Below are 57671 nucleotides of genomic sequence, written 5' to 3' on the forward strand. Positions count from 1 at the left end.
CCTATCCCAAATCTGGGAATACGTGGATGCGTGCGTTTTTGGCGAATTATCTCATTGGACAGCAGGGGCCGGTTTCCATCGAGGACTTGCGCGCGTTTTCCCTGAGCGATGTCCGCCCGCGTTTCTATGCGGAAGTCCTTTCCAAGTCCGTGCAGGATATGACCGCTGAAGAAAGCGTAGCGTTACGCCCGCAGGCACAGCAACGTCTCGCCGCCGCGCGTGAGCACGATCATTTCGTCAAAACACACTCACGTTTCGGCATGCTTAACGGCACGCCTCTTATCGAGCGCTCGGTTTCTGCTGGTGCCGTTTATATCATTCGGAATCCGGCCGACATCGTGCCGTCATTTGCCAGCCATATGGGCGTGGACGCCGATGCGGCCATCGAGATCATGGCTGATCGTGACCACGCGACGGTAGAGGCCGACGTCAAGATCCTGACCCATATTGGCCGATGGGGAGAGCATGCGGAAAGCTGGATAGACGGAAGCCATTCTCTCCCGGTCTGCGTGGTGAGATACGAAGATCTATACGCCAACCCGGAGAAGGCTTTTGGGCAGGTTCTCAAAGTGCTTGGATTGCCGTTTGATCCGGAACGGTTGACGCGGTCAGTTAGGCATTCCTCCTTCGAAGAACTCAGGCGGCAGGAAGAGGAGAAAGGTTTCTCCGAACGTCCGCCGCATATGCAGCGCTTTTTCCGCTCCGGCGGCAGCGGCGAGGGGCAGCGTTCGCTCAGCGAGCAACAGCTCGGACGTCTCGCCAGAGATCATGGACCAGTGATGAAGCGGTTCGGGTACCTGTCTTAACGGAGAATCCACTGGGTCGATACGGATAAAAAAACGGCCGCATCGGTTGGATGCGGCCGCTCTTTTAGGATGTCTGGAAAGTTATTCGGCGGCTTCTGCCGGCCAGCCGGAGACTGCCTTCACTTCCAGGAATTCGATGAGGCCGTACTCGCCGCCCTCACGACCGTTGCCGGACTGTTTGTAGCCACCGAACGGGCTACCCGGCGCGCGACCGGCACCGTTCATCTGGACCATGCCGGCACGGAGTTGACGGGCGAGGCGCTTGGCTCGCTCCGGGTCACCGGTCTGCACATAGGAGGTCAGGCCGTACGGCGTATCGTTGGCGATCCGGACCGCGTCTGCTTCGTCTTCGAAGGACATGATCGAGAGCACCGGGCCGAAGATTTCTTCCCGGGCAATAGTCATGTCTTCTTTCACGTCTGCAAAGACGGTCGGCTTCACGTAGTAGCCGCGGTTGAGGCCATCCGGACGGCCGAGGCCGCCTGCGAGGAGGGTAGCGCCTTCCTTGATGCCGGATTCGATTAAACCCTGGATCTTGTCGAACTGGGCCTGGGAGACTACCGGGCCAATCTGACGGCCTTCCTGGGTCGGATCACCCACTTCCTGCGCCTCGGCAACGGACTTGGCGACTTCGACCGCTTCGCCATAGACGGATTTTTCGACAATCATCCGGCTCGGCGCGTTGCAGCTCTGGCCGCTATTGTTGAACATGTGCAGCACACCGCGCTTCACGGCCTTGGCAACGTCGGTGTCAGCAAAAACCAAATTCGGTCCCTTGCCGCCGAGTTCAAGCGAAACGCGCTTGACCGTATCGGCAGAAGACTTGGTCACGGCGATGCCGGCCCGGGTGGAGCCGGTGAAGCTCATCATGTCGATGTCGGGATGCTTGCTCATCGCTTCACCGACGGTCGGGCCGTCGCCGTTGACGAGATTGAACACACCGGCCGGGAAGCCTGCCTGCTCCATGAACTCGGCGAAGAGCAGGGAAGACATCGGCGCGATTTCAGACGGCTTCAGCACCACGGTGCAGCCAACGCCGACTGCCGGGATGACCTTCAGGGTCACCTGGTTCATCGGCCAGTTCCACGGCGTGATCAGACCGCAGACGCCGATCGGCTCATGCATGATGTATTCGGTCTGGAACTTCTCATTCAGAGGATGCTCGAAGGTGAATGCCTTCAGCGCCCGGATGAAGGCCTTGATATGGCCCAGGCCGGCAGCTGCCTGCTGGGTGCTGGCGATGTTTTTCGGCGCGCCCATCTCGTTGGAGATCGCGGTCGCCATCTCCTCGATGCGCTCCTGGTATATCTCGGCCAGCTTTTCTACATAGCCGACGCGCACGTCGTGGGGCGTGGTGCTCCAGGTCGCGAAAGCGCTCTTGGCGGCTGCGACGGCCTTATTCACATCGGCTTCGCTGCCGAGGGAAATCGTCGCGAAAGGGGTTTCGTTGGCCGGGTTGATGACCTCGAAGTCATTTGCGCTGGCCGGCGCTACCCATTTTCCGTCGATAAAGAAATCGGTCTTGCGTTCCATTTGATCCTCCCGCGGCATTTTGGTCGATCCGCGCGCTCGCTCAGTGAATGTTGGCCCGTCTCAGGAATGGGCGACTCTATAGCCGCATTTGGGTAGAGATACGGACCGGTACAAGGAGCCTCTCCAGAACGAGGCATGGTTCCCATTAGCCCATGAAATTGTTCGGTGCAACATGCGCAAACGGCACCAGACCAATTGAACCATTATGGAAGCACTTGTGAGGCTTTCATTCGAAGAATCATATTGTTGCACCGCAAAATCTCGGTCTAGAGTTCCTGACCAGTTGTTTGGAGCTTCTGTTCTCCGAACATTTCGCTGCTGCGAGATAGGGTCGCGTCCTGCGGCCTGCTCGTGGTGCTCAGCCGATATAGCGCCCGCGGGGATGGGCGTTATCGAGAACGAAACGGCGGGCAGGCGTCTCAAAAACAAGGAGGCTGACTATGAACTTCATGAAAATTGCAGCAATCGGCGCAGTCGCCGCGATGGCATTATCCGGAAGTGTTGAAGCAAAGACCTACAAGGTCGCGCTTGACGGAACCTTTGCTCCGCATGCCATGCCGAAACTCTCCGGTGGTGTTGAAGGCTTCAATGTCGATTTCGCCGAAGCGCTCGGAAAACGTCTTGGTGCCGAGATGGATATCACTGCTGCCCAGTGGTCGGGACTGCTTCCAGGCATGCAGGCCGGGACGTATGACTTTCTCGTTGCGCCAACCACGCTGACCGAAGAACGGTCCAAGAGCATGCTGTTCAGCGAAGGCTATCTCGACACGGATTTCCAGTTCGTGGTCAAGAAAGGATCGCCCAAGATCGAGTCGCTGAAGGAGTTCGCCGGTAAGGTGATCGCGGTGAACAAAGGGTCTGCTTATGATCAGTGGGCCCGGGGGCTGGAGAGTGATATCGGCTGGAAAGTCGAATCCTACGGCACCCAGACCGATGCCGTTCAGGCTGTTATCTCCGGGCGCGCGTTCGCCAACGTAGCGGGTAATACGGGCGTTGCCTGGGCGGTGAAGAAAAACCCGCTGATCGAGCTCTCCTACCTGCATTCCACCGGTAAGGTGTTCTCCGTGCCGTTCCGCAAGGATAGCGTGGAGTTGCGCAACAAGGTGGATGCGGCAATCGAGTGCATGAAACTCGACGGAACGCTGGTGAAACTGAGCGAGAAATGGTTCGGCGTGACGCCTGCGGCTGGTTCCTCGGCTGTAACTGTCCGGCCCGGATATGGCGAGCCCGGTTTCGAGGGCTACGATCCGACTGCGCATACGCCGTCCTGTAGCTGATAAGTCACTTTGTCACGGCGGCGCCTGCGAGATGCTGCGCGCCGCCGTGATGCGTTCCAATACCTGTAGAAAGATATCCCGACTATGGCAGCGATCCTCGAGGCGCGCGGTCTCTGGAAGTCATTCGGCGACTTCGATGCCTTGAAAGGTGTCGACTTTACCCTGAACACAGGTGAGCTGGTCTTCGTTATCGGGCCGTCCGGGTCCGGCAAGAGCACCATGCTGAGATGTTTCAACCGGCTGGAGGAGCCGACCGAGGGCTCCGTCATGTTCGATGGTGTCAATCTGATGGACCGGTCAGTGGACATCAATCTGATGCGCCGCCGCCTCGGCATGGTTTTCCAGCAGTTCAACCTCTATCCGCATCTGACAGCGCGGGACAATGTCACGCTGGCCCTGCGCAAGGTGCTCGGCAAGGCACGCGCGGAAGCGAATGAGATCGCCGAAGCCATGCTGGACAGGGTCGGTCTGGGCGACAAGGCCGACTCCCATCCAGGAGAGCTGTCCGGCGGGCAACAACAGCGCGTGGCCATTGCCCGTGCTTTGGCGCTTGAGCCGACCGTCATGCTGTTCGACGAGCCCACGAGCGCGCTCGATCCCGAATTGGTCGGCAGCGTCCTGCAGGTCATGCAACAGCTTCGGGAAGCCGGCATGACGATGGTTGTGGTAAGCCACGAGATGCGTTTTGCCCGCGCGGCCGCTGACCGGGTGATCTTCATGGCGGACGGGCAAATTCTGGAAGAGGGGACGCCGGACAAGATCTTCGAATCTCCTGAACACGCCCGGACCCGTGAATTCATGCAAGAGATCGATCAATGAGCACCGCGCCGGAAGCCGGCACGTGGGCCCACTTCATTGAAACCTTTTTCAGGCCGGATCTGATCGACCAATATGCGGGTGCGATCGGTGATGGTGTCATCGTCACCTGCGAGATCGCCCTGCTTGTGGTCGTGTGCGGGCTGGCGCTGGGTATGGCGCTGGCGATCGTGCGGGCTTACCGGATAACGGCACTTTCCCTGATCATCGTCGGCGTGGTCGACCTGCTGCGGTCGCTTCCGCCCCTTGTCATCATTCTGCTGATGTATTTCGGCTTGCCGACGGTCGGTCTGACTCTCTCCGGGTTTTTTGTCCTCTGGCTGGTCCTAACGCTGGTGCTCGCAGCCTTTGCAGAGGAGATTTTCTGGGCCGGTATTCTCTCTGTTCGCAAGGGGCAATGGGAAGCGGCACGGTCGACCGGACTCGGGTTCAATCAGTGCCTGATCTATGTGGTCGTACCCCAGGCCATCCGCATGACGGTCGCGCCGCTCACAAACCGGACAATCGCAATCACCAAGAATACGGCCCTTGGTACCGTTATCGGGGTTGGAGAGATCCTGAACGAGGCATCGACGGCGCAATCCTTCTCCGGCAGCGCGACGCCGCTGATGATGGGGGCGATTGCCTACATTCTGCTTTTCATTCCGGTTGTTATCGTCGGTCGATGGATCGAGACGCGGTTCCAGTGGAGGCGTGCCTGACATGGATTTGCTGATTTTCAACTTCTTCAATTTCGAGATCATGGCGGAAGCCTTTCCGCTGCTGCTGCGCGGTGTCGGTCAGACCCTTCTGCTCTGCCTGGCGGTGATCCCGCTCGGGTTACTTGGAGGCCTGGTCGTCGCTCTTGCTGCCCGCACCCGGAGACGGGTGCTGCGGTATGCGGTTATTGCGTTCATCGATCTGTTTCGCGCGGTTCCGCCGCTTGTGCTGCTGATCTTCGTCTATGCCGGATTGCCATTTGCGGGCATTGATATCTCGCCTTTCGCCGCAGTGTGCATCGCCTTCCTGCTGAACAACTCGGCCTACTTCGCGGAAATCTTCCGTGCCGGCATCGAGAGTATCGGTGCCGGGCAAACGGAGGCAGCGCGGTCAACCGGGCTGGGACCGTTGCAGACCATGGCTTACGTGGTGCTGCCGCAGGCGACACGGAACGTGCTTCCGGATCTGCTCAGCAACAGCATTGAGGTCGTGAAACTGACATCGATCGCCAGTGTCGTCTCGTTTCAGGAATTGCTGTATTCGGCCGATATGGCGCGGTCCCTGACCTACAATTCCTCACCACTCGTCATGGCAGCTGCGATGTATCTGGTGATCCTTTGGCCGGTGGTTCGTATTCTCAGCCGGATGGAGCATCGGGTCGGTCAATAAGACCGGGTCTCGTTCCTGGAGCGTTTTATCAGCGGGTCGTGAGACCGGCGCGCTCGAGGCAATGTTTCATATGGAAATAGTCTGCTGGATTGCGAAAGGGCTGTACCGACAGGAACCAGCGCGAAATGTCGCCGGGCAGAGGAGGTACATCGCCGGTCCAGTTCTCGCGTGCCGTGGCGAGGAACCTCCGGGCTTCGCGCTCCGCCGCGCGGTCGTTACTGAGTTGGGCAAAGGCCACGGCTGACCAGGCCTGAGGATAAAATGCGCCCTCGTTTGCTTTTGCCGCCGCCCAGAGTGTTCCCGGATAATCTCGGCAAATGAAACGGCAGGCCGCTTCAATGGACCAGTGTAGCGACTGGTAGACGAAGCCGGATTCCTGCAGATGATCCAGCCGGCGCAGAGCCTCTTCGGTTTCTCCGCAATAGGCCAGGCCCAGGGCTGAGGAAACGGCGACGCCAATATCGTTCTCATTGAGGGTTTCGGCGATGCCGAAGCAGAGGGCGGCCCGTTCGAATTCCCCGGCCAGGATATTGGCCCAGCCGGAGGCCTGGTAACTCTTTGCGTCTCTTGGGCCAAGTTCTACCGAGCGTTTTGCATGGTCGAGAGCCAAAACCGAGAGGCCAGGCTCGTCCCGGAATCCAGGATAAACGAACCGCTTCAGACTGGCGCAGAATGAAAGACTGGAATGTCCTGGTGCGAAGTCTGGCTGGTCCTGGAGCACCGACGTAAAGATTTCCTCGGCCTCGGCCCAGCCGGTCGGGGCCCAGAGATGAACCAGCCGGCGGCCTTGCATCCATCTGTCGAAGACGGGGGGGGACTGGCTCGGCTCCTCGCGTTTGGCGGGCAGCCGGTGGGTCGCGACATGGGTATTGATGGCTATGGCGAGCTTCTGAACGAGCTGCCGGAGCGTCCGCGGCCAGGTATCCAGGCTTGCCGGGTTTTCTTCGCTCCAGAGTATGGTGTCATTGCTGGCGTCACGGACCGAAATCACGACATAGAGAATTGTATCTTTAACGTAGGTATCGCCCGAAATTCTGAAGACCGGACTCGTCGGAAGCACAACTCTCTGGCGCTCTGCGCGTTCGCCATCGAGCACCAGCCATTCCCTGAATTTGAGGAGACTGGACATGAATTGGTGCCGGAAAGCGCGGGCCATGAATTTCAGTGGGTCTGGAACGCCTGCATAACTGAATGATTCGACAATCAGACGCGGACTTCCCGACGGGTCGGGCCTGGATGATCTGGCGTCAGGTTTACCGTCCGTCTCGTCCGCACCGCTCTTGATCAGCGCGACGAGCGCTTTGGTTTCGTCTGACGGCTCCATGTCATAGTCGTTCTCAAGCAGCGACCAGAGGCGGTTGTAGCGCTTCAGGGCAGAGCCGATGTCTCCCGCATGGACATGCTGCAGCATCAGCTCCCGGCACGCGCCTTCATGGGTCGGGTCGAGATTGGAGAGGGCGAGGGCTGCGTTCTTCGTCATCTGAGTGGCGTCATGGCCTGAGCCACGGGAGGGTTGAGCCAATCGAAGCTCCAGGCTGGCAACCAGACGATCATTCAGATTTTGTCTTTGCGTAAGCACCCAGGAGTTAAATGCCTCGTCCAGGTCCTCGAAGCCGAGGAGCAACGAGGCTGATATGTCGGAACGTTGCAGCAGGATGGGATGAACCGGCGCATCGGCGTCATTTTCCAGAACCGCCCATAGGTCGGTTTCGAACGTCCGTTTGTTGAGGCGGACCTCGCTCCGCGTCGCGTCAATACCAACGATTCCGACGGCGTCGAAATACTGGTTGAGTCTCCGGAGGGCCTGTCTCAGTGACGCGCGCGCAAGGTCTTCTGTCGCACCGCTCCAGAGGAGGCCGGCAATGCTCTCTCTGGTCGCTTTTTGAGATGGCAGGAGCATGAGATAGGCGAGAATTGCCTGCGCCTTTCGGCTCGGCAAATACACTTTCCCGCCAGGCGCTTCGATCAGAAAACCGCCAAGAAGGCTGACTTTGATCAGATCTGAAGGCGGGCCTGCTTTCGGGTAGGCAGAAGCACTGCCGACAGGCTTGGACTGTTCCGTCGAATGATAGGGAGCGTCGACCATGTTACCCGAGAGTGCATCATCTTGTTTGATCATACAGGACAGACCTTCTGACACGCTACCCAGAGAACGAAGCGTAAGTCAGAGTCCTGCCGGATCATCCGAAAAACAATGCCCAATCAAAGGCCCCGACGCCAGTTAATCAGAATGAAGGCTGTTGTTCTTTCCGCTCTTTCCTCTCTTGAGGGGGACGGGGCCGTAAGACTGCAATTAATCGGTCATCAGGGTGTCATTCATGACCGCTAACCTCCGTCTTTTGAAAAAAAGCGCGGTGTGAAATGGTCGGAAAATCTGGGCTGAACTGGGTCCGGCAGGAGTTCGAAAAGCGGACTCCGGTCGTTTCGTACTGTAATCCCGACGATTCCCTTACCCGACAGGTGCTGATCCGTTTTGTGGAGCTGTTGAGCGGGCAGCCGCGCTTGCAGCGGATGTATGACGATTATTGCCGGAAGCACCACGATACCGATGATTTTTGGCACTCGGCCGTCGATTATTTGAGGCTGTCCGTTCATTTTGAGCCAAACCGTCTCAAAGCAATTCCGGCGAAAGGCCCACTGATCGTTGTTGCCAACCACCCGTTCGGTGTGCTCGACGGCATTGCCGTCGGCCATATCACGTCGCTTGTTCGCAAGGATTTCAAGCTCCTGGCGCATGCCGCGCTCGGGCGCGCGGAGCCGCTGCGGCCCTATTTGATCCCGATCGAGTTTGACGGGGCTTCAAGTGCGGTGCGCAGCAATGTCGAATCGAAGCGCAAAGCCCTGGCCCATCTGCATGACGGCGGCGCGCTGGTGATTTTCCCGGCGGGACGCGTCTCGACGTCGGAGAAGCTGTTTGGACGGGCGACCGATGCCCCCTGGAAACTTTTTGCGGGCAAGCTTATCGCGCAAACGGACGCGACGGTCGTTCCGATCTTCTTCGAGGGGCAGAACCGCTTCCTGTTCCATCTGGTAAGCCGGTTCAGTGAGGCTCTCCGCGAGGCCCTGCTGATGAATGAGGTAGCGCGCCGGATAGGCGACGATCTGCAGGCACACATAGGTACACCGGTCCGGTCTTCGGAGATTTCTTCCGGGAACGACCGGCAAGCGTTGCTCGATCATTTGCGCGACATGGTCTATGCGCTCGATCCCGCGCCTCTGAAACCACTCGCAGCAGTTTGATCTGCAGATATCAGATCAGGGTTTCTTCCAGCACCAGCGCTGCGGCGCCGTGCGCCCAGACCTCGTCACCGCCGGAATTGACCCGCAGATCGACTTTGGTTTGCGCTCCAAGCAATGTGTTCGACTCCATCGCGTCGGTGAGCGCTGTAAAAAACGCCTTGGCCGAGCGGGAGCGGGCGCCCGAAAGCACGACAACCGGTGGGTCCAGCACGTCCACGAGGTTGGCAATACCGGTGCCGAGCATGGTTCCCGCGCGTTTGAAAATGGACGTCACGGCTGGCGAGCCTTCGTCGGACAGCTTGATGAGGTGCTCCATCCGGTCCTGCAAGGCGAATGGATCGTCGATATCGGTTGTCGACCCCAAGACGTTCGCTTCACGTGCGATGGCGTAATCCGAGGCATAGGCTTCGATGCATCCGCGCTGGCCACAGCGGCATAGAGCGCCGCCAACGACAATCTTCGTATGTCCGAATTCAGCTCCGAAGCCGCGGGCACCTCGGTAGAGCTTTTCGTCGACGACCAGCCCCATGCCGATGCCATGCTCGACCGTGACAACGAGAAAGGTCGGGAACTGCCGTCCGACTCCGAACCATTTCTCGGCGAGAGCCGTCATGTTGGCGTCGTTGTCGATAAAGGTTCGAAATCCGGCTTTCTGCTCGACAATTTCCCGGAAAGGAACGTCGGGCCGGGAGAAGACCGGCGCCCATCTGACCATTCCAGACGGGTACTCTACATATCCAGGAACGCCAATGCCGACGCCGAGAACCAGCTCCGGATCGATTCCGGCATCGTCGATAACCTCCCGGATCTGAGTCATGCAGATTTCTGCGATGCGTTCCGGCGCGTCGCGGTTTGCCCGCATGGGAACGATCTTCGCCCCCAGAATTTCTCCGGAGAGGTTCGTCAGGGAGATTGAGGCCTGGTGCATCGAGATCTTGATGCCCACGGCGAAACCGGCTTCCGGGTTCAGCTCCAGTCGTGTGCGGGGGCGTCCGCGCGATGAGCCGTTTCTGTCCGCCGTGGCTATTTCCTCGCGGATCACGCCATCCTCGATCAGCTCCGAGGTGATGACCGTGACTGTCGCTGGGCTGATGCCGACATGCTTGGCGATCTCGATCCGCGCCGCGGCCTGATGCCGGCGGAGGCAGTCGACAATTGCTTTTCTGTTTTGCGCCCGGACCGGATCGGAGATGTGCCGTCCGAGCCGGCGGTCATGCTGGTTCATGGCACAGGAGGCTGACTTTGACAGCATTAGTCATTGCGGGCGGTTTCCAGATGATCCGGCATTTTCCCGAGAATGATCATGCCGAGTACATCTTCCTTTGAAACCTCTTCAGTGCGGACAGTTCCGACCAGGCGACCATTCTTCATGACAGTCAGCCGATCGGAAAGATCGAACACGTCATGGATGTCGTGGCTGATCAGGAAGATTCCGATGCCTTCGGATTTCAGCTGCTTGATCAACTCGGAAACCATGGCGGTTTCTTGAACCCCGAGCGCCGCAGTCGGCTCGTCCATGATCAGGACCTTGGCATCGAAATAGACCGCGCGTGCGATCGCCACGGACTGGCGCTGGCCACCGGATAATGCCTTCACCGGTGCGGCGAACTTGCGGAAGTTCGGATTGAGGCGACCCATTATCTTGCGTGTCTCGTCCTCCATCCGTACGTCGTCCAGCATCCCGGAAGACGTCAGGATTTCCCGCCCGAGAAAGAGATTGGCGGCGGCATCCAGATTATCGGCGAGGGCGAGCGTCTGGTAGATCGTCTCGATGTTATAGGCTCTGGCATCGCGTGCATTGCGGATGACGGCCTTCTGGTCGTTGATCCGAATGTCGCCGGAATCCGAATGGCATGCACCGGACAGCACCTTGATCAGGGTCGATTTCCCGGCCCCGTTATGGCCAAGCAGACCCACGACCTCGCCGGGAAAGAGATCGCACGACACGCCGTCGACCGCCTTGATGCCGCCGAAGGAGACATGAATATCGCTGAGCGCGACGAGGGGATGAGCGGTATCTGTGGGCATGGCGTTCACTCCCCGATCCGGCGGCGGTAGACCTGATCGACCCAGACCGCGAGAATAAGTACAAAGCCGATGACAATGGATTGCAGCGACGTGTTGGTGCCGATCAGGGCCATCCCGCTTTGCAGGCTTTGCATGACGAGCGCACCGAGGATTGCCCCATAGATCGTGCCGATGCCCCCGGCGAGGGATGTGCCGCCGATCACGGCGGCGGCAATGACGCGCAGCTCGTCAAGCGTGCCGAGATCATTGGCCGCCGATTGCAGCCGCGCGGAAGCGATGACAGCCGAGATGGCACACAGCCCGCCCATCAATGTGAAAATGTAGAGGGTCATGCGGCGGGTATCGATGCCTGAGAGTTCCGCCGCTTGCGGGTTACCGCCGATGGCAAACACATAGCGCCCGAACTTTGTGCGCCGGGCGACGATGGTCATCGCGATTGCGATCAGGGCAACGATGACAACCGGAATAGCGATCCCGTGCATCAGCTCCAAACCGCCCTCTGGGATTTCCCAGCCCTTTGCTTCAGCCAGCCGCTTGGCGGCGCGGGCAGGGACCGGATAGGCATTCATAGCGGCGACGAACCCGAAGATGGCCAATGTCAGCACGCCGATATTCAGCCAGTCAGCCCAGAGCGGTTTCAGCGGGAAATCGAAGAGCTGGCGCCTGCGCCGCCCTCTCAGGATTCCGTAGATTACCAGCGCGGCCATGATCGCTCCGAATATCCAGCTGGCAGTCTCGCCCATGGTACCGGCGACACCGCCGCCGAACAGGATGAAGGTCGAATCCAGCGGAGCCACAGTGCGGCCGGTCGTGACCCACCATGCGGCGCCGCGCCAGATCAGCAGTCCGCCGAGCGTGACGATGAAAGCGGGCACGGCAAGGTATCCGATCACATAACCCTGAAGGCCGCCGATCAGAAGCCCGAGGCAGAGCCCGACAAGGATCGTGATGATCCAGTTTGCCGGATGATTGAAGCCCAGGAACTCCGGCAGGACTTCGGTCTGGACGACCCCCATGACCATAGCGATGACGCCGAGAACGGAGCCGACGGAGAGGTCGATATGGCGCGTCACGATAACGAACACCATGCCGGTCGCCATGACCGCGACCGATGCTGTCTGGACGGAAAGATTGAAGAGGTTGCGCGGGGTAATGAACCGCCCGCCAGTCAGCAGATCCAGCACAATCCAGATGAGCAGGAGGGCACCGACCATGCCGAGCAGGCGAAGGTCGAGTTCCATTGTGCGCACCATACCGGTGATGCCGCCGCTGGTTCCGGAGGATGCCGGCGTCTTGGATTGTTCCGTGTCAGAGAGTGATTGAACGCGGTCGCCCATCCAGCCCATCCAGTTCGTAAAGAAGAAAAGACCGGCACCTGGTGGTGCCGGCCAGTGGACAGGGTTGAATCAGTTGCAGGCGGCAACCGGGCCGCTCTTGACGCCTTTGCAGACCACGTCTTTCGACACCCAGCCGGCATCGATCACGATATTCAGCTTGTCCCGGGTGATCGGCACAGGCGCAAGGAAGAGCGAATTCAGGGTCTTTCCGTTCGGGCTCGTCCATTGCACTGCGCCCGAAACCTTCGAGGCGTCCTCGCCCTTGGCAAGTTCCACGGCGATCTCAGCGGCGCGCTTGCCGAGTTCGCGCGCGTCTTTCCAGACCGAAACCGTTTGCGTTCCGAGCGCAACGCGGTTGAGAGCCGCGTGGTCGCCGTCCTGGCCGGAAACGGGAATGCCATCAAGGCCCTGCGCCGTCAGCGCGGCGACAACACCGCCAGCAGTGCCGTCGTTGGACGCGACCACAGCATCGACCTTGTTGTCATTCGCGGTGAGGATCTGCTCCATGTTGCGCTGGGCGTTCGCCGGCAGCCAGCCGTCGGTATACTGATTTCCGACAACCTTGATGTCGCCTTTGTCGATCGCGGCTTTCAGGACTTCGATCTGGCCGTCATGCAGGAAGTCCGCGTTCGGGTCCTGCGGGCTTCCCTTGATGAAGACAAAGTTGCCCTTCGGCTGAGACGCATACACCGCGCGGGCCTGCATGCGCCCGACCTCGATATTGTCGAATGTGATGTAGAATGCGTCCGGGTCATCGATCAGGCGATCGTAACCGACCACCGGTATGCCTTCGGCTGCCGCTTTCCTGATCGCTGGTGTCACGGCGGAAGCGTCCTGAGCCAGGATGATCAGGGCATTGGCGCCGCGGGCGATCAGGCTTTCAACGTCGGAGAGCTGCTTGGCCGTCGAGCTCTGCGCGTCCGTGCTGATATATTCGGCACCGGCCATGTCGAGCGCACCCTTAATCGCCGCCTCGTCGGTTTTCCAGCGTTCTTCCTGGAAGTTTGACCAACTGACGCCGACAACAAGGTCGGCTGCATTGACGGGCTGAGTTGCAGCGATCATTCCGCCGAGAACCAGTGTCCCGAAAGCAACTATCTTGGGGAAACGTACCCTCATTTTTATTCCTCCCTTATGAGATGGCTTTAACTCGCCATTTAATTTATTTTTATGATCAAAAAATATGTTGCCGCAAGCCTTTTTCACCGTCAATAATTTACTGACCGGGGCCGTTTCTTTTAGTGTCCTTAAGCTGCATGACTGCCTTCTGGTCTTGTCGAGAGGGTGGCTTGATGAGGAGCTGTTGAGATGACCGCATATCAGACACGTTATCCGGATCTGGAAGGGCAGGCGGTCTTTGTCAGCGGCGGCGCGACGGGGATCGGCGCGGCAATCGTCGAAGCGTTTTCCGTGCAGGGCGCACACACCTATTTCGTTGATATCGATGTCGAGGCTGCTGAAGAACTGATGCACCACCTGGCCGGGAAAACGGGGAATGTGCCCTTTTTTCACCGCTGCGATGTGACCGACACGGCAGAATTGAAAAGCGCGATCACCCGGGCTGCAGATGCGACAGGCTCACTCTGCGCGCTGGTCAATAATGCCGCTAACGACAAGCGCTTCATTGCGGAAGAGGTAACGGAGGAGGATTGGGAGGCAATCGTTGCGGTAAACCTGAAGCATCAGTTTTTTGCCGCACAGGCAGCCTACGGGATCATGTCCGGAAATGGCGGAGGATCGATCATCAATTTTGGCTCGATCGCACCGACTCAAGGCGTGAAGAACCTGGCAGTCTATTCCTCCTGCAAGGCCGCGGCTTTCGGTCTGACACGCTCCCTCGCGCGCGACTTCGGTGAAGCGGGCGTCCGCGTCAACTCGGTCGTGCCGGGCGCCATCCTGACCGAGCGCCAGCTTCGGGACTGGATCGACGAAGAGACCAAGCGCGATATAATCGCCCGCCAGTGCATCAAGCGTCCCATGCAGGCGGACGATGTTGCCGAGATGGTGCTGTTCCTGGCCTCGAACGCATCACGCGGATGCACCGGCCAGGAATTCAAGGTCGACGGGGGGAATATATGACGCTGACAACCACGCGGCTCAACTAAGCACAAACCCTTTGTATCCGTCCGCCGCGACATCGTTGCAGCGCTTGCGGTAATGCGCCATGCCTCCGGCGTAAGGCATGAAAACGCGTGGTTTTCCGGGGACGTTAGCGCCCAGATACCAGGAGGAGTTGGCTTGAGGCAGCAGGGTGGCATTGGCTGCCGCGGTGGTCTCCCCAACCCATTCTTCCGCCGCTTCCGGCGTTGTCTCGATACGGCTCTTGCCGTTCTTCAGAAGCGTGTCGATGCAGTCGGTGATCCAGTCCACATGCTGCTCGATGGCGACCGGCATGTTGGTCAGGACCGACGGGCTGCCGGGCCCCGTGACCGTGAACAGATTGGGGAAGCCCGCGACCTGAAGTCCGAGATAGGTCTTTGGTCCCTCGGCCCATTGCTCTTTCAGCGTGACGCCGTTCTTGCCCCGAATGTCCATGGCGAGCAGCGGACCGCTGATGGCATCGAAGCCCGTTGCGAAAACGATGATGTCGAGATCGTGGTGGCCGGCGGTGGTCTCGATACCGGTCGGCGTGATCCGCGTGATCGGATTGGTCTTGATGTCGACCAGGCTGACATTGTCCCGATTGAAGGTCTCGAAATAGTGGCTGTCGACTGGCGGCCGCTTGGTTGCGAAGGGATGATCGATGGTGGAGAGCAGGGCGGCGGTTTCCGGGTCTTTCACGACCGCCCGGATCTTCGTCTTGATGAATGCTGCGGCGGTATCGTTCGCGGGCTTGCTCGTCAGCAGATCCTTGAAGACGGAACGGAAACGCAGGCCGCCTTTTTCCCAGGCAGCTTCGTAAATCTCCCGTTGCTCGTCAGGTGTGACACTGGCGACGGGGCGGTCCTCGATCCGGAACGGGTGACCGTTCGGGCCTGCCAGCATGGTCTCGTGGATCTCGTCGCTATGCTCCTTGGTATAGCGCTTGAAATCCTCGCTCAGCGGGCCGTTGCGGGCCGGAATGCTGTAATTGGCGGTGCGCTGGAACACGGTCAGGTGTTTAGCCGCTTCTGCGATGACGGGCGCGCTCTGGATGCCGGTCGATCCGGTGCCTATCTGACCGACGCGCTTGCCGGTGAAATCGACGCCTTCATGCGGCCAGGAGCCGGTGTGATACCAGTCGCCCTTGAAGTCATCGAGCCCCGGAATGTCGGGGACGTTTGCCGATGACAGGCAGCCGACGCCGGTAATCAGGAATTGTGCTTCATACTGCCTGCCGGCCTCTGTCGTGACATGCCACAGGGTTTCGGCATCGTCGAAACGGGCGGAAATGACCCGGTCTCCGAGGCGGATGTCCTTGCGCAGATCGAAGCGGTCGGCGACGTGGTTGAGGTAGTGCCGGATTTCTTCCTGACCCGGATAACGCTCCGACCATTCCCACTCGGTGACCAGTTCCTTGGAGAAATAGTAGCAGTAGGAATGGCTCTCGCTGTCGCAGCGTGCGCCGGGATAACGGTTCCAGTACCAGGTGCCGCCAACCCCGTCCGCCGCTTCCAGTACTTGCGCATTCAGGCCAAGCCGGTCACGCAGAGAATACAACTGGTAGAGGCCAGTGAACCCGGCGCCGATGATCAGTGCATCATAGCGCTCGGCGTCAGTCTGTTTTGCCGTGCTTTTACCGGCTGCGTCTTCGCGCATGTTTCGCTCCCATCATTTTGCGGAATGATGACGCGCGGCCGGAGTTGGATCAATCGTCCGGCCGACCAAGACTGCCGTGCACGCGCGGCGCGAACGAAAAGGCCGGCCTCGGTTGAGGCCGGCTTTCTCGGTGAAATGGAGGACCGTCAGGCCGAGCGGTAAAGCTTCGTCATGGAGAACTCCCGGTGGCCGAGAGCTTCCGCCGCCGTATTCCGGCCGTTCGCGGTCCGGATGATCATGTCGATCAGGGAATCCCCGGCCTCGTCGATGGTCATTTCCCGGGTCAGCACGCCGGTTACGTCCACGTCGATATGCTCCGACATGGTGCGCAGGGTGCGCGGGTTACCGGAGATCTTGACGACCGGCACGATCGGGTTGCCGACCACGTTGCCCTGTCCCGTCGGGAAGGTGTGGATGACGTAGCCGCCGGCCGCCATCAGGGTGACGCACTCCGCCGCCGCCGATGAGCTGTCCATGAAATAGAGCCCGGGACCTTTCTCCGGTGTCTCTGCGGGGCCTATGGCGTCGATATAGGTCGATGTCCGGCCGATCTTTTCCAGGTTGCCGAGGGCTTTCTCCTCGATGGTCGTGAGGCCGCCGAGAATGTTGCCCTTGGTCGGCTGGCTGTCCGACAGATCGTCCGTCTGGTGGGCGAAGATCACGTCGTCCTGATAGGCCTGCCAGATCTTGCGGAACTTGGCGCCAATCTCCGGCGTTGCCGCGCGGGCCTCGCAGATATGCTCGCCGCCGGTAATCTCCGAGGTCTCCCCGAAGCAGCCATAGAGGCCGTGCGGCAGCAGCTTGTCGTACATGTTGCCGACAGTCGGGCAGGAGGAGAGACCCGTCGTGGTGTCGCTCTCGCCGCATTTGGTCGAGACCCAGATGTCGGTCAGCGGCACGGCTTCCTTCTGCAGTTCCGTGGCCCAATGGACATATTCCTTGGCCTGCCATGAAGCGGCCCGGATGGTCTCAAAATCGCCCTTCTGCTCGATGGAGAAGCCGGTAACCGGCTTTCCGGTCTTGGCGATGCCGTCGACGATCACCTTGGTCCATTCCGGCTCGATGCCGATTACCACAACGGCGGCGACGTTCGGGTTCGCGCCGGTACCGATGATGGTCCGGAAATGCAGGTCCAGGTCCTCGCCGAACTGCAGGCGGCCATAGGCGTGCGGGATCGCCATGGTGCCTTTGACGTTATTCGTCACGGCTTCGCAGGCGGCGTTGGAAATATCGTCGACCGGCAGGATCAGGATGTGGTTGCGGACGCCGACGCGGCCGTTTTCCCGGCGCCAGGCATTCACGCTCGTGTTTGCAAGATCGGCCATCTCTACCACCTCTTGGTTTTCATATTGTGGGTATGGACGTGCTCGCCGACGCCGGCATTGCCGACCATCTTGCCGATATCCTCGCCATATTTGATGACCGTATCGCCGGCGCTGAGATCCTTCAGGGCGACCTTGTGGCCAATGGGGATATCCGCCTTGGCGGTCAGCCGGAAGTCCGAATTGTCGTGCGTGACGACGCACAACATCTCGGTGCCGGCTTTCAGGTCCTCCACCACGACGACACCGACCGTGTCGTCCGGGTTATGGACCAGCAATTGGGGGATGTTGGTCATTTCGTGAGCTCCCTCGGTTTCATTTTTTGAGTTTTGTTAACCTATGTCATTACATGTAGGAGAATTCTTATACAAGACTGATGCTTTGCGATCTGCTACATGGCGGCCATGCCGCGATGAAAGCTGGATGGGATCAGGCGAGCCAGATGACTGAACCGCTCTACAAAACCGTGATCGGAACGCTGATCGACCGCATCATCTCGGGTGAGCTGGTGCCGGGGGCGATGTTACCGAGCGAACATGATCTGGGAGCGGAGCTTGGGGTAAGCCAGGGCACCGCGCGTAAAGCGCTGGAGGAACTGGAGCGCAGAGGGATCATCAAGCGCCGTCAGGGAGTGGGGAGTTTCGTCGCCGTCCGCACGCCCGAAAACGCCTTGTTCCAGTTTTTCAGGCTTCGAAATCCGGATGGAACACAAGCAATTCCGGACCTGGCGGAGGAAACCGTGTCATCGCGAAAGGCGGCGGCATGTGAGGCGGGGCAATTGTCCGGAGCGCCGGAAAAGGTGCATGAAATCGTCCGCGTACGGACTATTAGCGGGGCGCGCCTGATTTACGAGAAGTCAGTCGTGCCAGCAGTGCTTTTCCCCGGCCTGGACCAGCGTGCACCGCTGCCCAACGCGCTCTACGCTCTTTATCAGCAAGCTTTCAGGATCGCGATCGTCCGTGCAGAGGAAAGCATCAGGGCGATTGCCGCTGATCAAGAGACGGCTTCGGCGTTGGGGTGCGCCGTGTCCCGCCCGGTCATGCGTGTTGAGCGTAAAGCTTTCGATATAGCAGACCGTTGCGTCGAGCTGCGGTCGAGCTTTTACGTTACGGATCAGCACGCATATGGGATTTCTCTAACGTGAATGAGATGCTCGCGAGAGAAGACAAAAATCATCCTATGATGAAAATTTATTAATACCAAAAACCTAGGAAAAACAAACTAAAGAGTGTTTTTCGGGGAAAAATTAGACTTAGTTTAAATGTTTCTTAATTCCTCGCAGCGTTTATTAACCGCTAATTGCCTGAGAGTCAGGCTGTCGGATTACGGTTTGAATGTGAGGTTGCAATGAATACGGTCTTTTTGCGGTTTGCCGCCCTTTTGATCGTCGCGTGTCCCTTTCTGATATCGGAGAGCTTCGCGCAGAATAATCCTCCGCCTGTGGAAATTCTGGACGATAAAGCGATTTCTGAGATTCGGGACTGGCTCTCCAATCCGGTCGTGGAAATGTCCGTCACCGCGCATAACCGGCTGTATGAGGGTGTCGAGCAGGCACAGATCGATGAGCTCGATAAAGCTTGGCGCGCTGAGAGAGAAAGCGCCGACCAGCCGTTGATCGCGGCCACGCTCAGCAGCCCTCTTTCGACTTACTTGACCCAGATCCAGGCAGCATCCGGTGGAATTTTCACGGAAATTTTCGTCATGAATGCCTTTGGTCTGAATGTGGGGCAGAGCGCCATCACGTCCGATTTCTGGCAGGGAGACGAAGCCAAGTACCAGAAGACGTTTCTCGTCAGTCCGACAGCTGTATTTGTGGATGAGCCGGAATTCAACGAGAAGAGCAAGACGTGGCGGACCCAAGTGAATTTGACCTTGACCAAAGATGGAAAGCCGATCGGTGCGGTTACCGTCGAGTACAACCTGAGCGAGTTGGCGCGTCGTCGGGGATTGATGTGACGCCGCCTGACCAACGGTTTACCAGGGAAACATAAAATGAATTTTCTCCAGAACCTCAAGATTTCGCGAAAACTCGCGCTCAGCTTCTCCATCATTATCGCAATGACGGTTTTGACAGCTATCCTGGCCTTTGCGGCCATGGAACAAATCAAATCAGCGGAAGCCGAGAGTCAGAAGGCCGATCAGCTCGGTGATATCTATATCGAGTATGAGCGGGCTTTTGCCCTGAAACGTCAGGGCCTGCTTTACTACCTCCTCACGGGGGATCGGACAGGTCTGGAACAATTCAACCAGATGTCTCCGAAGATCGATGCCGCTGTTGCGTCGCTTCGCGGGCAGTCGGCGGACATTCCGGCTGTCGCCAAACTCGTGGATACACTCGTTCTGGATTACACGGAATGGCTGGACGTTTATGCAGCAGAGCAGGTCCGGCTTATGAGCAACTATCTGACGGTGAACCAGGCCCGTGCCATTGAGGTGACCGGTGAGCCCCAGATCGCGATCGATCGCTTCACTGAAGCAGCGATGAAGCTGGAGCAGGAGCTTTCGGGCATCTCCTCCCGTGCCGTTGCACAGCGCGCGGCGGCACTCGCCAGCTTCACCGTAACCATGATTGTCTCAATTGCCCTGATTATTGTTGTTGCTGTTGTCTCGGCCTTTGCGATGAGCCGATCGATAGCGACTCCGATTGGCTCCATGACTGAACTGATGGGCGAGATGGCTGAAGGCAATCTCGATATCACGGTTTCCGGTACAGAGCGGAAAGACGAAATCGGGAGCATGGCGGCAGCCGTCGAGGTCTTCAAACGCAACGGCCTAGAGCAGCGTGAGCAAAAAGCGCGCGAGGCTGAGCAGCAGGCGCAGGAGAGCGAGCGGCATCAGAAGATGGAGGGCTATACCCGTTCTTTCGACGCCGAGATGGTAAGCGCGCTGAAAATTGTGGAAGAAGCTGTCAACAGTGTCCGTGTCTCGTCCGAGACGATGGCGGCCAACGCCCAGAATACAACCGGTCTCTCGCAGGATGCGGCGGCGGCGATCGAGGAAGCAAACGCCAATATCCAGACTGTGGCGTCTGCAACGACCGAGCTGTCTTCGTCGATCAACGAGATCTCCTCGCAAATGGCCCAGGCTTCAACGGTGACCCGTGCCGCGGTCGGGGAAGTCGAGACGACCAACGCGCGGGTTGGAGCTCTGAATGAAGCGGCTGAAAGTATTGGTCAGGTCATCCAGATCATTGATGAGATCGCGGAGCAGACGAATTTGCTCGCTCTGAACGCGACCATTGAGGCTGCACGGGCCGGTGAGGCCGGTAAAGGGTTTGCGGTTGTTGCCAGCGAAGTGAAGAGCTTGGCGACCCAGACCAGCAAGGCGACTGAAGAGATCAGTCAGAAAATCGCGGAGATCCAGAGCGAGACCAGTGCAGCCGCCGATGCGGTGCTTGGTATCGGGAACACGATCAACAAGATCGATGAGCTGACGGCCGTGGTTGCAAGTGCGGTTGAGGAGCAGGGTGCCGCGACCAATGAAATTGCACAGAATATCGAACAGGCAGCTTCCGGTACCCAGACGGTTGCCCAGGTCGTTGAGACGGTGTCCGCCGCCGCCGGAGAGACCGGCCAGCTTGCCGAGAGTCAGCAGACCGTTGTCGCCGAGTTGAGCGAACGGAACCGCAAGCTCAAAGGCGAGATCGATCAGTTCCTTGGGAATGTCCGGGCGCTTTAGAGCAGCATATTCTTTCGTGATCTTGCGGGCCGGTCGCAATGCGACCGGCCCGTTTTTTGTTGGCGTGTCCGGATCCGGCCGCCACGGCCCCGCTCATGCGTCGGTCGGGAGTGTGATTTGGGTGATTGGCGAGGCCGATGCCTTGACCCGTTGAGGGGGCGCCTCCTAGTCCTGACGTTTGAGTCACCGTCGTCGATTTTGATGCATAAGTTTGATCTGCATGGCGGCGGGCTTATGCTGGCCGCGGCATTGGACGGTCACGCGTCAGCGTCCAAGTTAACAGCTAAGGGTGCCGTTCAATTCAAAGTCGCTCGATCTTGCTGGCGGCTTCATCCACCAGTCCGGCAACCGCGAGAACGGTTGTCTTGTCGATGCCGCTCTCAGCGAGCTTGTCGTTTAGCGCGGTCTTGAGATTTTCCATCGCGCGGCGGATTGGCGCGGGCTCAAGGCGGCTCTGGCGTTCGGCGATGGCGGCGATACGGGACATCGCCGCGCTGGCATCACTTGCAAGCTCCTCCAGGTGGGCCCGGCCCGCGTCGGTTATTTCAAACAATTTCTTCGGGCCGTCCGTTTCGCCTTCCGAGATGAGATCCATCTCCAGGAGGAGCGTAAGTGTCGGGTAGACCACCCCGGGGCTTGGCGCATAAGCGCCTCCGGTCTGACCTTCGATTTCCCGGATCAGGTCGTAGCCATGCCGTTCACGCTGGGATATCAGGGTCAATAGAACCAGGCGGAGCTGGCCGCCGTCGAGAACCCTGGGACGGCGACCGCCACGCCCGCGTATTACGCGTGACCCTTGCCGTTCAGAATGGCCTTCATCTCGATGATATCGTCTGTCGTTGTGCCTCATGATGGCATGTTCCATTTATCAAAGATACAAATAGATATATCTTTGATGTATCGAAACACAAGGGGCACCAATACTTTTTTGAAGCCTATCTAGCCGATCCTAAACGGGAGGATGCCCTACATTCCGCGACTTGGCTGTCACAGCGCCTCAGTTAATTGGGGGACACTGTCTCCCTGGGAAAGTTCACCCAAATCCGAAGTTTTCAGATCGACCCAGAATGTCGATCCTTTGGCCAGAACGCTGTCGCAGCCGATACGCCCGCCCATGCCCTCCGCGAGCATTTTGCAGATGGCAAGACCAAGGCCGGCTCCGGGAATGTCGGGGAGGTTATTGTCACCCCGGACGAACGGCTCGAAAATAGACTGGAGCTGATCCGGCGGGATACCGCTTCCACTGTCTTCGACATACAAGCGTTGCCGACCATCGGGCCGGGCTGTTACGCCGACTCTAATCGTGCCGCCGGATGCGTTGTATTTGGCGGCATTGGTGACGAAATTCAGAAGGATCTGCCGTAGGCGCGATTGGTCTGCCTGCACTGTTGCCTCAGACTGTATATCGGTCTTCAGCGAGATTTGGCGTTCGCCAGCAATCCCTTCCAGTTGTTGGATATCGCTTCGAATGATGTCTGCCAGGCTGACATCTTCAATCTCGAATTCGATGGAACCTGCCTCGATCTTCGAGAAATCTAGGATATCTCCTAGCAACCGATTCAGTTGTTTGCCGGCGCTGGAGATATTTTTCAGGTACGAGTTCCGGCGCTCGGTATTGTCGGCGCCGATGCCCATTTCCAGTGCCTCCGCATAGCCGATGATTGCATTGAGCGGTGTGCGCATTTCGTGGCTCATGCTGGCGAGAAAGACGGATTTGGCTTTGTTCGCGGCCTCAGCCTCGATGACGGCCTTGGCTAATGCATTTGTCGATTGAAGAACTCGGTTTTCGAGCATATCCAGCTCATCGCCGCGTGCCGCCGTTCCCGGTTGATACCGCGCTGCCCTGGCAAAGGATTCTGCCAGCCGGGTGACGCGCTTGGTAATGATCAGTTGGAATATCATCGTGAGAAGGAAGGCAAGGAGTGTGCTTTTCAACAGGCCGGACACAAGGGCATTCCAAGTCCGTTGCTGGAACCCCGGAGCCGCCGCTACCGGATCGAGTTCGATGATCAGAGTTCCAACGTCGATGTTCGCTTGTTCATTTCGTAAATCACGGGTGAACAGCTCGACTCCGGACCCGAGCAGGAGTTGCTCTAAAATCGATGGCGGTTTTGTTGGGCTTCTGGACGCACGGGCGAGCGTAAGGCCGGTTTCATCCAGAATTTTGGCTTTTACGAGTGCCGGGTCGCTAAGCAGGCTGGCGACCAGTTCCTGGGCACCGATATCGTCCAGCCGGTAAGCGGCGCGCGCCGCTGGCTGGCCTGCATAATCCAAAATGGATTTCGCATGAACGCTCAGGTTTTTACGCTCGTCCCGCGCATCGAGCAGAATTTGCATGATGGCGAATACAGCCCCGATAGCCAGAGCGATAAAGACGGCTATCTGAGCTTGTCTGACGGACAAGCGGCGACGAAAAGGGATCTTTGAGTTGACCAATGAGACTCTCTTGAACACAACAATGACGGCTACGGTATAAGACCGGATCAATCAGGGCTAGGCTTCCGGGGAACTTAATATATTTATGGTTTTATGGCAGAATTGCGGGGCTGGCTCGAAACTGCGGGCTATACTGACCGGGCCGAGTGATGAGTTCCGAACTGGTTGGTGGCGATGTTGTGTACCTCACGCGGACAGAGTGTGATGCGGTGGACGTTACGGTACCCGTTGACGGTTGCGGCAACGGCGGTTGCTCTCTTCTTTGCGGCGTTTCACTCCAGCGCTGTGGCGCAATCAGACGAAGACCAGTTATGCGATGACATTCCCGCATTTACGCTCGCTGCCGAGGATAGTTTCTTCACATACACAGGGATGTTCGAAGGCAAGTTGAGAGGGTTTTCACTCGATATTGTCTCTGCCGCGTTCAGTGCGGTTGGTTGTCGTGTCAACTTCGTAGCAATGCCTTATGCGCGGTGCATACGCGAGGTACAGGCAGGACGTCAGATCGGGTGTTTCAACACAACGAATTCGGCGGACAATCAGAATAAGTTCATTTTCCATTCCCAGCCGCTGTTCCGCGGCAGGATTCTGGTCTACGCGCATCCTGACTGGACAGGGCCCTTCACCGAGGACGCGTATGAGACACGCAGCTTTTCCGTCGTGCGCGGCTATACCTACACGGATGCGTTTGATCGAAGTTCTTCAATCCGGAAAATTGCGCTTGAGTCCGATATGCAGACATTGGCAATGGTGGCCCGCCGCCGAGCCGATTTCGCCGTCGTCTATGAGAAAGTAGCGCAGTTTCAGATCGGCTGGAACTGGGAGCGAATCAAGCCGTCACCGGTACCTGCCCACAAGTTGGTGGAGTACGATCTTTTCGTATCCTTCTCCAGGATCGCCGGGCACTTGTCAGTCAAACTGGCTCACGCTCTGGATTCAGGGCTCGAAAGAATTCGGAACAATGGCACCTACGCCAGAATCGATGCGGCCTGGAATGCCTGGCTTTCCGAGGGCGTTAAGGCCGATGAATTGCCGCCAAAATGGACGAGGCTGGGCATCGGCGACTGAGATGACTGGTACGACCTGGGCAATCCGCTGAAGCGGTTGCCATCCGGCTATTTCAAGGAATGAATAGAAAGAAGAACTGGCGGAGGGGAAGAGATTCGAACTCTCGATACCGGTTTCCCAGTATAACGGTTTAGCAAACCGCCGCCTTCAGCCACTCGGCCACCCCTCCGCCGGAGCGACACAGCGGGTAAACCCACCGCACGACGTATGCAGCGCCCCTTCTATGCGGCGGCCTGCCCACTGTCAATGAATGCATTCTTCGGAGATGTTTTTTTTCGGAGCAGGCACATTGGTGACGGCCTGCTCCGATAGAAGATCTTGGTATCAGGGGCTTTTCGCAGCCTCCAGAATGATGTCGCTCGCCTTCTCGCCAACCATGATCGAGGGCGCATTGATGTTCCCGGACGTCACGGTCGGGAAGATCGAGGCATCGGCGACACGTAGATTCTCAACGCCATACACTTTCAGGCTTGGATCGACGACACAGGTCTGTGCGTTGGGGCCCATCATGCAAGTGCTGCTCGGATGGAAGACGCTGCCGCCCTTGGTCCGGATATAATCGAGCATGGTCTCGTCGCTATCGACATCGGGGCCGGGAAAAAGCTCCTCCAGCACGATGTCCTTCATTGTCGGCGTATCGGTGAGCTGGCGCATGAACTTAAGCCCTTCCAGATTGTCCTGCAGGTCATGCTCGGTGGCCAGATAGTTGGGATGAATTTCCGGCGCGGCGTCGGGACCCGCAGAACGCAGGCGCAGAAAGCCCCGGCTGGTCGGACGGCAGGGCGAAATGCTCATGATGAAGCCCGCAAAGGGGTCTGGATGCATCAGGGCGCGTTTGCCCGGCGGGCCCTTCAGGTAACTCAGTGGTGAGAAATAAAGCTGCATGTTGGGCCGGTCGAGGTCCGGACGGGTCTTGAAGAACCCGCCGCCCTGATTGAGGCTGAGAGACATCGGCCCGCGGCGCGCGGTCAAATATTGCAATCCGGCCCAGAGCTTTCCCCACCATGGCGTCAGCGTGTTGTTGAGAGTCGGGAGCCTCGATTTCAGCGTCTGGTCGACGATGTAGTGGTCCTGCATGTTCCGTCCGACGCCGGGACGGTCGATAAGAACTTCGACCCCGGCCGCCGTCAGGTCTTCCGCTGGACCGATGCCGGAGCGCATCAGCAGCAGAGGGCTGCCGATCGCGCCGGCAGAGACGATCACCTCTGCTTTTGCATGCGCGCGTTTCAGCTTCCCACGGCATCTGTATTCGACGCCGGTTGCGCGCGTTCCGTCAAACAGCAGGCGCTCGGCCATTGCATGTTTCTCGACCCGCAGGTTTGAGCGTTTCCGGGCGGGCCACAGATAGGCGCGGGCGGCGGACATACGCAGCCCGTCCCGGGTTGTGACGTGATAAGTGCCGACGCCTTCCTGGCTGGTGCCGTTGAAATCATCGTTGCGCGGCAGACCGGCTTCTTCTCCTGCCTTGATATAAGCCTCGCAGAGCGGGTGAAGGTCGTCCTTCGGGGCGCTGACATGGAGTGGCCCGGAGCCGCCGTGCCAGACGCTCTCGCCCCATTCGTGGGTTTCCATCCGGCGATAGACAGGCAGGATGTCATCCCAGCCCCAGCCGGGATTGCCCGCATCGCGCCAGTCGTTGAAGTCTCCTGCCTGGCCGCGGATATAGACCATCGCGTTGATCGAACTTGAGCCGCCAAGTACCTTGCCGCGCGGCCAGTAACTCGGGCGACCTCCGGCCGTCGGTACCGGCTCGGTCATGTACATCCAGTTCACCGACGGGTCGTAGAAGGATTTTCCATAGCCGATTGGTACCTGAATCCAGAACCGCCGGTCGTCTCCACCCGCTTCCAGCAGCAGCACCCGGTGCCGCCCGTTCTCGCTGAGGCGCCCAGCAAGCGCACATCCTGCCGACCCGGCGCCGACGATGATGTAGTCAAACTGATCTTCCAACTCTCAAACCCTTACTGTCTTCGCCTTCCGGCTGTCGCGAAACGCATTGTCGAGAACATTCGCCAGGACCCTGGACCCTGCTTCAATATCGCTTGGTGGAACCCCGCTGAAGCCGAGCACAAGGCCGTTGAGGGTGAGGGGGGCTGTCGCATACCGCCTGAAGGGTGTCACCGTGATGCCGGCCTCGTCTGCTGCGTCTGCGACCAAACTTTCGTCAAGTTCGTCAGGCAGGTGCGCAATTGTGTGAAGACCTGTATCGGTCGGCTTGAGTTTCAGCAGCCCGTTGAGCTCCCGGTCCGCACAGGTTTTCAGAACCTGATAGCGCTCCGTATAGATCCGCCGCATCCGCCGGAGGTGGGTCGCGAAATGGCCTTCATCCATGAAACCCGCGACGATTGCCTGCTGGTTCAGGGGCGCACTCGGCAGATAGGCGGCGAACATATGTTCGAGACGCTCGACGAAGGCGGTCGGCACCAGCATGTAGCCAAGCCGGAGAGCGGGGAACAGAGTCTTGCTGAAGGTGCCGACATAGAAAACGCGGTCGGCATGATCGATGCTCTTCAGGGTCGGTATCGGGTGATCCCCGTAGTAGAATTCGCCGTCGTAATCATCCTCGATGATCCACGCATCGGCCGCTCCGGCGGCTTCCAGCAGGGCAAAGCGGCGTTCCAGGCTCATGGTCACGCCGAGCGGTTGCTGGTGCAGCGGTGTCGCGAAGGCGAGCCGGAAGTCAGGCGCCCGTCGCAGCCCTTCCGACACCATCATGCCCTGATCGTCTATCGGCAGCGGGACCATCTCTCCGCCTGCCGCCAGCAAGGCATTGTAAGCACCGATCGCGCCCGGATTCTCGAACCAGACCTTGTCCCCCCGGTTCAGCAGCATCGAGCCGATGATGTGGAAGGCGTGCTGGGCCCCGTTGGTGATGAAGATCTGCCTGTCCTGGCAATTGATGCCCTGGTTTGCGCGCAGATGCGCTGCGATGGCGCGTCGAAGCGGCGGGAACCCGGAGGCGTCGCCGTAGCCGAGAACCACGTCGCGCCGCTCGCGCCAGTGCTTGTTTGACTGTCGGGTCCATTGCGCGATCGGAAAAATATCCACGGCGGGTAGGGCGGTCGTAAACGCCCTGATGGTATGGGGCAGACGCTCGATAAAAGCGGAACCGACGGGAGCAGGGCTCGGAAATGCACTGACGGCTTGCGGCTCCGTCCCGGCATTTGCGATATCCATTACGGTTTCTTCTGCCGGAGTGCCGATCCGGACGGATTGGCTGACAAAGGTGCCGGCGCCCGTACGGCCTTCCAGTAACCCCTCCGCAGTCAGCCGCTCAAACACATCGACCATGGTGGTTCGTGAAACGCCGAGGTCATTGGCAAGCGTGCGTGTGGCCGGTAGTCGGTCTCCGGCCCGCAATCCGCCCGCAAGGATGATGTCCCGGATAGATGACACGATCTGCGTTGCGAGCAGGCGTGATGAGCCATGATCGATCCGGATTGCACTGAGCAGGGCGCCTGCGGCTCGCTTTACCATCGCTGATCTTTCAACTGCCGCAGCGGATATTTGGCAATCCCGCAAAATTGGTTTGGCGAAATGTCGATAATGGACCTTAAATTCCATCCAAATTGCTCGTCAAGATGTACTCATCATTCAGTCTCTGCTGGGCTGCTAATTTCCGCCTTTGATCCAAACGCACGGGAAGCCACGGATGAAAATCACGAAGATCGAGACCTTCAGCACGCAGTTCGTTGGTTTCGTAAGGGTGACCACCGAAGACGGCAGTGAAGGCTGGGGGCAGGTCTCGACGTACAATTCCGATATCTCCACTCTCGTGCTGCATCGGCAGGTGGCGCCGTACGCGCTCGGTTGGGATGCGTTCGATCTGAACGGGCTGGTCGATATCATTCCGGAGAAGGAGCACAAGTTTCCCGGTGCCTATCTCCGGCGGGCCATCGGCGGCGTCGATACCGCGCTCTGGGACCTCTACGGCAAGCGCGAGGGCAAGACCGTCTGCGAGCTGCTGGGCGGCACGCCCCGGCCGTTGCGGGTATATGCTTCCAGCATGCGGCGCGATATCACGCCCGAGGATGAGGTCGAGCGGCTGAAAAAGCTGCAGGACGAATGCGGCTACGACGCCTTCAAGATCCGTGTCGGCAGCGAATACGGGCACGATGTCGATGAATGGCCCGGCCGGACCGAGGGCATTATCAGTGCGATGAGCGCGGCCTTCGGCGGCAAGGCAACATTGCTGGCCGATGCCAACAGCTGCTTCACGCCAAAGCGCGCGATAGAGGTCGGCCGGATGCTTGAGGACAACGGATTCTCGCACTTCGAGGAGCCCTGTCCCTACTGGGAGCTCGACTGGACCAAGGAAGTTGCCGACGCGCTCGACATCGATGTGACCGGCGGGGAGCAGGATTGCGATCTGGCCACCTGGCGGCGTATGGCGTCTATGGGGGCGGTCGATGTTTTGCAGCCGGATATCTGTTATCTCGGCGGCATCACCCGGACCATGCGGGTGGCCGAGCTGGCGAAGCGGTACGAGATGGCCTGCACGCCGCACTCAGCGAACCTCTCTCTTGTCACCACCTTCACGCTGCATCTGATGGGAGCCATCGAGGCTGCGGGGCCTTATGTCGAGTTCGCCATTGAGGGGCTGGATTACTATCCGTGGCAGAAAGATCTTTATGACCCGTTCCCGATAGCCAGGGACGGCAAGGTTCAAATACCCTCGGAGCCGGGCTGGGGCATTCAGATCAGACGCGAGTGGCTGGAAAACGCGCAGTATCAGTGCAGCGAGCTCGACAGCTGAAACGCGGACACAGAAACATGCAGAGCGACATCTTTACCGAGGATTTCAAGACTGAGCCTTATTGGTGGGAGAAGTCCCCGCGACCCAACATCAAAGCGTCGGTGGTGCCGGATAAAATCGATGTGGCGATTGTCGGGGCTGGCTATACGGGTCTCTCCGCCGCGCTGGTGTTAGCCCGCGCGGGGCGGTCTGTTGTGGTTTTCGATGCCGAGGATGCCGGCTGGGGCTGCAGCACGCGCAATGGCGGGCAGATCAGCCGGTCGATCAAACCGGGATATGAGCAGCTCACCCGGCGCTATGGCGCAAACACAGCGTTCGAGATCATCCGCGAAGGCACACGGGCGCTTGAATGGGTGGCGGACTTTGTCGCATCGGAAGACATCTCCTGCGACTTTGCCGTGCCCGGCAAGTTTACCGGTGCGCACAACCCGGCCCAGTTCGAAGCCATGGCCAGGGCCGCTGCAAACCAGCCCGAAGGCCTGGAAGAGCCGCTTGAGGTGATTACCCGGGCGGAGCAGCACAAGGAATTGGGAACGGACGCTTATTACGGCGGTATTGTTAACACCAGCACGGCCTCCCTCGATCCGGGGATGTTTCATCAGGGGATGCTGGACCGGGCGCGCGAGGCCGGTGTGACGATCGTGACGCATTGTCCGGTGACTGAAATTGAAGAGACCGCCCCCGGCTTTCGGGTGACGTATCCCGGCGGAGCTGTCCGGGCCCGTGATGTTCTTGTTGCGACGAATGGCTATACCGGTCCGGAATCGGGCTGGCAGCGCCGGCGGGTTATTCCTATCGGCAGCTACATCATTGCGACCGAGGCTTTACCGAAGGATCTGATGGATCGGATCATGCCGACCGACCGGATGCTCGGGGATAGCCGGAAGGTCGTCTACTACTACCGTCCGTCTCCTGACCGCAGACGCATCCTGTTCGGTGGGCGTGTGTCCAGCAGCGAAACCGATCCGCTGAAAAGCGCGCCGCTGCTGCGCCAGGAACTGGCCCGTCTCTTCCCCGAATTGTCCGGTGTCCGGGTCAGCCATTCCTGGATGGGGTTTGTCGCCTACACCTTCGACACGCTCGCCCATGTCGGCTGTCACGAAAACATCCACTATGCGATGGGATACTGCGGATCGGGCGTTTCCATGTCGGGATATTTGGGGATGCGGGTTGCGCAGCAGATGCTGGGCCTTAAGGAAGGCCGGACCGGGTTCGATGGGATCAGTTTTCCGTCGCGCCCGCTCTACACCGGGAAGCCCTGGTTTCTCTCAGCATCCGTGGCTTTCTACAGGTGGCGCGATGGCCTCAACAGGTAGTCGAGAACCTCTTCCGGGCAGGAATTTCGGATAAAATTGGTCTGGTCTTTTATTGAGAATGGATCTGTTCTGAAGTCCAATCGAGCTCTTCAATTTCAGATAGTGGGCAGGATTGAAACCAATCCGGGAGCCGGGCAGGGATGCCCGGCTTTGAAAAAGACCCAAAATCGAACAGCGGAGAACGTTCTTATGATGAAGAAGACAGAATTCTCACGTCGCGGCTTGCTGGCGGTTGCCGCCGGTGCAATGGCGATGTCCATGACTGGAGTGCCCGCCCAGGCGGACGGTTCGGTGACTGTTGCCTCATGGGGCGGCTCCTACCAGAACGCACAAAGCCTCGCGCTGTTCCAGCCGGCGTCGAAAGCCATGGGCATCACCGTGAAGGAAGAGACCTACGGCGGCATGTCCGACGTACGCCTGAAAGTGAAGGCCGGTGCCGTTGCGTGGGACATCGTTTCCAGCGGATCGGGGAGCGCCGCACGCGCTGCCGCTGAAGGCCTGCTGGAGAAGCTGGACTACAGCGTTATCGACGTCTCGACCTTCTATCCGACGCTGAAGACGGACTACTGCGTTGGCAGCGACGTGTTCTCGACCGTGATGGCATTCAACACGGCCACCTATGGCGATAGCGGGCCGAAGAGCTGGGCCGATTTTTGGGATGTGAGGAAATTCCCGGGCAAGCGCGCCTACCGCAACAAGGTCGCCGGTGCGCTCGAGCCGGCACTGATGGCCGACGGTGTCGCGCCGGCTGATGTGTACAAGGTTCTGGATTCCGAGGAAGGCATCAAGCGCGCCCTCGACAAGATCCGTGAGCTGAAGCCGGAAATTGCCGTCTGGTGGAAATCCGGTGCCCAGCATGCCCAGCTTATGAAAGACGGCGAAGTCGACATGACGACGGGCTGGAACGGACGTTTCGACGTGGCCAAGAAAGACGGCGCGAGAGTCGCCTACACCTTCAACCAGGGCCTGCTCGACTATGATTGTTTTGCGATCCCGAAAGGGGCGCCAAACAAGGATCTCGCCATGAAGTTCCTGGCGGAGGTGAGCAAGCCGGAGATCCAGGCCAACCTGCCGAAACACATCACCTATGGGCCGACCAACAAGAAGGCCTACGAAATCGGCATGATCGACGACAAGACAGCGCGCATGATGCCGTCTCACCCGGACAATGCCGCTGTTCAGCTTCCTGTCAGCCTCGCTTGGTATGCCAAGTGGGAGCAGAAGGCCGCTGCGATGTATCAGGATATGCTGACCGAATAGCGTTAGCGCTTTCGAAGGGACGTGGACGGCGGTCCTCCGCCGTCCCGTCGCCGGCTTAGTCCGGCTATGTTTTCAATCCAGTGACAATCGGTGAATTTGGCATGTCGAAGCAGCAAGCGCTTCCGATCTCTATTTCCGGTCTGACCAAGGTATATGGCGATATTTTCGCCCTGAACGACGTCGACCTGGAAGTTCAGAGCGGCGAATTTTTGACGCTGCTGGGCCCGTCCGGCTCCGGCAAGACCACATTGCTGATGGCGCTCGCAGGTTTTACCCGGCCGGATTACGGAAGTATCCGGTTCGGTGACGACGAGATCATCTCCATGCCGCCGCACAAACGTGGCGTGGGCATGGTGTTTCAGAATTATGCGCTGTTCCCGCACATGACCGTCGCGGCGAATGTCGGATACCCGCTGAAGCTCCGGAAAACATCGAAGGCCGAGACGGAAAAGCTGGTCGCGGAAGCACTTGAAACCGTTCAACTCGACGGCTATGGCGAGCGCCGGATCAGCCAGCTTTCCGGCGGTCAAAAACAGCGCGTCGCGCTTGCCCGTGCCATCGTGTTCAGCCCGCGCATTCTGTTGATGGATGAGCCGCTGTCCGCGCTCGACAAGAATTTGCGCGAACACATGCAGATCGAACTGCGTCATCTGCACGAGAAGCTTGGCATGACCACGGTCTATGTGACCCACGATCAGCGCGAGGCGCTGACCATGTCGGACCGCATCGCGGTGATCAATCACGGCCGGCTGATGCAGCTGGATACGCCGCGCACGATTTACGAACGGCCGGCCAACCGTTTCATCGCCGAGTTCATCGGCGAATCCACCTTTCTGCAGGTTGAGCGCGACGGGGACCGGGTCAGCTTTTCCGGATCGGAATTAAAAACGGGAGCCTTGCCTGCTGCCGGCGAACTGTCTCTTGTCATCCGGCCGGAACGTCTGAGTGTCCTCGACGGCCCGGCACCGGAGGACACCAATGTCTTCTCCGGTACCGTCCGGGAGATGGTCTATCAGGGCGATACGGTCCTGGCCTATGTCACGCTTGCGGACGGGACGGATCTGACAGTCCGGGCAGGAACCCGTTCCGGTGAGGCGATAGAGAAAGCCTCTGTCGGGGATAAGGTCGAGCTTGGCCTGAAGAGTGCCGACGCCGTTCTCATCCCGCGTGAGGAGGGGTGAACCCGATGACCGAGGTGAGTATCGGATCGGATTCCCGCGCCAACGAGAGCACGCTTCTGAAGCAGTCCCGACGGGAGGAATGGGCGCTGCTCGGGCTGGCATCGCCCGCGATACTGACTGTTCTTATTGTCATGGTGCTTCCCGTCGGCTGGCTCTTCTACCTGTCGTTTCTGGCCGATGACGGCAGCTTCTCGCTCGAGCATTACAACCGGATGCTGGAGAGCAAGTCTTACGGCCGGATTTTCGTGACGACGTTTGAGGTCAGCTTCATAACCACGGGCTTTTGTATTCTGATCGGCTATCCGCTGGCCTATTTCCTTTCGCAGCTTTCCTCGCGCATGGCCGCGCTTTGCATGCTGACCGTGTTGCTGCCGTTCTGGACCTCGCTTCTGGTCCGGACTTACGCCTGGCTGGTTCTGTTGCAGCGCAAGGGACTGATCAATAGCTGGGGGATTGATCTCGGACTCTGGGACGAGCCTCTCAAACTGGTGCACAACCTGAATGGCACGCTAATCGGCATGGTGCACATCATGCTGCCGTTTCTGGTGCTTCCGCTCTACGGCTCGATGAAGGCCATCAGTGCCGATTACCTGAAAGCCTCGTCCAATCTCGGAGCCGGGCCGACCCAGACCTTCTGGAACATCTTCTTCCCGCTGTCGCTGCCGGGCCTGTTTGCCGGTGCGCTGATTGTCTTCGTGCTCTGCCTCGGCTTTTTCGTGACGCCAGCAGTGCTTGGGGGAGGCAAGGTAATCATGGTCTCCATGCAGATCACCAGCAATATCGAGCTGTTCTTCAATTGGGGCGCCGCCAGTGCGCTTGGCGTTGTCCTGCTGGTCATCACCCTGGCGATCCTGCTTGCTGCCTCCCGGCTGCTGAAACTCGACAATGTTCTTGGCGGAGGTCACTGATGAGCTGGCTGAACAAACCCGCCTCCGAAACCCAGATCACCCACGGTCAGCGCCTTTGGCTCTACATTCTGGCGACGGTGATCATGATCCTGCTGGTCGCGCCGACCGTGATCGTGATCCCGATGTCCTTCTCGGCCTCGCAGTATCTCGAGTTCCCGCCACGGGAATGGTCGCTCCGCTGGTATGAGCATTATCTCAACTCACCGGAATGGATCCAGGCGACCTGGACATCGCTGAAGGCCGGGTTCTTCACCATGTGCGTGGCGACACCGATCGGAACGGCTGCGGCCTATGGTCTGTTCGTCACCAAGCATCCGCTCAGTCGGATGTTCTATGTCCTGTTGATCACACCGATCATGATTCCGGTTATTCTGATCGCCATTGCGGCCTTCTACGTCTTCGTGCAGATCAGGATGGTCAACAGCATGTTCGGGCTGGTGATCGCGCATTCCATCCTGGCTCTGCCACTGGTTCTGATCGTGATCAGTGCGGCTCTTAAGAGCTTCGACATGAACCTGGAAATGGCAGCCCGCAGCCTCGGTGCATCGCGCTTCACGGCCTTTATGGACGTGACACTGTCCCAGATCCGTTTTTCGGTCATGACCGCGGCCTTGCTGTCATTCCTGACGTCGTTCGATGAAGTGATCGTTGCCATGTTTGTCTCGGGCGGTGACAACTCGACCCTGACCCGAAACATGTTCAACGCCCTGCGGGATCAGATCGATCCGACCATCGCATCGATCTCGACCATCATGATTGTGATTTCCTCATCACTTCTGATCCTGACGCAGCTTTTCAGAAAATCGCGCGACTGAAGTGCCGGAGCGGCGTCTTTCGGCGGCAGCATTCAGGGCATAGTCTGACCGCTCGACATTGATCGCTGCCGGAGAGTTTCCAGATGCCGCTATTACGCGGAGCGGGTGTTGCCACGATCGGCGCTCTCGGTGTTCTCGCCTTGTGTCTCGGCATGACAGCGCTGGGTCGCGGGGCAGGGGAGAGTTATGCCGTCTTTTTGCTCCCGCTTTCAGGCGAGCTTGGCTGGGACCGGTCTTCGGCAACCTCTGTCTATTCACTCTTCATGGCGGCGACCGGATTTTTCGCGCCTCTGGCAGGCCACCTGTTTGATCGTTTCGGTGGCCGACTGGTCTATGCGGTGGGGCTCGGTGCGCTCGCGATTGGCTATTTTGCCGCCGGGTCGCTTTCCCAACTTTGGCAGTTCCAGATTGCGATTGGCGGGTTCTGCGGCTTTGGCGCTGCGCTGATCGGCCTCGCTCCGGCCCAGGCTGTCGTGAGTCGCTGGTTTGACAAAGGTCTGGCGACGGCGCTTTCCATGACCTATGGCGGGCTCGGCATCGGCACCCTGATCATGGCGCCGCTGGCGGAATACCTGATCGCCAGTCAGGGGTGGCGAAATGCCTATGGCTGGTATGCCTTGGTTTTCGCGGTCTTGTGCGGTTTTGTGCTGTTCCTGCCGTGGCGCCGGATCGCGGAAGGTGCTCCCGGCAACCCGCGTCGTCATATCGCGGCGGCGGGCCGGTCGGGGCCTACTTTGAAGGCCGCATTGAAGACCCTGGAGTTCTGGGCTTTTTTCGTGATTTTTTTCGTCACTGCCGTTTCGATTTACGGCATCAGCTTGCAATCGGTTGCCTACCTCGTTAGCGGGGGCATGAATGAGCAGCAGGCCGCCTTCGCATTCGGTACGGCGGGGATGTTGTCTTTCTTCGGGATGACGGCGACCGGGATGGCGGCGGATCGGTTCGGACACAGGATCGTCGCAACCAGCAGCTATGGGCTCACCGTGATAGGCATCGGAGCGCTTGCGCTGGTGCCGGCAGACAGCACGGGTATTTCGTTGGTTATTTTTATTGTCTGCTTTGGTCTCAGCATGGGGGCCCGGGGGCCGATCATCACGACGCTGATGGCGCGCCGTTTCTCCGGATCAGGCATCGGCGCCATTCTTGGAGCTGCGAATTTCGGGCAGGGCCTGGGCGCGGCGTCGGGTGCCTTTTTCTCCGGCCTGTTATTCGACCTCACCGATGGCTACACCGCAGCCTTCATTGGCTGCACGCTGGCAGCGCTGATCGGGGCGGGCCTGTTCTGGAGAGTTGGCACCGCACCCGATCCTGACTAACGCCGTTACTTCTGACGGACTTCCACAAGGAATTCCTCGACCTGGCGGTTGAGGTTCTGGATTTGCGTCGAGAGCTCACGTGCCCGTCCGCTGACGGCATCAGCAGCGCCGCCGGAGACTTCTGCGCTTGAGTTCACGCCTTCGATATTGCGGGCAACATCATCCGCGCTGACGCTGGCTTCCTCGATGTTACGGGCGATTTCCTGTGTCGCGGAGGTCTGTTCTTCCATCGCAGCCGCAATACTGGCCGAGATCTCACCAAGTTCCTCAATCACCTTCGATACCGATTCCATGTTCACGGAAGCGCTGTCGGTTTCCTGCTGAATGGCAGCCACGCGTTCGGAGACGCGTTCCGTTGCCTGCGCAGTCTGCGTTGCGAGGTTTTTCACTTCGGAGGCGACGACGGCGAAGCCCTTACCTGCGTCACCCGCGCGGGCCGCCTCGATCGTGGCGTTAAGGGCCAGCAGATTGGTCTGTTCTGCAATATCCTGGATAAGCTGCACGACTTCGGTGATCTCACCGACGGCCTTGCGTAGATTGCCCATCAGCGCGACGGATTGCTCAGCACGCTGCGAGGCATCGTGTGATTTATCGTTGGAAATTGCGATCTGGCGGCTGATTTCCTGAATGGAAGCGGTCAGCTCTGATGTCGCTGCCGCGACGGTCTGCACATTAGCGCTGGCTTCTGTCGAAGCGGCGGCTACTGCGGCTGCTTGATCGTGCGTCTGGGCGATTGCCTGGCTCACTTCGCCAGCCGAACTTTCCATGGTGCCACCAGCATCCGCGACACGCTGCGCAATGGATTTCACAGAGCTTTCGAAATTGTCTGCAAGCTCAGCCATTTGCCTGCGCTTCTCTTCCGCAGTGCGGCGCTCGGACTCTTCCTGCTGGCCCTCCAGGCGCTTCATCTCGGTCGCGTTGTCCTTGAAGACCTGAACTGCGCGGGCCATTTCGGCGATCTCGTCCTTGCGGTCGGTCATCGGGATTTCGCTTTCAAGATCCCCGCCGGCAAGACCGTTCATGGAACCTGTGATCGCGGATATCGGCCTGACGATGCTGCGGGCAATCAGGAAGGCGAGAACGATGCCGAAGGCTACACCAAGAGCGGTGCCAAGCAGGATCAATTGAACGGATTCTTCCTTCAGCTCTTTGAGGGAGGCGAGTTTGTCGCTCTTGAAGCTGGCGGCGCGGTCAGCGCTCCGCGTTTCGAGCTCCTTCATTTCTGCTTCAATCGCGGCCTGTTTCGCCAGCGCTTCGTCCACAGTATCAACGCCGGCCCGAAAACTCTTGGCCGCTTTCGCAGCCCCGATGGCGATCTTCCCGAATTCTTCCGAAAGCGCTTTCTTGACGACAAGTGCTTTCGAGAAAATCAGGGCAACCTGGGCGCCGATAATTTCTTTTCCGGCGGTGCGTTCCGCCTCGTCCTTTGTTGCGATGTAGGCCAAGGTTTTGGAGGCCATGACGTCCGCCGCAACCACCATTTCAAGAGCGGCGACACGCGCGCTGACTGCATCCTTCCCGCTCTTTGATGCCGCTTCATAGGCAGTATTTGCTTCTTTGAGCGCCGCGCCGCGATCTTTCAGAATCTCGCGTGCGGTCTCCGTCAGGGCGTTGCTGGTGTCACTCAGTTCGTTGAACAGAGCTTCTGCTTCAGCGGTCCCGTCCTGGACGGCTTGCACCAGGGTAGAGAACGTCTTGCGGTAGGTGCCGCTCAACTGGGCGATCTTCCCGGCGGCTGCCTCGGCCGGAGTGCCCTTGGCCGATTTCCGCAGCGACAAAGCGTCAAGGAAGAGGCGCTTCGTTCCGGCTTCCAGTTTCGTCCTGTTCTCATCCGTTCGCTCCAGCCGGTAGGCGGCTTCGGAGGCCCGAATTCCATTGCTGTTGGCAAGCAGCGCGTTCGAGGCATTCATGATTGCAAGGCTGCTGTCGCGCGCCGCTGTAGCGGCCTCTACGGCTGCCGAGCTTGACTCGAAAGTGTCGGCCGCAGCGGCGCTCAGTTGAGCTGCACTATCTTTGATGGCCTCCGCTTCGGAAGCCATGGCTGCGGTGATGGTATTGGTCTCGTTGTTGACCGTATGCAGCTCATCAAGTTTGGCCTGATACGTTTCTACTTCGCCATTCAAGGCATTAACGGCAGGATCAGCGTTGCCTCCGCCGAGAATGCCCGTGAGTGTCTCGTTCGTTGTCCGGGTTCGGGTGATTGCCTGTTCGAAATATTCCTCTTCGCGGCTTAGTTGGTACAAAGCGGCTTCGGAATTTGCACTTCTGAAGGTGTCCACCGCACCGAGCAGGTCGAGGGTCAGTGTGATGTCCCTGTCATATCGCGTGAGGCCGAAATACCCAACGAGGCCAACGCCACCTGCGATAACCAGCGTAACTGCGAAACCTGAGGCGATCCGAAATCCGATGCGCATGGCAAACCCAGACATTGTTGTTACTTGAAACAATCGAATGGCTAATGATTAACGAGCATAATTTAATAAGGCGTTAACAAATTTTTGAGTAATATCGTTAATCATATATTTACATGATTGCTGTCCCATTCGGGAAGGTAATTCAAGGAGGAGACACCCATGAGAAAACTATTCAACGGACTTGCCGTACTTGCCTTGACCATGACTTTTGCCATGCCGGCTGCTGCAAATGATTTCGAGCCGCAGATCAAGGAATTCTACAATAGTACCGTGAAGGCTTGGCTAGCCGATCCGGCCTTGATTGCTGCAATCAAGGCGCAGAACGCGGAAACGTCCGGCTTTGATGCGGCGAAGATCGATACTCTCGACAAGCAGTGGCGCGCCGAAGCAAAGGCGGGCGGCGGTGACCTTGTTAACAAGGTTTCCGGAAATGCGCTTTCCGCATGGCTGAAGGCAAAGAAGGACGAGGCCGGGGGCAAGATTGCCGAGGCGTTCGTTATGGATGCAAAAGGCCTGAATGTCGGGATGAGCGATACAACTTCCGATTATATGCAGGGTGACGAAGGCAAGCACCAGAAGACCTTCGGAGCTGGCGCAGACGCTGTCTTCATTGATGAAGTTGAATTCGACGAAAGCTCGGGTGCTTTCCAGTCCCAGTTGTCCACGACAATCAGTGATGGCGGCACGCCGATCGGGGCTATCACCATCGGTGTGAACGTCGAAAAGCTCTAAACCGCTTTATTCAACAAAAAATCTGATCTGAGAGGCCGCCTGCGGGCGGCCTTTTCATTTCTATCGGGCTGTTTCGCGTTTCAGAGGATTCATGACCGGATGCCGGTCGGCAGTCTTGAACCCCAGTGCATCTTCCGCGATCAGAATACGTTGTACGTTCGGGGTACCTTCTCCGACGGTCAGCATGTTCACATAGGCTGAAAGCGTGTTGATCGGGTATTCCTCGGCGAGGGCATAGGCGGCGAACGTGTCTTTGGCGGTTTGTGCGGCTTTCTGGGCGACTTCGGATGCCAGATATTTCGCCCGTGCGGCGGCTCGGGTTGAGCGTTGACCCTGATCCATCAGCCAGGCCATGCGGCGCATCATCAACCGTGCCGCATCGATGCCGACAGCGACATCGGCTATCGGATGCTGGACCATCTGGTATTCGCCGATTTTCTGCCCGCCGACTTCCCTTTCCCGGGCGTAGCGTACGGTTTCATCGAAACAGGCCTGGGCCAGACCGATCAGCCGCCCGGATACTGTCAGGCGCCCGTATTCCAGGGCGTTGAGCGCGACTTTCAGCCCTTCGCCCTCCCGGCCGAGCAGGTTCTCCGCAGGTACCCGGAAATCCTCCAGAAAGACCTCGCAGGAGCGCAGGCAATTGGACAGCGGGCGCATCTCGATTGGCCGTGCGGTAAAACCGGGAGCGCTTTTCGGCTCCACGATGAATGCTGAAATGCCGCGCTTGCCGGCGGCAGGATCTGTTTTCGCAAACAAAACGCCGACATCGGCGGCATTCGAGAAGGTGATCCAGATCTTGGAGCCGTTCAGCACATAGCTGTCGCCATCTCGTCTGGCGACAGTCCGCATCGCACCGCCGGGGTCGGAGCCGCCGCCGGGCTCGGTCAGCGCAAACATGCCGATCTTGCGGCCCGAGATGAGTTCCGGAACGAAGCGCCGCGCCTGTTCCTCTGTTCCCCAGTTGAGAATGGTGAACGGGCAGGTCATGGCTTGCATGTTCATGGCATAGCCAAAACCTGGCGAGAGACGGGAAATCTCTTCGGCGATTGTGCCAACGGCAGAAAATCCCAAGGCAGTCCCTCCCATCTCTTCGGGAAAGGCAGCGCTGAACAGACCCGCATCGCCCATGGCACGGATTATCTCGTAGGGAAACGCGCCGGAAGCTTCGTACGCGTCAATCTTCGGGGCAATCTCGACATCATAGACTCGGCGGACCGTGTCGCGCACTACCTCGATGATTGGATCCTCGCTGAAATCCATCCTGTTAGCTCCCTAGGGTTTTATCGTTATCTCTGCCGGAGGCAGGTTTTGGCGGGCTCGTTCGGCCATTGCCTGATAGGCGCGCTCCAGCGCGTGGGTATAGGCTTTCATATCGAAGAGTGGGGCTATTTTGACCGCACGCTTAAGGTGGCTGCGGAGAGCGGCGAGGCGCCGGGGCGCTTGCGCCAGGGAGATGGCGATTTCCGCTTGCTTTTCCGGTGTGTGCGCCACGAGATCCGGTAATCCCGCAGCGTGGAGCAGAGACGTGCCGACGCGGGAGGCGAATGTGTCGCCGGCGATTGTGACGACGGGCAGGCCGCGCCAGAGGGCATCTGCCCCGGTCGTGTGCGCATTGAACCAGCTATTGTCGAGATAGAGATCCGCAAGCGAGAGCCTGGCGAGATGGTCTTCATTTCTCAGTTTAGGCGCAAAAATAATACGCTCCGGTGCCACTCCGTGGCGCTCGGCAGCGGACTGCAGATTGATCCTGTGAGTGTCTCCATGGTCCAGCATCCAAATGGCACTGTCCGGGACCTCGCGCAGGCACTGCATCCAGGAGGCGAAAGCGTCCGCCGCGATTTTGTTCTGGCTGTGAAAACCGAGAAAAACGAACGCGGATTCCGGTAATCCGGCGCTCGACCTGTCCGGTGTGGAGGAGACCGGACGGTTGCCATCGAATGGCATGTAGCAATGGGGCAGACGGACAACCTGTTCGCCATAGCCGTGAAGTGCCGTTTCGGGAATGAGCCTCGTATCGCCAATGATGTAGTCGTGCAACGTGCCGCAGGTTCCCGGGAAGCCGAAGTAATTGACGCGAATGGGTGCCGGATCGTGCTGCATGACGTCGAGTGGGGTCTGAGACAGAAACCCGTCCAGATCCAAGAGGATTTCCACGCCGTCCTGTCTTATGCGCTCCGCTTGCCGGGCGCCGTCAAGGCCGGCAAGATTGACGATCTCGATGCCACAATCTCGGATCGAGTCGTTGCAATCAGCCGCTCCGGTCTCTTTCGGAGCGATATAGAGGGTGACCTGGAAGTTTGTCCGGTCATGGCGCCGGAACAGCTCGGGCAGGGCAAGGGCGAGGGCGTGCTCCTTAAGGTAGCTGCCGATATACCCGATATGGAGTGGCTTGCCTGAAGCCGGCGGCAGTTTTGCAAAATCGCGTCTCAGGCCACGTGTGCCGCCGGCCCGGATGGCGGCATCCAGCTGATCCCGTAGTCCGGCAAAGGGGCCGAACATCATGATCGGGTGCCCCGGTACCTTGGTCGTCCTCGCAAGGACCTGGAGGCTCCGGTCAATCAGACAGTCCGGATCGTCCAGAATGCCGTTCCAGCGTTTCTCGATGACGAACCCGTGCATCGCCTCCGCATAGTTGGGCCTGAGGAGCAGGGACCGTCTTGAGTGATCGAGGGCTGCGGGGAAATGGCGCCGGGCCCGTTCCTCTTGAGCGTACTTGTGGTGAGCGACGCTCAGCATAGCCCAGGCAAGCGGTGCGCGCGGGTTTGCCATGATCCCCCGCCGTGCAAGGCTAGGGATGTCGTCTCCCGCGCTGGAACATTGCGCCAGATTGGCCCAAGCGCTTGCCCGTTCGGGGGAGAGCAGCAAGGCTTTCCTGATCCGTGCGATGCCGACGTGCGGCTGTCCGGCCTCGGCCGCCATCAATCCCGAGAAATGCAGGGCCTGAGTCGCTTCGGCTGCATGCGCGCAGGATCGAGCGACAGCCGCTGCCATTTTAGCGGCGACTGCGGGCTCGCCACGATCAAGCGCAGCTTTTGCCTGAGCAAGCGTGAGGCTTCCCGGAGCGGATGCCATTATCCCCGATTGTCCTCCAGGATCATTGCCGATGCTTTCTCGCCGATCATCATGGCCGGTGCGTTGGTGTTGCCGGAGACCACCGTCGGCATGATCGCGCAATCGGCGACCCGCAATCCGGCAATGCCGTGAACCCGAAGGCGGGCATCGACCACGGCTTTCGGATCGGACCCCATGCGGCAGGTGCTGGTCGGGTGGAAGATGGTGCCGCCTTTCTCGCGGGCATAGGCCAAGAGGCCGTCATCGTCCGCCCTATCGAGACCTGGCTCGTACTCAGCTTTCAGATGCTTGCGGAAGGCCGGGGACTGGGAAATCTTCCGGCTCAGTTTCATGCCGTCGATGATGGTTCGCCGGTCGCCTTCGGTGGAGAGATAATTCGGCTTGATGCTCGGATAGTCGCGCGGGTTGCCGGATTTCACCATAATGGTGCCGCGGCTTTCCGGACGGAGTTGGCAGATCGACGATGTGACGCCGGGGAAGGGGTGCAGTAGCTGTCCCGGCTTATCCGCGCTGAACGGGATGAAATGGAACTGGATATCCGGTGTTTCCAGCTCTGCGCGCGTTTTAGTGAAGACGTAGACTTGCCCCGCGCTGACGGTCAGCGGTCCGCTTCGGGTGAGGGCGTATTGCAGGCCCATGGCGATCCGTTTCAGCGGATTGGCGACATCGGTGTTGAGCGACTCAAGGCCGTCCAGCTCATAAATTGCCCGGACCTGGAAATGGTCCTGCAGGTCGTCACCGACGCCGGGCAGGTCATGCTGGACCGGGATGCCGACACTGCGCAGATGTTCTGCCGGGCCGATGCCCGAAAGCTGGAGGAGTTGCGGGGAATTGATGGCGCCGCCGCACAGCACGATTTCGCGTGTTGCTTCTGCCCTGTATTCGATGCCGTCGCGCAGATAGGTAATCCCGCTCGCGCGCCCGTCCTTCAGCTCAAGTTTTGAGGCGAGAGCGCGGGTTTCGATATGCAGGTTCTTCCGGCTCTTGATCGGATTGAGATAAGCGACGGCGGCACTGCACCGGCGGCCGTTCCGGCTGGTGGTCTGGTAGTAGCCGGCGCCGTCCTGGGTCGCGCCATTATAATCCTCGTTTCGCGAAATACCGACTTCCTCGCAAGCCTCAAGGAAGGCTTCGCAGACCGGCCTACGGTCGGCGATGTCGGAGACCGACAGCGGGCCATCGCCGCCACGGAATTCACTTCCGCCGCGCTCGTAGTTTTCGGACTTCTTGAAGAATGGAAGTACGTCATCCCAGCCCCAGCCTTCGTTACCGAGCTGGCGCCAGTGGTCGTAATCTTGATGCTGGCCGCGAACATAGAGCAAGCCGTTGATCGAGCTGGAGCCGCCTAGCACCCGGCCGCGCGGCCAGACCATCACCCGGTCATTCACACCGGCATCCGGTTCCGTCTCGTAACCCCATGAAATATCGGGATGATACATCGTCCTGTAGTAACCGACCGGAACATGGATCCAGGGGTTGCGATCCTTGCCGCCTGCTTCCAGTAACAGGACGCGATTCTTCGGATCCGCCGATAGCCGGTTGGCGGCGACGCAGCCCGCCGAGCCCGCGCCGACAACGATATAATCGTAAACTTCGCTCACCCCGTTACTCCCTTGCTCTTTTAATCACTTCTTTTGCAGGGAGAATATGCGCCTCGCCGATGGCCGTCGATGGATTTGGACCCGCCTGCATGGGAAACGATGTCATGACGGGTTGCCGCTTTATTCCGGCAAATGTTCGCGTAGGATGCAGGAAACATTCTGGGAGGAATGACAATGGATGCCATCCGGCTCGACCTTGAAGGGTTGGCGGCACGGGTGAGTGACGGCGCGAAAATCGCTCTGCCGCCGGATTATTCATACTGCGCCATGGCTTTGGTGCGCGCCATCATCGCTCGCAATGTCCGCGACCTTCATCTGGTCGGCGTTCCCGCTCTCGGCTTCCAGGCGGACCAGCTGATCGGTGCAGGCTGTGTTGGTACCGTGGAAACGGCGGCGGTCACGCTCGGCGAGTTCGGTTTGGCGCCCCGGTTCAGTGCATCTATCAAAGCCGCCACTATTCGCATGTTGGACGCAACCTGCCCGGCGATCCATGCCGGCCTGCAGGCTTCCGAAAAGGGCGTACCGTTCATGCCGTTGCGCGGCGTCATCGGCTCCGACGTCGAGAAGCGCCGGGATGACTGGGTGATTGGCCAGAACCCATTCGCCGAAGATGATCCGATCCTCATGGTCAAGGCGATCCAGCCTGACTTCGCAGTGTTTCATGCCCCGCTGGCGGACAGGTTCGGCAATGTCTGGGTCGGCGTCCGGCGCGAGCTGATGCTGATGGCGCACGCGGCGAAATCCAGTCTGGTGACGGCGGAGAAGATCGTGGACGGGAACCTGCTGGACGATCCGGTGCGGGCAGCAGGGACGATCCCGGGGCTCTATGTCGGCCCCATTGCCGAAGCGGAGCAGGGCGCCTGGCCGCTGGGCATTCCGGGCGGCTACGATGCGGATCAGGATGAGTTGGCGCGCTATGTCGAGATGGCGCGCACGGAAGATGGTTTTGCCGCCTATATGGCCGGCACCAAGGCCGTGGCGGCGGAGTGATACGGTGACAGTAACGACAGACGACGCCCGCGCCGAGGAAATCCTGATCGCCTCCATTGCGGACATGCTGGACGGGCTGAGCCATATCGCAGTCGGTGCATCCTCACCGGTGCCCGGAGCGGCGGCCATGCTGGCGCGGGCGCGGCATCCGGACAGGACCCGGGTTTCGGTGCTTGGCAGCGAAGCGAACAACTTCTTCACCGATGGCGGCAAGGAGCTGTTCGATTGCGCCGGGCAGGGCCGCATCGACGCGTTCTTCCTGGGCGGTGCCCAGATTGACGGCCAGGCGAATATCAATCTCGTTTCGGTCGGCGATCCGGACAAGCCAAAGGTTCGGTTTCCGGGCTCCTTCGGCTCTTCCTACATGTATTTCACCGTGCCACGTGTGATCCTGTTCCGACTGGAGCACACACCGCGTACTCTGGTGGAGAAAGTCGACTTCATCAGCGCACCGGGAACCTCGGAGCCGAATATCTATCGGCCGGGCGGGCCCTACGCCCTGATTACCGACCGCTGTCTCTTCCATTTCGACCGCGCGAAAGGCCGTTTCAGCCTGGCGAGCGTCCATCCGGGGCATACGGTCGAGGAGATCCGGGAGCAGACCGGTTTTGACTATGATGAGCCGGCCGCCGTGCCGGAAACCCGGCTGCCGGATGCCAAAACCCTGGAGACAATACGGGGGCCGGTTGCCGCGCAGATCGCTGAAATCTATCCGAGCTTCGCAGCCGAGGTTTTCGGGATAGAAAAGGCAGCCTGATAATTGACCCGGGGTCACCGGGTTTCCAGAATGACCGGATCGTTTTGACCGGTTCCAGCCTTGAGAATTGAGGAGTAACGGAATGAGTGGCACTGCGGCATCCGCCGGCGCGCTCCAGGGGATCAAGATTGTCGATTGCACACGCGTGCTCGGCGGTCCGTACTGCACCCAGATGCTTGGGGATCACGGCGCGGAGATCATCAAGATCGAGCCACCGCAGGGCGACGAGGTGCGGGACTGGGGTCCGCCATTCCATGAAGGCGATGCCTCCTACTTCATTGGTGTGAACCGGAACAAGAAGTCCCTCGGCCTCGACCTATCGAAGGAAGAGGGCAAGCAGGTGCTGTTGCGCCTGCTTGAGGACGCGGATGTCCTGGTCGAGAACTACAAGCCCGGCTCTATGGAGAGGTGGGGGCTCGGCTATGAGGACGTACTGAAGGAGAAATTCCCGAAGCTGGTGCATTGCCGGATTTCTGGATTTGGCTCCGACGGTCCCTATGGCGGTTTTCCGGGCTATGACGGCATCATTCAGGCCATGACCGGCTGGTTCTCCGTCAACGGCTCGACACCCGTTGATCAGACCCGTGTCGGTATTCCGATGGTCGATATGGGAACAGGCCTCTATGCCGCGAACGCGATCATGATGGCGCTGTTCGAGCGGCACAGCTCTGGCCTCGGCCAGTATGTCGACATGACGCTGTACGATTGCGGCCTGTCGCTGATGCATCCGCATGTCGCGAATTACGAGTTGTCGGGCAAGGTGCCGGGGATTACGGGTAACCAGCACCCGAATATCAGTCCCTATGACAAATTCTCGACCCAAACCGGAGATATCTTCGTTGCCGGCGGGAATGACAGGGCCTGGCAGCGCATGACAGCGGAGCTCGGCAAGCCGGAACTGGCGACGGATCCGCGGTTCGTCAGCAATGCGGATCGCGTGACCAACCGTGATGCCTTGCGGGCGGAGCTTGAAGTTTTGCTGAAGGATAAGGACGGAAACGATATCTGCGACCGTCTCCTGAGGGCGGGGGTGCCTGTCGGACCGATCCGCAATACGGAGGACGTCATGGCGCACGAACACACCAAGCACAGGGACATGGCGGTCGAGCTCGACTGGTATAAATCCTGGGGAATCCCGATCAAGCTGTCGCGGACGCCCGGGTCGGTGAAATCAGTGCCGCCGAAATTCGGTGAGCATGGCCGCGCCATTCTTGCCGAGCACGGCTTCAGCGAAGCGGAAATCACCGCGCTCGCAGAGCAGGGCGTTCTGGTCGAGGAACGGCGCAAGGCAAAATAGCGGATTGCGGAAAGGTGACTTGCCTGAACCGCGCATTGGCACAATCTCAGCCCTGACAAGGGAACTGGAGGGCATGATGGACAAGGTCGTGAAGAGTGACGCCGAGTGGCGGGAGCAGCTCACAGACGAGCAGTACCAGGTGACTCGCAAGCATGCGACGGAACGCCCTTTCACGGGTAAGTACGCCGAAACCACGGAGCCGGGTACCTATACCTGCGTTTGCTGCGGTGAGCCGCTTTTTGAAAGCGAGACGAAATTCGACGCCGGATGCGGCTGGCCGAGTTTCTATCAGCCGATAGAGGGTGCGAATATCGAGAGCACGACGGACCGCAGCCACTTCATGGTCAGGACCGAGGTGCATTGCGCGAAGTGCGAAGCCCATCTCGGGCATGTGTTCCCGGACGGGCCGCAGCCGACCGGCTTGCGCTACTGCATCAATTCGGCGTCGCTCGACCTGAAGCAAAAAGACGAATAAAAATATATGTGAAGCGGATAAAATATATCCGTGAAACATATGCTTATAAAAAACAACTAAAGTGACGGGTGAGGAAATGCCGAAGATTGCGATTCTGGACGACTATGCGAATGTTTCCCTGCGTATGGCGGATTGGGGAAGCCTACCGGAGGGGTACGAGACGGTCGTCTTTACCGATAATCTGGTAGAGCACGACGCGCTGGTCGACCGTTTGAAGGACTTCGAGATCGTCTGTGCCATGCGGGAGCGCACGCCTTTTCCAGCCGAGATCTTCCAGCGTCTGCCGAACCTGAAACTGTTCGTGACCAGCGGCATGCGGAACAACGCTGTCGATTTCCCGGCGGCGCGTGCCTGCGGCATTCCGGTGTGCGGCACTGCGACCAGCGGGAACACGACGAAGGAACATACCTGGGCCTTGCTCATGGCGCTGGCCCGGCAGGTCGCGCATGACGACCGTATGATGCGGGAAGGCAAGTGGCAGACCCGGATCGGCGTTGATCTGAAGGGCCGGACCCTGGGGGTCGTCGGGCTTGGTAAACTCGGTAGCCAAGTCTCCGAGATTGCCAAACTTTTCGGAATGGAAGTGGTCGCCTGGTCGCCGAACCTGACCGAAGAGCGCTGTGCCGAAGTCGGCGTGCGGAAGGCGGCGAGCAAGGAAGCGCTTCTGCGCGAGGCGGATATCGTCACCCTCCATGTCGTGTTGAGCGACCGTTCCCGCGGCATGATCGATGCGGCCGCTCTGGCGGAGATGAAGCCGACGGCGCTGCTGGTGAATACCTCGCGCGGTCCGATCGTGGATGAGGATGCGCTTATCGACGCGCTGAAGAATAACCGGATCGCCGGCGCTGCTGTGGACGTTTTCGAGCCGGAACCTCTCCCGGCGGATCATCCGATCCGGACGCTCGATAACATCCTGCTCACGCCGCATATGGGCTACGTGACCGAGGAAACCTACAAGCTGTTCTATGGCGAGATGGTCGAGGACATCAAAGCCTGGCACGCGGGAGAGCCGATCCGCATCTTGAACTGAGCTGCAAAGGTCTGAAACCAAGGGAGGGCGGGATGAATCTGTCACGTATGCTGGCGCAGAGGGAGGCCGCAGGCGATCCGGTGAAAGTCGGGATCATCGGCTGCGGCAAGTTCGGCGCGATGTACCTTTCGCAGGCCCGCCTGACCAAGGGTATCCATGTGGTCGGCATCGCAGATCTCAATGTGGCACGGGCAGGGAAAACCCTGACCCATATCGGCTGGGAGGCGGAGCGGTTCGCCGCCCGCAGTTTCGACGATGCCGAGAAGCACGGAAGCACCTTCATCACAGATGACAGCGCGTCCCTGATCCGGGATGGCGGCCTCGACGTCCTGATCGAGGCAACCGGCGATCCCGCCGCCGGTATCCGCCATTGCCTGATGGCGATCAGCCACGGCCTGCATGTCGTGATGGTCAATGTCGAGGCGGATGTAGTGGCCGGACCATTGCTGGCCCGAAAGGCGGAGCTTGCCGGAACCGTCTATAGCCTCGCTTGGGGCGATCAGCCGGCGCTGATCGCCGAACATGTCGATTGGGCGCGCGCCTGCGGCTTCAAGGTCGTCTCGGCCGGGAAGGGAACCCGATATCTTCCCAGCTACCATCAGTCGACGCCGGACACGGTCTGGGACCATTTTGGCTGGGACCCCGAGGTCGTCAAACGCGGCCGGCTCAATCCGAAAATGTTCAACAGCTTCATCGACGGGACAAAGTCCGGCATTGAGATGAGCGCGGTTTGCAATGCTACCGGCCTGACACCGCAGCCGGACGGGCTGGCTTTCCCGCCATGCTCGCGCTTCGACCTCGCAGAAGTCTGTAAACCGGTCGAGAACGGCGGCACACTGACCCATTCGGGAACCACGGAAGTGGTGTCTTCGCTGACACGGGACGGCTCCGAGGTGGAGGGCCACCTGCAATACGGGACGTTTGTGGTCATCGAAGGCGAGACCGATTACGCCCGCTATTGTTTCGAGGAGTACCACATGCTCCCGGACAGCAGCTTCCAGTTCGCCTCGCTATATCGGCCGACCCACATGATCGGGCTCGAGCTGGGTATTTCCATCGCCTCCGCTGCATTGCGGGGGGAGCCGACCGGCGCGCCGATTGCCTTCAATTCGGACGTGGTGGCCACGGCGAAGCGGGATCTTGCCGAGGGCGAGATGCTGGACGGAGAGGGCGGGTTCAGCGTTTGGGGCAAGCAAACCCCGGCCCGGACCTCGCTCAATGAAGGCTACCTTCCGCTTGGCCTCGCGCAAAATGTCAAAATGAAGCGATCGGTCGCCACGGGCGAGCGGCTGAAATGGGCGGACGTCGAGATTGATTACAGTGACGATGCGGTCAAGGTCCGGCGCGAAATGGAGGCCATGTTCGCAGGCCCGAATAGCTGAGGCGTCCCGCTGCGACGAAACGCAATGGTCTCAAGCGCTTCCGGTTCGGGGTCATTCGGTGTAACAGTCCCCGCCAGAGATAAGTTATCGGGAGTACAACATGGGCGGCGCCATTTCGGCACCGGGCCGGCCGGCCAAGCCTGTCAGTCTGGCAGGCGCACTTTTCGCGCTGTTTGGAAGCCTCCGCAGCAATGGGTTCATCCTGCGCAGCCTCGTGCGCAACGAGGTGGTTTCTCGATACCGGAACACATTGCTTGGCTTCCTCTGGTCGCTGGTCAATCCGCTGGTGATGATCCTAGTCTATTCCGTGGTCTTTGGCTTGATCTTCAAGGTGCGTTTCGGCGAGGTGCCCGGACGGTCCGATGTGCCCTACGGGATCGTCCTGTTCTCAGGATTGCTGCTGCATGTGCTGTTGGCTGAAACCCTGCTACGGGCACAATCGGCCGTGCTGGACAATCCTAACTACGTGAAGCGCGTCGTCTTTCCGTTGGAAATCCTGCCGATCGCGATTCTGGCCGGAAACCTGGTGAATGTGCTGATGGCCTTCGTCGTGCTGATCTGTGTGATCCTGGCGTATGAGGTGCCGCTGCACTGGACAGCGATTCTGCTGCCGCTGGTCTGGATGCCGTTCATTGTCATGTTGGCGGGGCTGTCTTTGCTGGTCGCTTCGCTCGGCGTCTTTATCCGGGATATAGGCCAGGTGCTCGGTTTCATGATGACGATCCTGCTGTTCGGTAGCTCCATCCTGTTCCCACCGGACTTGCTGCCAGAAGCCGTACGCCCGCTGCTATTGCTCAATCCGCTGACGCTGCCGGTCGATGCCACACGGGATGTCCTGCTCTGGGGCACGCTGCCGAACTGGACGCTACTGGGATATTACAGCGCCGCGGCTGTCGCGTGCCTGTGGCTTGGCGCCTGGTGGTTCCTGCGCACGAAGCGCGGGTTCGTCGAGGTGATGTAAGATCGCTGTCATGAGCTGTATTTCAAACCCGTCGACAGTTGCGCCATCCCGGATTGTGATCGCCGTATGAATAATCAGACCAATGACAGCGCTGTGCTGCAGACGGACACGGATGTTGCCATCGACATTCGGTGCGTCCGGAAGGTCTTTAATGTCTACAACCAGCCGCTCGACCGGCTGAAGCAGGCGATCTTCCGGGGGCGGCGGACCTTCTTCACGCCTTTTGTGGCTCTGGACAACGTGACCTTCAGGGTCGGGCGGGGAGAGACGGTCGGGATTATTGGCCGGAACGGCTCTGGTAAATCCACGCTGCTGCAGATCGTAGCGGGACTGCTGAACGCGACTGAGGGAGACGCCGCAGTCAACGGCCGGGTCTCCGCGTTGCTTGAACTCGGGGCGGGCTTCAATCCGGCGGCGAGCGGACGCGAAAACATCTATATGAACGGGGCAATCCTCGGTCTTTCGAAAGAGGAGATCGACGGGAAGTTCGACGATATTGTCGCGTTTTCCGGCCTTGCCGATTTCCTCGACCGGCCGGTTGAGACTTATTCGAGTGGGATGTATGTCCGCCTCGCTTTTGCGGTTGCGGTCAGCGTCGATCCAGAAATTTTCATCGTCGATGAGGCACTTGCTGTCGGAGATGAAGGTTTCCAGCGGAAGTGCTTTGCCCGGATCGAGGAAATGCGCCGGCGCGGCACCACGATCCTCTTCGTCAGCCATGCAGCCGGGATGATCACCCAGCTTTGCGACCGGGCTGTCCTGCTGGACCACGGTCAAATGCTGATGGACGGCGATCCGAAGAGGGTGATTTCCAGCTATCACAAGCTGACCCATGCACCGGCTGCGCAGTTTGACGCTGTGCGCGAGGAAATCCGCCGCGATGAGGAAGCCCGCCGGGAAGAAGTCGGGCGAGAGGAGTCGAAAGAAGCCCTCGATACGGAAATGGTGCCGGAAAGCCGCACGGCCTATGTCAGCCTCGGGGCAGAGATCAGCCAGCCGCGTATCGAAACCCTGGACGGTGAAGCGGTCAATCTCCTGGTACGCGGCAGGCACTATGCCTTCCGGTACAAGGTTCGCTTCCTGGAAGATCGCGAGCAGGTCATGTGCGCGATGATGATCAAAACCATCCAGGGCGTTCTGTTGGCTGGCCGGACAACGGACAGTCTGCGGCGCGGTCTGCCGGATTACCGGGCTGGTGACGAGATCGAGGTCAGCTTCGAGTTCGAATGCAACTTGACGGCAGGAACATATTTTCTGAATGCGGGCGTGAACGGACTTTACGAGAACGAACGCAAGTCCCTGCACCGGATCATGGATGCCGCCATGTTCAAGGTGTTGCCGGACGATGACGATACGATCACCGGAATCGTCGCGCTTGACATCGTGCCGAGTATATCCAGGAATCGGAAGTAGCATTGTGTCCAGAAGTCTCGCTCCAGTCTCTATCTATGTAGGCAATTCGAGCGGTATCGGTTTTGGCGATAATCCGTTCGGCAAGGATGTCGCCAATGTCGGTCTGTTCCGGGCTATCGCGAAATACTCTCGGCATCCGGGACAGCTGAATTTTCTCAGCTTCGGGGCGCTTGGAGAAACGGCACTGGAGCAAGGAATTTTCCCTTGGGGTGCACCGACACGGTCGCTCGGCATCGCCTCCCTGTTCGAGCAGGATAAAGTGGCCGCTTCCGGCTGCCTGCTACGCGGTAGCGCGGAGATCGCGGAGCTGGCCTGGAAGAGGCGCGGCCGTGGAGACCGCAGCTACAGTATCGTCGGCGTGGTCCATACCTTGGCCCCGCCGGCCATCCGGGAATATATTTCGCGTTGCCTGGTGTCTCCGATTCAACCTTGGGATGCGCTGATCTGCACCTCGCCATCTGTAAAACAGGGCCTTGAGCAGATGTTTGGTGATCTCGGCCGTTTCATTGCCGATCGCGGTGGGACGACCGCCTCGGTACTTCCCATGCCGCATCTTCCCGTCATTCCGCTCGGGGTGGATGCATCCTCCATAGCTCGCCGCATGGCGGAAGTCGGAGGGCGTGACCAGGCCCGTGCGGCTCTGCAAATCGCCGATGACGAAATCGTCGTGCTGTGGCTGGGACGCATGTCCTACTACGAAAAAGCAAACCCGAGCCCGATGTTCCAGGCTGTGGAACAGGCGGCCAGGCTGTCCGGTAAGAAAATGCGTTTCATCATGGCGGGCTGGTTCCCCAATGAAACCGTTGAACGGCCTCTTTATGAACAGGCAGCTTTAGGCCATGCACCATCGGTGCGGGTCGAATTTGCGGACGGCAACGACCGAAATGTCGTCGCCCGATGCTGGGCTGGATCGGATATCTTTCTATCCTTGGTCGACAATATCCAGGAGACTTTCGGGATCACACCTGTCGAGGCTATGGCGGCCGGCCTTCCGGTCGTACTCAGCGACTGGGACGGGTACCGAAGTACCGTGCAGAACGGCGTCCAAGGTTTGCAGATTCCGACCATGTTACCACCGTCTGGCGATGGTCAGCTGATGGCCGAGCGGATTGCACTGGGGCTCGACAATTACCTGCAATATGCCTCGAACGTAAGCCAGCACACGGCGGTCGATGTAGATGCAGCAGCCGCCTCTCTGTCAGATCTGGCTGGAGACCCCGAGCTGCGAGCCCGGATGGGCGACGCCGGACAAGATTGCGTCCGGCAGCATTATGACTGGCCAGTCGTCGTCGCCAAACTGGACGACCTGTGGGACGATCTTGCTGCACTACGCATGGCGGCGGAGGGGTTCGGAACAAATACTGCTGATATGCAGGATCCGGTGAAGGGTGACCCGTTTCACAGTTTCGCGCATTTCCCGACTTGTTCCCTTGATGGCGACACCGTCCTAGAAGCAACTGAGCAGTCTGCGGCACGATTTGCCAAAATTGTTGAGGTCGGTCTGGACATGCGCCTGCAGGCCTGGCGGGCACCTGTTGCCGAAGAGGTCATTGCCTTTGTCCGGCACCATGGGCCGGTGCAGTTTTCCATGATCGAGGACAGATTCTCCGCGCACCGCGGAATGCGTCTGGACCTCCTCGTGACCTGGTTGTGCAAATACGGCGTGATGAGTTTTTCGGCTGGTTCCTGAGCCGTCAGAGAATCGCCAGAACGGCTTCCGGCGGCCGGCCGATGGCGGCCTTGCCGTTGGCAATGACGATCGGACGCTCGATCAGGACCGGGTTGTCGTGCATTGCCTGAACAAGCGATGCACGATCCTTTGAGCCGTCGCCGAGGTCGAGTTCCTTGAACGGCGCTTCCTTGCGCCGCATCAGATCCACTGGATCCATGCCGAGAAGCCCCAGAACCTCCTCGATCTCCGAAACACTCGGCGGGGATTTCAGATACTCCCGGATTTCCGGCTCGACGCCCTTGCTCCGCAGCAGCTCCAAGGTCTGCCGTGACTTGGAGCAGCGTGGGTTGTGATAGATGACGACGCTCATGGGAGTGCTCCGGCCTATTTGCCCTGGAAGTTCGGCGCGCGTTTCTCGAGGAAGCTGGCGATGCCTTCCTGATAATCGTCCGTATAGCCGCACTGACGCTGGAATTCCGCTTCCATATCAAGCTGTTCGGCCAGTCCATTATCGAGCGAGGCGCGCATGATCTTCTTGATGCCGGCGAGTGCCAGCGGGGCTTTCGCGGCCAGGGTCTTTGCCAGAGCCTCGGCTTCCTCAATCAGTTTCTCGTCCTCCACCGACGACCAGATCAGGCCCCAGTCTGCGGCCTGCTTGCCGGTCACAGGGGCGCCGATCAGCGTCATGCCGAGGGCACGGGCAAGACCGACCCGGCGCGGCAGCACGTAGGTTCCGCCCGCATCCGGCACCAGGCCGATATTGACGAAGGCCTGCACGAACTTGGTGTTGTGGCCGGCCAAAACGATATCGGCGGCTAGAGCCAGGCTGGCGCCTGCGCCGGCGGCGACGCCGTTGACGGCGGAGATGATCGGTATGGGCAGGGCGGCCATGCGCTTGATCAGCGGGTTATAGTTCTGCTGGATCGACTGGCTGAGATCGCGTCTTTCGGTCGTAGATGACGCTTTGCGGTCCGCAAGATCCTGCCCGGAGCAGAAACCGCGCCCGGCGCCTGTGATGATGACGCAGCGTGCGGAGCCCGGTTTTTCAAGCTGTGTGAAGACGTCGCGCAGGTCTTCATGCATCACCGCCGTGACAGCGTTGATGCGCTCCGGCCGGTTCAGGGTAATGCGGGCGATGTTGTCATCGATAGAGAAGAGCAAAGTTTCATATGTCATTGAATTAACCTGATTTCGTCAGAATAAGGCGGGTGAATGAAACGCCACCGCGTTCCAGTTCGTCGCCATTTTGTTCGCGATGAATAAGGGAAAGTCCCTGCGCTTCGGCGAGGGCCAGGAAGGGATCTGCGTCTGACTCGAGCATCGGCCGGTCCGCCGGTGCCGGTCCGTGTCTCAGCAGCACGGAGAAACGGCCGCCAGGCGCAAGGAGCGTAGCGAGGCACTTCATGCCTTGATCCCGCTGGTCGTGCGGCAGATGCATCCACACCGAGTTCATCAGCATGAAGTCAAACCGGCGTCCGAGCGCATGGACCTTTGTGAGGTTGGGCAGGCGGTCATCGAGCCAGGTCGCCCGGGAGTCGGGATAGAGCGTTTTGGCCTCCGCGCGCATGCCCGCGGCGGGCTCGACCGCGACCACGGTGAGCCCCCGGGATTCTAGCCCGTTCACATGGGCCCCGTAACCGGCACCGATATCCAGCGCATGGCCTCCCGCAGGGGGAAGGTAGGGAGCGTGAAAATTGATGAATTTATCGCTGTGGGTAGCGGAGTCCTCGCCTGCGGACCATTCCGTCCGCAGGCGCCGTGCGTTGCGATCATAGACCGCGATCAGCGCGTCGTTATCCGGATCGGCAGTGCTCACGCTTCTGCGTCCCGCTTCTTCTGCCATTCCACGTAGCGTGCTTTGGTTGCTTCGTCCGGCGGATAGGTTCCGCGCAGCGGGCGACCGCTGGCAATCTCTTCCCGCAGGAAGACTTCCATCTTCTCCTGCTCGAAGGATTGCTCGGCGATCTCCTCGGCGAGATGCGCGGGCAGAACCACAAGACCTTCTGCGTCGCCGACCAGCACATCGTCCGGATAGACCGCGACGCCGCCGCAGGCGATGGGGGTGTTCAGCTCGGCCACTGCATGGTGCTTGATCAGGCTGGTCGGGGCGGAGGGGCCGCCGACATAGCAGGGAATGTCGTATTCCGCGATCTCGTAGGAATCGCGGATGCCGCCGTCGGAGACGAACCCGGCAACGCCGCGCACCTGCAGGCGGGTCATCAGGATGTTGCCGGCGGAGGCGGCGCTGGCGTCCTGGCGGCAGTCCACCACCAGGATCTTGCCGGCTGGTATGGTCTCGATGGCCTTGCGCTGCGGGTGATCGTAATCGTCATAGGCGCTGATCTGGTCGATATCCTCGCGCGCCGGGATATTCCGCAGCGTGAAGGCCTCGCCGACCATGTTGCGGTCGTGCGCGGTCAGGCGGCTGACGCCCTGAAGGCACTGATTGCGCAACCCGCGCTTCAGAAGCTGCGTGGTCAGGGTCGCGGTGCTGACATGCGCCAGCTTTTCCCGTGCCGTGTCGCTCAGTCCGGTCATTGAAGGCCCTCCCGGTGCCGGTTTTTCATTGGAACGCATCAGAGCACGGAGACTTCACGATCCTCAAGTGCGGTCGTCGCTCATCCCGGCTATTCTGTCGTTCCGGAACCGCACCTGAGCCATCAGGGAGCGTTATATAGGGGGGAAGAAACCATGGAATACCGCAATCTCGGCCACTCCGGCCTGAAGGTCTCGAAACTGTGCCTCGGCGCCATGATGTTCGGCGGGCCGACGAGCGAGGCCGATTCTCACGAGATCATCGCCGAGGCGCGGGATTTCGGGGTCAATTTCATCGACACCGCCGATGCCTATCACAACGGAAATTCGGAGCGTGTGGTCGGTCGCGGCATTGCTGCCCACCGGGACTATTGGGTGCTGGCGACCAAGCTCGGCAATCCGATGCGCGAGGGCGACCCGAACGCGCGCGGGCTGTCCCGGAAATGGGTGCTGCAGGCCTGCGAGGAATCGCTGGAACGGCTCGATACCGAGTATATCGACATCTACTACCTGCATAAGGAAGACCATACGACCCCGCTGGAAGAGACCGTGAACGCCATGGCGGATCTGGTCCATGCCGGCATGATCCGGCATTTCGGAATCTCCAACCATCGCTCCTGGCGGGTGGCGGAGATCTGTAATCTCTGCGATGCGGCGGGGATCGACCGCCCGGTCGTCAGCCAGCCTTACTACAACGCCATGAACCGGATGCCGGAGACCGAGCATCTGGCGGCCTGCGACTATTACGGCCTCGGCGTCGTGCCCTACAGTCCGCTCGCGCGCGGCGTTCTCTCCGGTAAGTACAAGCCGGGTGCCGAGCCCGCCGAAGGCACCCGCGCCGCCCGTGCCGACACCCGAATGATGCAGACCGAATGGCGCGAGGAAAGCCTGGTGATTGCGGAGAAGATCAAGGCCCACGCGGAAGCCAAGGGCGCAACGATCATCGATCTCGCCGTTGGGTGGGTGCTGAATAACGGCCTCGTCACCGGCACTATCGCCGGTCCGCGCACGATGGAGCAGTGGAAAGCCTACACAAAAGCGCTGGAGTACGAGTTCACGGAAGAGGACGAGGCGCTGATCAACGGGCTGGTTGCGGAAGGGCATCCCTCGACGCCGGGCTATAACGACCCGGCCTACC

At 59.4% G+C, this 57671-nt stretch carries 50 protein-coding genes and 1 tRNA gene (2 of these 51 cut by a window edge); 29 read left to right on the top strand and 22 right to left on the bottom strand.

Features of this window, described 5'->3' with window-relative positions; all coding sequences use genetic code 11:
* Positions 1-806 carry the 3' portion of a sulfotransferase domain-containing protein gene (locus tag VOI22_RS04020; protein ID WP_323795289.1) on the top strand. Its footprint begins 25 nt before the window's first position, so the window shows 806 of its 831 coding nt (coding positions 26-831); its start codon lies off the left edge, out of view; its stop codon occupies positions 804-806.
* A gap of 81 nt (positions 807-887) precedes the next feature.
* Here the strand turns inward: VOI22_RS04020 and VOI22_RS04025 are convergent, their stop codons facing one another.
* Positions 888-2339, bottom strand: coding sequence for an aldehyde dehydrogenase family protein (locus VOI22_RS04025; RefSeq protein WP_323795290.1), 1452 nt, complete (start codon positions 2337-2339; stop codon positions 888-890).
* A gap of 440 nt (positions 2340-2779) precedes the next feature.
* Here VOI22_RS04025 and VOI22_RS04030 point away from each other — a divergent pair, with 440 nt between their 5' ends.
* The 4 genes from VOI22_RS04030 to VOI22_RS04045 all read left to right on the top strand — a co-directional run bounded on the left by VOI22_RS04030 (position 2780) and on the right by VOI22_RS04045 (position 5800).
* Positions 2780-3616 (top strand): transporter substrate-binding domain-containing protein, encoded by an 837-nt coding sequence (locus tag VOI22_RS04030; RefSeq protein WP_323795291.1) that lies wholly within the window; start codon positions 2780-2782, stop codon positions 3614-3616.
* Positions 3617-3709: 93 nt separating this feature from the next.
* On the top strand, positions 3710-4435 hold the full coding sequence (locus tag VOI22_RS04035) for an amino acid ABC transporter ATP-binding protein (RefSeq protein WP_416366143.1): 726 nt from the start codon (positions 3710-3712) through the stop codon (positions 4433-4435).
* Positions 4432-5133, top strand: coding sequence for an amino acid ABC transporter permease (locus VOI22_RS04040; protein ID WP_051284590.1), 702 nt, complete (start codon positions 4432-4434; stop codon positions 5131-5133). Before VOI22_RS04035 ends, VOI22_RS04040 begins: the two co-directional genes overlap by 4 nt.
* A 1-nt stretch (position 5134) precedes the next feature.
* The gene (locus VOI22_RS04045) at positions 5135-5800 is read left to right on the top strand and encodes an amino acid ABC transporter permease (protein ID WP_028465243.1); all 666 of its coding nucleotides are present in this window, start codon (positions 5135-5137) and stop codon (positions 5798-5800) included.
* 28 nt (positions 5801-5828) lie between these two features.
* On the opposite strand, the gene VOI22_RS04050 is transcribed toward VOI22_RS04045, so the two are convergent.
* Positions 5829-7919, bottom strand: coding sequence for a BTAD domain-containing putative transcriptional regulator (locus VOI22_RS04050; protein WP_323795293.1), 2091 nt, complete (start codon positions 7917-7919; stop codon positions 5829-5831).
* A gap of 242 nt (positions 7920-8161) precedes the next feature.
* Between VOI22_RS04050 and VOI22_RS04055 the strand changes: the two genes are divergently transcribed.
* On the top strand, positions 8162-9040 hold the full coding sequence (locus VOI22_RS04055) for a lysophospholipid acyltransferase family protein (protein ID WP_323795294.1): 879 nt from the start codon (positions 8162-8164) through the stop codon (positions 9038-9040).
* A 10-nt stretch (positions 9041-9050) separates the two neighbouring features.
* Here the strand turns inward: VOI22_RS04055 and VOI22_RS04060 are convergent, their stop codons facing one another.
* The 4 genes from VOI22_RS04060 to xylF form a co-directional block, all read right to left on the bottom strand.
* A complete protein-coding gene (locus tag VOI22_RS04060; protein WP_323795295.1) occupies positions 9051-10292 on the bottom strand; it encodes an ROK family transcriptional regulator in 1242 nt (413 codons plus the stop codon).
* Positions 10292-11068 (bottom strand): ATP-binding cassette domain-containing protein, encoded by a 777-nt coding sequence (locus VOI22_RS04065; protein WP_323795296.1) that lies wholly within the window; start codon positions 11066-11068, stop codon positions 10292-10294. The genes VOI22_RS04060 and VOI22_RS04065 overlap by 1 nt, the downstream gene beginning before the upstream one ends.
* A 5-nt stretch (positions 11069-11073) precedes the next feature.
* The gene (locus VOI22_RS04070; protein WP_323795297.1) at positions 11074-12405 is read right to left on the bottom strand and encodes a sugar ABC transporter permease; all 1332 of its coding nucleotides are present in this window, start codon (positions 12403-12405) and stop codon (positions 11074-11076) included.
* Positions 12406-12474: 69 nt separating this feature from the next.
* A complete protein-coding gene (gene xylF / locus VOI22_RS04075; RefSeq protein WP_323795298.1) occupies positions 12475-13524 on the bottom strand; it encodes a D-xylose ABC transporter substrate-binding protein in 1050 nt (349 codons plus the stop codon).
* A 189-nt stretch (positions 13525-13713) separates the two neighbouring features.
* Between xylF and VOI22_RS04080 the strand changes: the two genes are divergently transcribed.
* Positions 13714-14484, top strand: coding sequence for an SDR family oxidoreductase (locus VOI22_RS04080; protein ID WP_323795299.1), 771 nt, complete (start codon positions 13714-13716; stop codon positions 14482-14484).
* 18 nt (positions 14485-14502) lie between these two features.
* Here the strand turns inward: VOI22_RS04080 and VOI22_RS04085 are convergent, their stop codons facing one another.
* The 3 genes from VOI22_RS04085 to VOI22_RS04095 all read right to left on the bottom strand — a co-directional run bounded on the left by VOI22_RS04085 (position 14503) and on the right by VOI22_RS04095 (position 17761).
* Positions 14503-16143, bottom strand: a complete 1641-nt coding sequence (locus tag VOI22_RS04085; protein ID WP_323795300.1) for an NAD(P)/FAD-dependent oxidoreductase — start codon at positions 16141-16143, stop codon at positions 14503-14505.
* Positions 16144-16289: 146 nt separating this feature from the next.
* Positions 16290-17468, bottom strand: a complete 1179-nt coding sequence (locus VOI22_RS04090; protein ID WP_323795301.1) for a UxaA family hydrolase — start codon at positions 17466-17468, stop codon at positions 16290-16292.
* Positions 17469-17470: 2 nt separating this feature from the next.
* Positions 17471-17761: a UxaA family hydrolase gene (locus VOI22_RS04095; RefSeq protein ID WP_028465236.1), complete on the bottom strand. Its 291-nt coding sequence runs from the start codon at positions 17759-17761 to the stop codon at positions 17471-17473.
* A 146-nt stretch (positions 17762-17907) separates the two neighbouring features.
* On the opposite strand from VOI22_RS04095, the gene VOI22_RS04100 reads away from it, so the two are divergent.
* The 3 genes from VOI22_RS04100 (at position 17908) to VOI22_RS04110 (ending at position 21143) form a co-directional block, all read left to right on the top strand.
* Entirely contained in the window at positions 17908-18609 is a 702-nt protein-coding gene (locus tag VOI22_RS04100; protein ID WP_323795302.1) for a GntR family transcriptional regulator, read from the top strand.
* 203 nt (positions 18610-18812) lie between these two features.
* Positions 18813-19421 (top strand): hypothetical protein, encoded by a 609-nt coding sequence (locus tag VOI22_RS04105; protein ID WP_323795303.1) that lies wholly within the window; start codon positions 18813-18815, stop codon positions 19419-19421.
* 36 nt (positions 19422-19457) lie between these two features.
* Positions 19458-21143: a methyl-accepting chemotaxis protein gene (locus VOI22_RS04110; protein WP_323795304.1), complete on the top strand. Its 1686-nt coding sequence runs from the start codon at positions 19458-19460 to the stop codon at positions 21141-21143.
* Positions 21144-21444: 301 nt separating this feature from the next.
* Here the strand turns inward: VOI22_RS04110 and VOI22_RS04115 are convergent, their stop codons facing one another.
* Positions 21445-21993: a PadR family transcriptional regulator gene (locus VOI22_RS04115; RefSeq protein ID WP_323795305.1), complete on the bottom strand. Its 549-nt coding sequence runs from the start codon at positions 21991-21993 to the stop codon at positions 21445-21447.
* 137 nt (positions 21994-22130) lie between these two features.
* A complete protein-coding gene (locus VOI22_RS04120; protein ID WP_323795306.1) occupies positions 22131-23579 on the bottom strand; it encodes a sensor histidine kinase in 1449 nt (482 codons plus the stop codon).
* Positions 23580-23807: 228 nt separating this feature from the next.
* On the opposite strand from VOI22_RS04120, the gene VOI22_RS04125 reads away from it, so the two are divergent.
* On the top strand, positions 23808-24647 hold the full coding sequence (locus tag VOI22_RS04125; protein WP_323795307.1) for an ABC transporter substrate-binding protein: 840 nt from the start codon (positions 23808-23810) through the stop codon (positions 24645-24647).
* Between the two features lie 77 nt (positions 24648-24724).
* On the opposite strand, the gene VOI22_RS04130 is transcribed toward VOI22_RS04125, so the two are convergent.
* The 3 genes from VOI22_RS04130 to VOI22_RS04140 all read right to left on the bottom strand — a co-directional run bounded on the left by VOI22_RS04130 (position 24725) and on the right by VOI22_RS04140 (position 28124).
* A tRNA-Ser gene (locus VOI22_RS04130) sits at positions 24725-24816 on the bottom strand.
* 155 nt (positions 24817-24971) lie between these two features.
* Positions 24972-26597, bottom strand: coding sequence for a GMC family oxidoreductase (locus tag VOI22_RS04135; protein ID WP_323795308.1), 1626 nt, complete (start codon positions 26595-26597; stop codon positions 24972-24974).
* Positions 26598-26600: 3 nt separating this feature from the next.
* Complete coding sequence (locus tag VOI22_RS04140) at positions 26601-28124, bottom strand: PLP-dependent aminotransferase family protein (protein WP_323795309.1); 1524 nt, start codon at positions 28122-28124, stop codon at positions 26601-26603.
* Positions 28125-28299: 175 nt separating this feature from the next.
* Here VOI22_RS04140 and VOI22_RS04145 point away from each other — a divergent pair, with 175 nt between their 5' ends.
* From VOI22_RS04145 to VOI22_RS04175, 7 genes are all read left to right on the top strand, one after another.
* Complete coding sequence (locus VOI22_RS04145) at positions 28300-29403, top strand: mandelate racemase/muconate lactonizing enzyme family protein (protein WP_323795310.1); 1104 nt, start codon at positions 28300-28302, stop codon at positions 29401-29403.
* Positions 29404-29420: 17 nt separating this feature from the next.
* Positions 29421-30719: an FAD-binding oxidoreductase gene (locus tag VOI22_RS04150; RefSeq protein WP_323795311.1), complete on the top strand. Its 1299-nt coding sequence runs from the start codon at positions 29421-29423 to the stop codon at positions 30717-30719.
* Between the two features lie 189 nt (positions 30720-30908).
* The gene (locus VOI22_RS04155; protein ID WP_323795312.1) at positions 30909-31979 is read left to right on the top strand and encodes a polyamine ABC transporter substrate-binding protein; all 1071 of its coding nucleotides are present in this window, start codon (positions 30909-30911) and stop codon (positions 31977-31979) included.
* 101 nt (positions 31980-32080) lie between these two features.
* Positions 32081-33160, top strand: a complete 1080-nt coding sequence (locus VOI22_RS04160; RefSeq protein ID WP_323795313.1) for an ABC transporter ATP-binding protein — start codon at positions 32081-32083, stop codon at positions 33158-33160.
* A 5-nt stretch (positions 33161-33165) separates the two neighbouring features.
* On the top strand, positions 33166-34068 hold the full coding sequence (locus tag VOI22_RS04165) for an ABC transporter permease (RefSeq protein WP_323795314.1): 903 nt from the start codon (positions 33166-33168) through the stop codon (positions 34066-34068).
* The gene (locus VOI22_RS04170) at positions 34068-34883 is read left to right on the top strand and encodes an ABC transporter permease (RefSeq protein WP_323795315.1); all 816 of its coding nucleotides are present in this window, start codon (positions 34068-34070) and stop codon (positions 34881-34883) included. Before VOI22_RS04165 ends, VOI22_RS04170 begins: the two co-directional genes overlap by 1 nt.
* An 83-nt stretch (positions 34884-34966) precedes the next feature.
* Positions 34967-36199, top strand: coding sequence for an MFS transporter (locus VOI22_RS04175; RefSeq protein ID WP_323795316.1), 1233 nt, complete (start codon positions 34967-34969; stop codon positions 36197-36199).
* A gap of 5 nt (positions 36200-36204) precedes the next feature.
* Here the strand turns inward: VOI22_RS04175 and VOI22_RS04180 are convergent, their stop codons facing one another.
* Complete coding sequence (locus VOI22_RS04180) at positions 36205-38613, bottom strand: HAMP domain-containing methyl-accepting chemotaxis protein (RefSeq protein WP_323795317.1); 2409 nt, start codon at positions 38611-38613, stop codon at positions 36205-36207.
* 159 nt (positions 38614-38772) lie between these two features.
* Here VOI22_RS04180 and VOI22_RS04185 point away from each other — a divergent pair, with 159 nt between their 5' ends.
* Positions 38773-39345 (top strand): hypothetical protein, encoded by a 573-nt coding sequence (locus tag VOI22_RS04185; RefSeq protein WP_323795318.1) that lies wholly within the window; start codon positions 38773-38775, stop codon positions 39343-39345.
* A gap of 60 nt (positions 39346-39405) precedes the next feature.
* Here the strand turns inward: VOI22_RS04185 and VOI22_RS04190 are convergent, their stop codons facing one another.
* The 3 genes from VOI22_RS04190 to VOI22_RS04200 are packed head-to-tail and all read right to left on the bottom strand — an operon-like array spanning position 39406 to position 44021.
* Positions 39406-40608 (bottom strand): acyl-CoA dehydrogenase family protein, encoded by a 1203-nt coding sequence (locus tag VOI22_RS04190; RefSeq protein WP_323795319.1) that lies wholly within the window; start codon positions 40606-40608, stop codon positions 39406-39408.
* Between the two features lie 12 nt (positions 40609-40620).
* The gene (locus tag VOI22_RS04195) at positions 40621-42420 is read right to left on the bottom strand and encodes a hypothetical protein (RefSeq protein ID WP_323795320.1); all 1800 of its coding nucleotides are present in this window, start codon (positions 42418-42420) and stop codon (positions 40621-40623) included.
* Positions 42420-44021 (bottom strand): GMC family oxidoreductase, encoded by a 1602-nt coding sequence (locus tag VOI22_RS04200; protein ID WP_323795321.1) that lies wholly within the window; start codon positions 44019-44021, stop codon positions 42420-42422. Before VOI22_RS04200 ends, VOI22_RS04195 begins: the two co-directional genes overlap by 1 nt.
* Before the next feature lie 174 nt (positions 44022-44195).
* Here VOI22_RS04200 and VOI22_RS04205 point away from each other — a divergent pair, with 174 nt between their 5' ends.
* From VOI22_RS04205 to VOI22_RS04245, 9 genes are all read left to right on the top strand, one after another.
* The gene (locus tag VOI22_RS04205; RefSeq protein WP_323795322.1) at positions 44196-45011 is read left to right on the top strand and encodes a CoA transferase; all 816 of its coding nucleotides are present in this window, start codon (positions 44196-44198) and stop codon (positions 45009-45011) included.
* A gap of 4 nt (positions 45012-45015) precedes the next feature.
* A complete protein-coding gene (locus VOI22_RS04210; RefSeq protein WP_323795323.1) occupies positions 45016-45768 on the top strand; it encodes a CoA-transferase in 753 nt (250 codons plus the stop codon).
* An 82-nt stretch (positions 45769-45850) separates the two neighbouring features.
* The gene (locus VOI22_RS04215; protein ID WP_323795324.1) at positions 45851-47065 is read left to right on the top strand and encodes a CaiB/BaiF CoA-transferase family protein; all 1215 of its coding nucleotides are present in this window, start codon (positions 45851-45853) and stop codon (positions 47063-47065) included.
* Positions 47066-47084: 19 nt separating this feature from the next.
* Positions 47085-47540 carry a peptide-methionine (R)-S-oxide reductase MsrB gene (gene msrB, locus VOI22_RS04220; RefSeq protein ID WP_416366076.1) on the top strand — a complete coding sequence of 152 codons (456 nt, stop codon included), beginning with the start codon at positions 47085-47087 and terminating at the stop codon, positions 47538-47540.
* A 76-nt stretch (positions 47541-47616) separates the two neighbouring features.
* On the top strand, positions 47617-48570 hold the full coding sequence (locus tag VOI22_RS04225) for a D-2-hydroxyacid dehydrogenase family protein (RefSeq protein WP_323795325.1): 954 nt from the start codon (positions 47617-47619) through the stop codon (positions 48568-48570).
* A 32-nt stretch (positions 48571-48602) separates the two neighbouring features.
* Positions 48603-49952, top strand: a complete 1350-nt coding sequence (locus VOI22_RS04230; protein ID WP_323795326.1) for an NAD(P)H-dependent oxidoreductase — start codon at positions 48603-48605, stop codon at positions 49950-49952.
* A 100-nt stretch (positions 49953-50052) separates the two neighbouring features.
* On the top strand, positions 50053-50913 hold the full coding sequence (locus VOI22_RS04235) for an ABC transporter permease (protein ID WP_323795327.1): 861 nt from the start codon (positions 50053-50055) through the stop codon (positions 50911-50913).
* A gap of 66 nt (positions 50914-50979) precedes the next feature.
* Entirely contained in the window at positions 50980-52326 is a 1347-nt protein-coding gene (locus VOI22_RS04240) for an ABC transporter ATP-binding protein (RefSeq protein ID WP_323795328.1), read from the top strand.
* 4 nt (positions 52327-52330) lie between these two features.
* A complete protein-coding gene (locus VOI22_RS04245) occupies positions 52331-54016 on the top strand; it encodes a glycosyltransferase family 4 protein (protein ID WP_323795329.1) in 1686 nt (561 codons plus the stop codon).
* Between the two features lie 4 nt (positions 54017-54020).
* Here the strand turns inward: VOI22_RS04245 and arsC are convergent, their stop codons facing one another.
* From arsC to VOI22_RS04265, 4 genes are read right to left on the bottom strand one after another with little or no spacing between them, the layout of a single operon-like run.
* Complete coding sequence (gene arsC / locus VOI22_RS04250; protein ID WP_323795330.1) at positions 54021-54368, bottom strand: arsenate reductase (glutaredoxin); 348 nt, start codon at positions 54366-54368, stop codon at positions 54021-54023.
* A gap of 14 nt (positions 54369-54382) precedes the next feature.
* On the bottom strand, positions 54383-55174 hold the full coding sequence (locus tag VOI22_RS04255; protein WP_323795331.1) for an enoyl-CoA hydratase-related protein: 792 nt from the start codon (positions 55172-55174) through the stop codon (positions 54383-54385).
* 4 nt (positions 55175-55178) lie between these two features.
* Positions 55179-55814 (bottom strand): class I SAM-dependent methyltransferase, encoded by a 636-nt coding sequence (locus VOI22_RS04260; RefSeq protein ID WP_323795332.1) that lies wholly within the window; start codon positions 55812-55814, stop codon positions 55179-55181.
* On the bottom strand, positions 55811-56536 hold the full coding sequence (locus VOI22_RS04265) for a ribonuclease activity regulator RraA (protein ID WP_028465210.1): 726 nt from the start codon (positions 56534-56536) through the stop codon (positions 55811-55813). Before VOI22_RS04265 ends, VOI22_RS04260 begins: the two co-directional genes overlap by 4 nt.
* 153 nt (positions 56537-56689) lie before the next feature.
* On the opposite strand from VOI22_RS04265, the gene VOI22_RS04270 reads away from it, so the two are divergent.
* A protein-coding gene (locus VOI22_RS04270) for an aldo/keto reductase (protein ID WP_323795333.1) crosses the window boundary here: on the top strand, positions 56690-57671 show its 5' portion. The gene runs 32 nt beyond the window's last position; only the first 982 of its 1014 coding nucleotides appear in the window; its start codon is at positions 56690-56692; its stop codon lies off the right edge, out of view.

Source organism: Nisaea sp., assembly GCF_034670185.1.
Classification (GTDB): domain Bacteria; phylum Pseudomonadota; class Alphaproteobacteria; order Thalassobaculales; family Thalassobaculaceae; genus Nisaea.

Bases quoted from the DNA above. Each gene is read 5' to 3' on its own strand.
- VOI22_RS04030 (WP_323795291.1), top strand. From the start codon at position 2,780: ATGAACTTCATGAAAATTGCAGCAATCGGCGCAGTCGCCGCGATGGCA.
- VOI22_RS04160 (WP_323795313.1), top strand. From the start codon at position 32,081: ATGTCGAAGCAGCAAGCGCTTCCGATCTCTATTTCCGGTCTGACCAAG.
- VOI22_RS04105 (WP_323795303.1), top strand. From the start codon at position 18,813: ATGAATACGGTCTTTTTGCGGTTTGCCGCCCTTTTGATCGTCGCGTGT.
- VOI22_RS04055 (WP_323795294.1), top strand. From the start codon at position 8,162: ATGGTCGGAAAATCTGGGCTGAACTGGGTCCGGCAGGAGTTCGAAAAG.
- VOI22_RS04095 (WP_028465236.1), bottom strand. From the start codon at position 17,761: ATGACCAACATCCCCCAATTGCTGGTCCATAACCCGGACGACACGGTC.
- VOI22_RS04040 (WP_051284590.1), top strand. From the start codon at position 4,432: ATGAGCACCGCGCCGGAAGCCGGCACGTGGGCCCACTTCATTGAAACC.
- VOI22_RS04070 (WP_323795297.1), bottom strand. From the start codon at position 12,405: ATGGGCGACCGCGTTCAATCACTCTCTGACACGGAACAATCCAAGACG.
- VOI22_RS04085 (WP_323795300.1), bottom strand. From the start codon at position 16,143: ATGCGCGAAGACGCAGCCGGTAAAAGCACGGCAAAACAGACTGACGCC.
- VOI22_RS04175 (WP_323795316.1), top strand. From the start codon at position 34,967: ATGCCGCTATTACGCGGAGCGGGTGTTGCCACGATCGGCGCTCTCGGT.
- VOI22_RS04165 (WP_323795314.1), top strand. From the start codon at position 33,166: ATGACCGAGGTGAGTATCGGATCGGATTCCCGCGCCAACGAGAGCACG.
- arsC (WP_323795330.1), bottom strand. From the start codon at position 54,368: ATGAGCGTCGTCATCTATCACAACCCACGCTGCTCCAAGTCACGGCAG.
- VOI22_RS04025 (WP_323795290.1), bottom strand. From the start codon at position 2,339: ATGGAACGCAAGACCGATTTCTTTATCGACGGAAAATGGGTAGCGCCG.
- VOI22_RS04060 (WP_323795295.1), bottom strand. From the start codon at position 10,292: ATGCTGTCAAAGTCAGCCTCCTGTGCCATGAACCAGCATGACCGCCGG.
- VOI22_RS04225 (WP_323795325.1), top strand. From the start codon at position 47,617: ATGCCGAAGATTGCGATTCTGGACGACTATGCGAATGTTTCCCTGCGT.
- VOI22_RS04185 (WP_323795318.1), top strand. From the start codon at position 38,773: ATGAGAAAACTATTCAACGGACTTGCCGTACTTGCCTTGACCATGACT.
- VOI22_RS04235 (WP_323795327.1), top strand. From the start codon at position 50,053: ATGGGCGGCGCCATTTCGGCACCGGGCCGGCCGGCCAAGCCTGTCAGT.
- VOI22_RS04145 (WP_323795310.1), top strand. From the start codon at position 28,300: ATGAAAATCACGAAGATCGAGACCTTCAGCACGCAGTTCGTTGGTTTC.
- VOI22_RS04170 (WP_323795315.1), top strand. From the start codon at position 34,068: ATGAGCTGGCTGAACAAACCCGCCTCCGAAACCCAGATCACCCACGGT.
- VOI22_RS04215 (WP_323795324.1), top strand. From the start codon at position 45,851: ATGAGTGGCACTGCGGCATCCGCCGGCGCGCTCCAGGGGATCAAGATT.
- VOI22_RS04080 (WP_323795299.1), top strand. From the start codon at position 13,714: ATGACCGCATATCAGACACGTTATCCGGATCTGGAAGGGCAGGCGGTC.
- VOI22_RS04140 (WP_323795309.1), bottom strand. From the start codon at position 28,124: ATGGTAAAGCGAGCCGCAGGCGCCCTGCTCAGTGCAATCCGGATCGAT.
- VOI22_RS04150 (WP_323795311.1), top strand. From the start codon at position 29,421: ATGCAGAGCGACATCTTTACCGAGGATTTCAAGACTGAGCCTTATTGG.
- xylF (WP_323795298.1), bottom strand. From the start codon at position 13,524: ATGAGGGTACGTTTCCCCAAGATAGTTGCTTTCGGGACACTGGTTCTC.
- VOI22_RS04240 (WP_323795328.1), top strand. From the start codon at position 50,980: ATGAATAATCAGACCAATGACAGCGCTGTGCTGCAGACGGACACGGAT.
- VOI22_RS04110 (WP_323795304.1), top strand. From the start codon at position 19,458: ATGAATTTTCTCCAGAACCTCAAGATTTCGCGAAAACTCGCGCTCAGC.
- VOI22_RS04265 (WP_028465210.1), bottom strand. From the start codon at position 56,536: ATGACCGGACTGAGCGACACGGCACGGGAAAAGCTGGCGCATGTCAGC.
- VOI22_RS04180 (WP_323795317.1), bottom strand. From the start codon at position 38,613: ATGCGCATCGGATTTCGGATCGCCTCAGGTTTCGCAGTTACGCTGGTT.
- VOI22_RS04045 (WP_028465243.1), top strand. From the start codon at position 5,135: ATGGATTTGCTGATTTTCAACTTCTTCAATTTCGAGATCATGGCGGAA.
- VOI22_RS04230 (WP_323795326.1), top strand. From the start codon at position 48,603: ATGAATCTGTCACGTATGCTGGCGCAGAGGGAGGCCGCAGGCGATCCG.
- VOI22_RS04050 (WP_323795293.1), bottom strand. From the start codon at position 7,919: ATGATCAAACAAGATGATGCACTCTCGGGTAACATGGTCGACGCTCCC.
- VOI22_RS04190 (WP_323795319.1), bottom strand. From the start codon at position 40,608: ATGGATTTCAGCGAGGATCCAATCATCGAGGTAGTGCGCGACACGGTC.
- VOI22_RS04100 (WP_323795302.1), top strand. From the start codon at position 17,908: ATGACTGAACCGCTCTACAAAACCGTGATCGGAACGCTGATCGACCGC.
- VOI22_RS04090 (WP_323795301.1), bottom strand. From the start codon at position 17,468: ATGGCCGATCTTGCAAACACGAGCGTGAATGCCTGGCGCCGGGAAAAC.
- VOI22_RS04115 (WP_323795305.1), bottom strand. From the start codon at position 21,993: ATGAGGCACAACGACAGACGATATCATCGAGATGAAGGCCATTCTGAA.
- VOI22_RS04255 (WP_323795331.1), bottom strand. From the start codon at position 55,174: ATGACATATGAAACTTTGCTCTTCTCTATCGATGACAACATCGCCCGC.
- VOI22_RS04205 (WP_323795322.1), top strand. From the start codon at position 44,196: ATGGATGCCATCCGGCTCGACCTTGAAGGGTTGGCGGCACGGGTGAGT.
- VOI22_RS04065 (WP_323795296.1), bottom strand. From the start codon at position 11,068: ATGCCCACAGATACCGCTCATCCCCTCGTCGCGCTCAGCGATATTCAT.
- VOI22_RS04195 (WP_323795320.1), bottom strand. From the start codon at position 42,420: ATGGCATCCGCTCCGGGAAGCCTCACGCTTGCTCAGGCAAAAGCTGCG.
- VOI22_RS04155 (WP_323795312.1), top strand. From the start codon at position 30,909: ATGATGAAGAAGACAGAATTCTCACGTCGCGGCTTGCTGGCGGTTGCC.